Raw genomic sequence first — 57,671 nt, forward strand, 5'->3', positions numbered from 1 at the left:
AACGTTTTAGCTAGTCATTTTTATTAGGGACTGCGCTCAGAGATAGCAGAAAGTAGGTTTTTGGTGTTTGAATATTGTTAATCTCAATTAATTATAACCATTTAATAATAAAGATGGAAAAATGTAGTAAGAAGAGCAAGCAATTGTGTTTAAGCTTGTTCAAACCAAGTGTTATGATGCTTACCACGGGATTCCTATGTATGGCCTCCTTTCAAGGATTGGCGGCTGTGGAACCCTCGCACAACTACGGACCGAATGTTGAATCGGTCATGCAAAATGGTAAGACTGTTACGGTTAAGGTTTCAGATTCAATGGGTGAGTTGATCGGCGCGAACGTGTTGGTCAAGGGAACTACTATCGGTAACGTAACCGACATGAACGGCTCGGTTACGTTGCAAGATGTGCCCGCAAACGCTGTTTTGGAAATCTCTTATATCGGTTACACGACCAAGGAAGTCCCGGTTGGCAGTCAAAGTGTTATAAATGTTACGTTGTCGGAAGATTCCCAGGCTCTTGAAGAGGTCGTGGTCGTAGGTTACGGTACGATGGAGAAGAAGCAAGTGACCAGCTCCGTTACCTCATTGTCTGCCGGCGATATGATGAAGGGTGTGGGTGGTGCCGATATCACCAGCTCTTTGCAAGGTAAGATCAGCGGTTTGATCTTGCAAAATAATGGTAGTGCCAATGGTACGACCACGATCCAGTTGCGTGGTTTGACCTCTATCAACTCTGGTAAGGCTCCATTGATCGTTGTCGATGGTTTCCCGGGAGGTGATATTCGTGCCTTGAACCAAGACGATATCAAATCTATCGATGTGCTGAAAGATGCTTCCGCTGGTGCGATCTATGGTACACGTGCTGCTTCGGGTGTGATCTTGATCACAACGAAGAGTGGTTCTAACACGAATGGTAAAGTAAAATTGAATTATAGTACTGAGCTTTCGAAGAAACAAAACTATGGCCGTCCAGATATGATGACCGCCGATGAGTATCGTAATCGTACGGACGTGAATATCATTGATTACGGGCAGAACGCTGATTGGTGGGACGCTCTTTTGCAGAAGGATAACTTCTCGCAAAAACATCACCTCTCTTTGGAGCTAGGTACCGAGAACGCACAAGTGTACACCTCTTTCTTCTATGAGACCAACGAAGGCATCACGATTAAGGATAACCGTAAGGACTATGGTGGACGCTTGAATGCAAACTTTAAGCTGTTCGATGGTTGGTTAGAGATCCGTCCGATCGTGGATTATCGTCAGACTGCTCGTACTTCCGATGGATCGGATGAGGATAAGAAGGCAAACTTCAAGCAGGCGTTGTATAATAACCCGACTCGTTCCCCATTTGACCCGGAAAGCCCGAGCGGATATAACGTATGGACCGGAGAAACTTTGGACTACAATATCGTAGCGGATCGTATGCTTTCCGACTACGAGGGCTTGGATAAATGGTTTAAGCCTGAGGTGACGATGAAATTGAACATCAAGCCGATTGAAGGTTTGAGCTATTCTCAGACATTGGGTTACGAGAACCGTCAGTGGGAGTTGCACCAGTTCCGTTCTCGCTATCACCGAGAGGAGGTGACAAACAACCGCGGTGGTTGGGCGAAATTGGAATTCTCGAAGACCGAACATCTTACTTCTGAGGGTTACTTCACTTACCTGAAAGAATTTAAGGGAGGTCATAGCTTAAATGCCGTTGCCGGTTACTCTTATTTCGAGAAGAATGGAGAGAATTTCAATGCGGAGAACTATGATTTCGGTGTAGAAGGCCTGAAGTATTGGGACTTGGAATCCGGATCTTATTTGACCGACGGTAAGGCAAAGATGGGATCTAAAAAAGATATTACGGAACGTTTGTTCGCTCTTTATGCCCGTGCCAATTATTCATATAATGATAAATATATGGTAACGGCTACGATCCGCCATGAGGGTTCCTCGAAGTTTGCCGCAGAGAACCGTTGGGGTAATTTCTGGGCGTTGTCTGGAGGTTGGCGTGTATCTGGTGAGGAATTCATGAAAGAGTTTGATTGGGTAAATGACTTGAAGATCCGTTTCGGTTATGGTGTGACCGGTAATAACGACTTCGATGCTTCCTATATGGCTAATACGTTAAGTCGCGACCAATATTGGATGCTTCCGAGTGGTAGCTGGGCGTTTGTTTATGGACCGAGCTCTAACGTGAACCCTTATTTGGGATGGGAAGAGAAGAAAGAGTGGAATATCGGTGTGGATTACTCATTCTTTGGCAACCGTATGTATGGTAAGTTCGATTACTATCGTCGTAAGATCGATGGCATGATCTACGAGGTGAATGTTCCACAGCCACCGTATCCAAATGGCAAACAATGGCAGAACATTGGCGAGATGGAGAGTAAAGGATGGGAGTTCGAGGTTGGTGGTGACATCATCCAGAATAAGGACTTCACTTGGACTTCCAGCTTGAATATGAGCCATAACTCAGGTAAGATCCTTACGATGTATGGTAACAATTCACGTATGGATGGTAACGCTATGGATGAACCGGGATGGCCGGGCGATGCCTCTCGTATTGAAGAGGGGGCAGAGATCGGTGCGTTCCATATGTGGAAATTCGCTGGATTCGACGATAAAGGAGACTTCCTTTTGTACAATAAGGATGGTGAGGTTATACCTGCTTCCCAAAAGAGTGTAGACGACAAACAATATATCGGTAATTATCTACCTAAGGTGATGATGGGATGGAACAATACCTTTACCTATAAGAATTTTGACTTGGGTATTAATATGCGTAGTTGGATAGGTTTCGATGTCTTGAATACTTATCCGATGTACTTGGGTATCCAGGGACAGAGTGGTGCCGGCCAGTGGAATCTTTGGAAACCGGCGCTTGACGATCCGAAGTATAAGGACATTCGCGGCGTGAAGCAGCTTTGTGACTACTTCTTGGAGGATGGCTCGTTCTTGAAAATTGATGCGATTACGTTAGGTTATACATTGGCGTTGAGTAAGTATACAAAATGGGCAGAGCGCCTGCGTGTATATGGAACTGTCGGCAATGTAGCGACTATTACAGGATATAGCGGACATAATCCGGAAGTGAATATTACCGGTTGGGAAGGCGGTGTCGATAAGGTTTGGAACTGTGATCCGATAGTTCGCACCTATACGTTAGGTATTCAAGTAACATTCTAAAAAGGTAAGAAGAAAATGAAAATTAGCAAGATAACAAATTGGTTGGTAGCCGGAGCTGCTTGCTTGCTGCTGGGTACCTCTTGTGACGTGGATCCTACGTTCTATTCGCAGGTTGTTCCCGACACGTATTATACGAATGCAGACGCGGTTTGGTCGCGTTTTAATCGTCCTTTTACGCATTGGCGTTGGTGGGTAGCTCATAACGACGCTCGTGTGCGCTTGATGGAAGTGGGAACTGATGCTATGTGTGTGCCTACTCGTGGTAATGACTGGTTTGATGGCGCCGTTTATCAGAACATGCATCATCATCATTTTATGGATGATATGAGCCCGATGAAGGATGGATGGGACTTGACGACGATGGGTGTGGCTCAGTCGTGGAGTGCCTTGGAGGATTTGGAGAATATTGATTTCGTATCGGTGGGTTTGACTGAGGAGGATCGTGTATCAATGATTAATCAGTTGAACGTATTGGCTGCCTCTTTTTATTTGGATGGTTTGGACATGTTTGGTGGTATGCCTCTTTACACATCTACGAAGGAGGATGTGAAGGCTCGTGCTACAGATGTGGAGACTTTCCATTTTATCGACTCCTTGTTGGATGTATCTATGCCGAATCTTCCGTTGAAGGAGACCTTGGGAGCACCCGAGACGAACGTTATCCATCGTGCTGTGGCTGCGGCTTTGAAGGTTCGTTTGTATTTCAACGCTGAATCGTATATCAATAAACCGATGTATGAGGAGGCCGCTAAGATTTGTCAGGATATTATCGATGGAAAGTATGGTCAGTATAAATTGGCCAACCATTTCACCGAGATATTTGGTTGGGGTAATGAGACTTGCCCGGAGATTATCTGGACAGTACCTTCCGAGAATGCCAAAGGTGAGACGGATGGTGGTTTGACTGCCTTCACTCTTCCCTATAATTTCAAGGATTTCTTAGGGGGCTTGCAGGATGCTAGTGGTAATAATGGGCTTTGCCTATGCCCTAGTCGCGATCCGGAGGGTAACTTGTATAAGTTTAACGTAGGTAATCCATACGAGACATTCAACGACAAGGATATCCGTAAGCAGCAGTATGTATATGAGGGTGGTCGCAAATACCGTGGTATGTTTATCGTTGGTGAGTTGCAAAACCCGGATTTCCCCGAGTATAAATGTCTGGGTGCCCGCGAGTATGCCGGCAAGGTCTTGAATGTCGTAGACCAGATCGCTCATATCAGCCAGGTGGGCAATACGGTAGCCAGTCTTAAGGATCTGACTTCTACGATTGCCGATGCAGAGGAGAACTCAGGCGTGCGTGTTCTTAAATTTAGTCCTCTGCCTAATCAAGATGAGTTCAAGGAACGTTTCAACCCAGATTGTCCTGTAATTCGTCTGACAGAGATCTATTATACTTTGGCGGAATGTAAGATGCGTTTGGGCGATAAGAATGGTGCGGCCGATATCATCAACTCCATCCGTAAGCGTAACTTCGAGGGTGGAAACGACCCGGATCCTGTTACCGCTGCCAATTTGGATAAATACCGTATGCTGAAGGAATGGATGCAAGAGTTCTTGCGCGAGGCCCGTCGTCGTACGGACTTGATCCGTTGGGACGCATATGTGACAGAGGATTGGTGGGATCATAAGGCTACGAACGATGAGAAATACAATCGTTATCCATTGCATCAATTGTCATTGGGTGCGAACCCGTTGTTGGAACAGAACCCGGGATATTAATAAGTTAGACTTAATATAAAAAAGGAGGTATGTTGCAGAGGCATACCTCCTTTTTCTGATATGGCGTGGAAAACGCAGTAGTACTTACTTGACTGGAGAATATGTACTTCATCGGGCAAATAAGTATATATTCGTAGACGAAGTAAGTACTACTGCGTTTTCCGGCATATAATTTTGATTGATTTATAACGTGATGAAACAACAATTAATTAGCTTGTTTTTTTGCGGTGTATTATTATTGCAAGGTTGTACCGAAAAGAAAAATGAGGCACAACTAGAGAAGACTCTATCTGTCTATCAAGTAGATTTGAAGTCGGAATCACCCAAAGAAAGTATTGATCGATTTCTGGCCGGTATGGAGATCCGGTTGTTACCTTTGGAGTCGGGAGACAGTATCCTGTTTAAAGGCTCCGCCTCTACCATCCATTTGGCAGATGATGATATATTCCTTTTAGATGCTTCTCAGCGTGTGATTTTCCGTTTCGGCAGGGATGGTAAGTTCAAGAACAATATCTTTCGGAACGGGCAAGGCCCGGAGGAATATAACGTGCTATTCAATATGGCTTTGTTTGACAATAAGGTTTATGCTTTGGATAATACGAAGATCCAGCTGTATGACTATGAGGGTAATTATCTCAAAACTGTTCCCCTGAAAAATGATGGTCGTCAGGTAGCTGTCGCTAAAGATGGCACGATAGCTGTCGCTTCCAATTATATCCAGCCTTATCAGCTAACCCTATATCGTCCGGATGGTACGATCTCCGAATATTTACCTAGCGATAAGAACTTATTGAAACAGCAAATCTCTCAGTCCACCTATCATTCGTTGAAGAGATATGGCGATCGGATCTTGTTGACAAATTATTTTGATCCATCCATCTATCAGCTGGAAGATACCGTGTCTGCCTTCGCCACGCTTGACTTCAAAGGCATGAATATCCCCTCCGATATGTTTAGTGGTACGGATGAGGAGATCGCCAACCGGTTCCGTGAATACCGCGAGGGAGATAAGGCCATTCTCTCATTCGATCGCTTGACCGTTACGGACGACTGGGTTGTGTTTGCGCCTTCTTTGATCTGGGATCCATGTGTGGTTTATTATAACCGTAAGTCGGATACTTATCTTCTGAATAAGAACTGGGGGCAACCTTACGATTTGTTCTTCGGAGGCTACAGGGCACCGGACGGATATGATGAGAAGAGCCGGGAGTTTTACCAACTGGTCAATGCCGTAGAGCTGAAAGAGGTCGTAGGGGAAATCGCCAAAGCGGCCCCGAATTATCAAGATACCTATCCGTTTTTGAAGGGTGTGGATGTATCCCAAATAGATGATAATACGAATGATTGGATTGTATTCTTTAAGTTACGGTCTTAGAGGATATATAACTTGTATGGGAGAATATGACCGATCTCTGTATTATCTTCAACGATGTGATCTGCTATTAGTTCTTATTCAAAATGGGAGGAATTGCGTTTGATCAAGCGTTTTTTCCTGCCAGTCAAGCGTATTGTCAAGGAAAGTTTTTGAGATCATATGTTCTTATCTTGTTCCGATAAAAAGGAATGTCTATCTTTGTTCATGGTAAGTATATCTAAACGATCATCGCTATGAACCAGACAATTTATCCTATCGGCATACAGAACTTCGAGAAGATCCGTAAAGACGGTTATCTCTATATTGATAAGACAGCTTTGATTTATCAGTTGGTTAAGACCGGAAGTTACTATTTCTTGAGTCGTCCGCGGCGTTTCGGCAAGAGTCTCTTGCTATCTACGTTGGAGGCCTATTTCCAAGGAAAGAGGGAGCTGTTCGAGGGGTTGGCGATGGAACGGTTGGAGAAAGACTGGGAGGTATATCCGATCTTGCATTTGGACTTGAATGCTCGTCATTATAAAGATACTGCCGCTCTGACTAGTATCTTGAATGAGTTCTTGGAGAAATGGGAGGCTTTATATGGAACGGAGAAACAGGATCGTGCCTTGGAGGAACGTTTCAGTTATGTGATAGAACAGGCTTATCGCCAGACCGGGCATCGCGTGGTGATATTGATTGACGAGTATGACAAGCCCTTATTGCAGAACCTGCACGATGAGGATATGCAGGATCAGTTGCAGAACATGTTGAAGCCTTTTTACGGCGTGTTGAAGACGATGGATGGAGCCATCCGTTTCGCCTTGCTGACTGGGGTGACGAAGTTTGGAAAGGTAAGCGTGTTTAGCGATTTGAATAACCTCATGGACATATCGATGGACGATCGTTACGTGGAGATATGTGGCATCACGGAGAAAGAGATACATACTTGTCTGGAAGATGAGGTGAGGGAACTGGCCGGAGCGCAAGATATGACCTACGAGGAGACCTGCCTGAGACTCAAAGAATGCTATGATGGATACCATTTCGTGGAGAATTCCATCGGTATGTATAATCCTTTCAGCCTGCTGAATACGTTCGCTCGCCGGAAATTCGGCGATTATTGGTTCGAGACCGGTAGGCCCTCTTACCTTGTTGAATTACTCAAGCATACCCATTACGACCTTTATGAGATGGCGAACACGGAGACCGATGTGGATGTGTTGAACAGTATTGACTCTGCCTCGATAAATCCCGTCCCCGTGATCTACCAGAGTGGCTACTTGACGATCAAGGATTACGATCCTGAATTTGGTATCTACCGGCTAGGTTTCCCGAACCGGGAAGTGGAAGAGGGTTTCGTGAAATATCTCCTTCCATTTTACACGAGTGTTAGTGCGCCCAAGACCCCTTTCGAGATCGGGCAATTCGTACGAGAGATACGCTCCGGTGATTACGATGCGTTCTTCCGCCGCTTGCAAAGCTTCTTCGCTGATACACCCTATGAGGTGATCGCCGGTCAGAAGCCGGAGCGTGATACGGAGTTGCATTACCGGAACGTGCTTTTTATCGTATTTAAGTTGGTTGGACTTTATACGCAGGTGGAATATCATACCTCACAAGGGCGTATTGATCTCGTTTTAAAGACCGATCGCTATATCTACGTGATGGAATTCAAGCTGAACGGCACCGCCGAGGAGGCGTTGCGCCAGATTGAGGAGAGACAGTATGCGCTTCCCTTTGCGAGTGATCCGCGGCAAGTTTTTAAGATCGGCGTGAACTTCTCCTCTGTGACCCGTAACATCGAGCGATGGTTGGTGGAATAATAATCTATTAAGTATATGAACTGGAAACAAACGCTTTTCTGGTCTTTTTCGACAGTTGCTATTTTTTATTATTTCCTGCTTTTTGGCGTGTTTGTGTTTGTCGGTCAGGAGGAGATGCAATTGTTTATACCTGAGTGGTGGTATATCCGGGAGTTCCTTTTTCAGCCGGGAGGATTTTGCGCTGTCGCCGGGCAATGGATCATTCAATACTACCGGCAGCCTATGTCGGCGGTGGTTCTCCATACGGTTTTACTCGTTGGTTGCGGGTTTATGGTCTATAGGATCTTGCGTTGTTTTTCTGACAAGACCTACCTGCTGTTCCTTTCTTTATTGCCGGTCCTGTATCTGGTTAAGATGAGTATTCATGGGGAGTATTTGGTGGACGGGACGGTTGGCGTGGTTTTGATGCTTTTAGCTTTGTCGGTCTCGCTAAAGGTGCGGCGGGCGGGTTCTATTGCCGGATACGGAATTGCCTCTACACTTTTTTTATGTGGGCTGACTGGGCTTCTTTCGGTTTGTTACGCTTTCTTATATACGCTGTTAGCTTTACTCCGCTACAAAACGTCGCGGCAAAGATTGGCCGCCGCTGCCTGCTTGATCCCAGCACTTTTTATATATTTGTTTAGCGGATGGTTAGGGATTCCTGTACCTTTGTCTGATGGATGGATGCCGGAAGCCTATCTGGAGATACAGCGATTACCTCATTATTATATGTATCGTGTATGGACTTTCTTTACCCTTTCGATTGTCGGTGTTGCTTTATTCGCTCGCTTTGTTCCGGTGATTGGCGAGAAGAGTAAATGGATGGATCGGGTAGCCCTTGTTGTTTGTCTGATCACGGCGCTGGTATCCATACGGTTTTGCCTGCCGGAACCTTGGCATGCGCAACGCATGATGCTTGACGAGCTCTCTTTCTTAGCCCGGGAGAGGCAATGGGACGCTATTATTGATAAGTACCGGGGAAAGCAGATCTATAATTATGCTAGCTTAAACTATTTGAATATGTCGTTGGCCCATAAGGGAGAATTGGCCGACCGGATGTTTACTTTCGATCAGAAAGGAACGAAAAGCTTATGTGCCGATTGGAATCAGACCTTTTACATGGATCGTTTATTGAGCGATGTTCATTTTCTTATTGGCGATGTCTCTTTGTCTGAAAGTCTTGCGATGGACGGATTTACGCAAGCCAAACGTAAAGGGAGTGCCCGCATGATGCAACGTTTCGTGCAAGTTTGTCTGATTAGGGGTGAGGTGGCGCTGGCCAAGAAATATTTGGACTTGCTTGCCGCTATGCCATTCTATAAAGATTGGGCTTGCCGTTATGCTACCTATCTGGTACATCCGGAATTAATGGATAAAGATCCGGAGTTGAGTGACAAATATATGCCTGTTGAGAAAAGGGATCGACTGAGTTTGTCCGTACCTGTCGATTCCTTATGGAGTGGATACAATCTTCCGGATCATCGGATCGGTTGGGAATACCGGGGATGTTATTATTTGTTGGGTAAGAAGCTGGATGCATTTGGCCGATTCTTGGAAGAAACACCTTTCATGAAGGGGGAACCGATACCCCGGCATTTCCAAGAAGCCGGATTGTTGTTGGCGGACAAAGACAGTATATCGCTTTCCTCCTATTCCATACAGCCGGAGATCGTAGACCGATACCGGGAATTCAAGCAGGTTTTGGGACGATCTGCCAACCAAGTGGATGTGTCCTCGATATATCGACAATTTGGAGATACCTATTGGTATTATTTCTATTTCAAGATCTTTAAAGGAGAAGAACAATGAAGCGATTATCTATCTGTTGGATTATAGGTTGTCTTTTGGAACTTGTAGCTTGTAGGCCGGAAGTTCCTACGCAAGCGGAACAAGGAGAAACTGACGTGTTTCCGGATTACAGGGAAGTTACTGTACCGGTCAATATGGCCCCTCCCAATTTCAAGTTGGTTGATCAACAGCTACAGGGGATAATTCGGTTGAAAACTATGAATGGGGAGTTGATAATCGCAGCCGATCATGGTGTTTTCAACCTGCCGGAAACGGATTGGAAGGTCTTATCGCAGGACGCACAAGGAAAACAAATAGATGTGACGGTTTATTTTCGAGAACCTCAAAGTGATTGGAAACAAATGAGTTTCCCTATCTATGTGTCAAGAGATTCCGTTGACGCTTATTTGGTGTATCGCCGTATTTTTCCCGGATATCGGATGTGGAACGAGATGGGGATTTATCAACGATGTGTTGAAAACTATGTTGAAAAGTCTATTCTTGATAACCAATCGACAAATAATAGTTGTATGAACTGCCATGCCTTTTGTGAGCGACAAGGGGAACAAATGCTTTTTCATCAGCGGGGTTCTCATAATGGGACTTACTTGATTGATCATCGGCAGGTAAAGAAGATTGCGTTGGAACGGGACGGTAAGCCGGCTTCGTTCGTTTATCCGTATTGGCATCCATCCGGCCGGTATGTTGCTTTTTCTACCAATGAGACCCACCAGGACTTCCATCTTTCCGATGAGAATCGGATTGAGGTATATGACGTGGAATCGGACGTGCTGATCTATGACACGGAGAAGGAGAGGGTATTCAGTTCGCCATTATTGGCTTCTATGGCGTGTTATGAGACTTTTCCCACTTTTACTCCGGATGGCAACTATCTGCTGTTCTGTTCGGCGGATTCTGTCTGTATGCCAGAAAATTATCGGGATGTCCGGTATAACCTGTTACGAGTCGCTTTTGATCCGAAAGACGGTTCGATTGGAACCCAAGTGGATACCTTATATAATGCGAGAGAAGCGGGCCGGAGTGTTAAGTTCCCGAGAGTCTCCCCGGATGGGAAGCGGCTACTTTATACGGTGTCCGATTATGGCAATTTCTCTATTTGGCATAAGGATGCGGATTTGCATATGCTGGATCTGTCTACCGGGGCAATCGATTCTTTGCCGGAAGTGAATAGCCCGGATGTAGAGAGCTATCATTCTTGGAGCGGCAATAGTCGTTGGTTTGTCTTTTCCAGCCGGCGGGGCGATGGGCTTTTCACACGTCCGTATTTGGTGCATGTGGATGAGCGGGGGCAGTGCGGCAAGCCCTTCTTGTTACCGCAAGCGTCTCCGGATTATTATGAGCGTTCCCTGTTCTCTTTTAATGTCCCGGAATTTATACGGACTCCGGTTCTAATCTCGAAGGAAAGGCTGGTCGAGGCCTCGGGAAAAGAAGAGGTCACGACCATTAAACGTATCGAGGGCATCTAATTTTTCGCTTCTTTGTGCCGAAGGTATTTATAAAAGTCGTACTTTTGCGCTAAAATCAAAACGATGCGAAAAGTTCATTTGATCTCCGTAACCGAACCTTTGGTTTTAGATCTAGCCCTAGCACTTCGAGAAAAAGGATATGAGGTAAGCGCTTCCGGTTGTGGTCTGACTGAAGAGATGATAGGAAGACTTCATAACGCAGGCTGTACCTGTTATGGGGATGGGTGGTTTCCGGAGAAATTAATAAAAGATATTCACTCGGTGGTTTTGGGTGCTAAAGTAAAGCAAGATAACCCGGAATTATTGCGTGCGAAGGAATTGGGGATGTTAATCCAATCCATTCCGGAATTTATATTTCAACGGACTCGGTCGAAAACTCGGGTTGTTGTGGCGGGTAGTCGTGGAAAGAAGACAATTATTTCCATGATGGTCTGTGCGTTGCGCCGGCAAAAGTTGGCGTTCGACTATGCGTTGACTAGCAAGGTGGACTCGCTTCCGAACCGGATACATTTGAGTTATGAGGCACGTATCGCTTTGATCGAAGGAGATGAGCATATCACCTCTGCCTTGGACAAGCGTTTCCAATTGGAATTCTATCGTCCGCATATCGCCATCCTGACGAATTTATCTTGGTCTACCGAGACGGATCATGCGACTCCGGAGGCCTATTTATCCACTTATCAATCTTTCTCCGTTTCTATTGAGCGGGAAGGGAAATTGATTTATTTTGGAGGTGATGATACTGTCAGTCAGTTGGCAGGGGACGTCCGGAGCGATATCACCGCTATCCCTTTTGAGGAACATCCGGTCGTGGAGAAAGACGGGCAGACTTTTCTGCATACTCGCTACGGAGACTATCCGGTGCGGATTCCCAATCGCTATTTCTTGATCAATCTGAATGCGGCACGTTTGGCTTGCCGGCAGTTAGGCGTTAAAGACGCGGATTTTTATCAAGCGTTATCGGAATATAGTTTATCTTTGCCGATATGATAATAGCTAGACAAAAAAGAAAAGAGAATATCGCTGAATATCTGCTTTATATGTGGCAGGTTGAGGACTTGATCCGGGCGAATAAGTTCGATATGGATTCGATCAACCGCACGGTGATCGCCCATTACGACCAGCCCGAGGAGGTGAAGAAGGAAATCGCTCAATGGTACGAGGAATTGATCGAGATGATGCGTAGCGAAGGGGTGATGGAGAAAGGTCATATCCAATTGAACAAGAATGTGATTATTACTTTGACCGATTTGCATCTTCGTCTTTTGAAATCTCCGAAAGAGATGGTTTATAGCGCAGCTTATTATAAGACGCTTCCTTATATCGTACAGCTCCGGGCTAAATCGGGTGGAGAGGATCTGCCGGAGCTAGAAACTTGTTTCGCCGCCGTATATGGCTATCTGCTTTTGCGTATGCAAGGGAAAGAGGTGAGTGCGGAGACGTTAGAGGGTATTAAACAAATCAGTTCCTTCTTGGCGTTGCTCGCCGAGAAATATCGGGAAGATATGAAAGGGGAACTTAAACTAGAGGATTAATAATAGATATAGACATGAAGACAGTTTTGGTAACCGGAGCGAACGGTCAATTGGGAAATTCTATCCACGCTCGTATCAGCCAGTATCCCGGCTATAATTTTCTTTTTACGGATATAGATACGTTGGATATTTGCGACAAGGAGGCCGTCCGGAAATATGTCTTGGAAAATGATGTTCAATATGTCATGAATTGCGCCGCTTATACGGCGGTGGATAAAGCGGAGGAGCATGAGGATCTGTGTATGCGCATCAACCGGGATGCGGTACGGAACTTAGGTGAGGCCGCTCATGCCGTGGGTGCGAAGGTGATTCATGTATCTACCGATTATGTGTTCGATGGAACGAGTTGCCGTCCTTATCTGGAAAGCGATGCGACTTGTCCTGTTTCCGTATATGGACGTACGAAACTGGCGGGAGAGCAGGCCTTGATGGAGGTGTGTCCGGATTCCGTGATTATCCGTACGGCTTGGTTGTATTCCGAGTATGGAAACAATTTTATGAAGACGGTATTGCGTTTGGGAAAGGAGCGGGATGAGTTGCGTTTCATATTCGACCAAGTGGGTACGCCTACTTATGCCGGAGATTTAGCGGTCGCTATGCTTGCCGTGCTGGAACGTGCCGAGGCGGGTAAATTTATACCGGGTATCTATCATTTCTCGGACGAGGGGGTGTGTAGCTGGTATGATTTTACGGTAAAGATCTTGCAAATAGCAGGTATGAATAACCGGGTGATACCCATAGAGACCAAGGATTATCCGACACCGGCCAGCCGGCCGCATTATAGCGTATTGAATAAAGGTAAGATAAAAAGCACGTACGGACTGACGATTCCCCATTGGGAGACTAGCTTGGCCTACTGCATGAATAACAAAGTGTAACTGATAACAATATATACATATAAAATAGAATGAGCCAGTATTCAGAAGAGATTGAAAGAAGAAGAACGTTTGCCATAATCAGCCACCCGGATGCCGGTAAGACTACGCTTACCGAGAAATTATTGTTATTTGGTGGCGCTATCCATGTAGCGGGAGCGGTGAAGTCTAATAAAATCAAGAAGACTGCCACGTCCGACTGGATGGAGATTGAGAAGCAACGCGGTATCTCCGTAGCTACCTCCGTAATGGCTTTTGATTATTCCGATCATAAGATTAATATCTTGGATACACCGGGCCACCAAGATTTCGCCGAGGATACGTTCCGTACCTTGACGGCGGTGGATAGCGTTATTATCGTGATCGATATCGCTAAGGGAGTAGAGGCGCAGACTCGTAAGTTGATGGAGGTTTGCCGTATGCGTAAGACTCCGGTGATCGTTTTTGTCAACAAGATGGACCGTGATGGTAAAGATCCTTTTGATTTGCTGGATGAGATAGAAGAAGAATTACAGATAAAGGTACGCCCATTGAGTTGGCCGATCGATATGGGACAACGTTTCCGGGGCGTATACAATATTTTCGAGCAGAAACTGAACCTATATACCCCGAGTAAGCAATATGTGACGGAGAATGTGGAATTCAAGGATATCACGAGTCCGGATCTCGAGACTTATATTGATCCTACGCAAGCCGCAAAGCTTCGTGAGGATATAGAGTTGATAGAGGGGGTTTATCCCGAATTTGATGTGAATACGTATTTGGATGGGGATATCGCTCCGGTATTCTTTGGCTCCGCTCTGAATAACTTCGGTGTGAAAGAGCTATTGGATTGCTTTATCCGTATCGCTCCCTCGCCACGTCCGATCCATGCGGTAGAGCGTGTGGTAGACCCGAATGAGGATAATTTCACCGGCTTTATTTTCAAGATCCATGCGAATATGGACCCGAACCATCGCAGTTGTATCGCTTTTGTGAAGATTTGTTCCGGTCGTTTTGAGCGTAATGCGAACTATAAGCATGTACGTTTCGGTAAGATGATGCGTTTCAGTAGCCCGACGGCTTTCATGGCTCAGAAGAAAGAAGTGGTGGATGAGGCGTTCGCGGGTGATATTATCGGTTTGCCGGATACCGGGAACTTTAAGATAGGGGATACGTTGACTTCCGGAGAGGAATTGCATTTCAAGGGGTTGCCGAGCTTCTCGCCCGAGATGTTCAAATATATAGAGAACGCCGATCCGATGAAGGCAAAGCAATTGAACAAGGGCATCGAGCAATTGATGGACGAGGGTGTCGCCCAGTTGTTTACCAATCAATTCAATGGCCGGAAGATTATCGGTACGGTGGGACAATTGCAGTTTGAGGTTATTCAATACCGCCTGTTGCATGAGTATGCCGCTCAATGTAAATGGGAGCCGATCAGCCTATATAAGGCTTGCTGGATCGAGAGTGATAACCAACAGGCATTGGAGAATTTCAAGAAACGTAAGGCGCAATATATGGCGTTGGATAAGGAAGGCCGTGATGTTTATTTAGCGGATTCCGGCTATGTATTGATGATGGCCCAACAGGATTTTCCGGATATTAAGTTCCATTTTACATCAGAGTTCTAATATGAAAAGTCGATTCTCCATCCTTTGCTTACTTGTTAATATCTTGTTGATAAGTTGTGAACAGGCTCCCCAATACTATGAGGTATCCGGAAGGCTTCATACACCTTATCATATTAAGTTTGAGCATACTAAACCATTGGATAAGGAGATTGACGAGCAGTTGAAATATTTCTACCACCTGTTTAATGCTTTTGATTCTACTTCGGTAATCAGTCAGGTAAACCAGAACCGTGACATACGGGTAGATACGCTCTTCCAAAAAGTCTTTAAGAAGGCACTGGAAGTATCTGCCGAGACAAATGGGGCCTACGACGTGACGTGCGCCCCGTTGATCAACCTTTGGGGGTTTGGCTTCAGCCGGAAGGATAGCGTAACCCCTGCCCATATCGACAGTGTCCGTCAGTTTATCGGTTTTCAGAAAGTTCGTTTAGAAGGGGATCGCATCGTGAAGGACGATCCTCGCTTAATGATGAACTTTTCTTCTTTGGCGGATGGAACGGCTTGCGATATGATAGCTCAGATGCTGGAGAAGAAAGGGGTCCGTAATTATTTGGTGGAGTTTGGTGGCGAGATGCGTGTGAAAGGCGTGAATCCCTCGGGCATGGATTGGCGCTTAGGGATCACGAAGCCTACGGATGACGCTGCTGGCATGAATCAAGAACTCGAGCAGATCGTTAGCTTCCCGAAACCGTTAGGAATGGCTACATCAGGCAATTATCGTAATTTTTATATAAAGGATGGACGTAAATACGCCCATACGATCGATCCCCGTGAAGGTTGCCCTGTACAGCGGGATATCCTTAGCGCTACGATTGTCTCCCCGGATGCCATGACCGCTGATGCGTATGCTACCGCATTTATGGTCTTAGGTTCGGAGGAGGCTAAATCCTTATGCGCTAAAGTGCCCGGCCTTGACTATTTTATTATTTGTTCCGATTCGATAGGAGACGGGTATCATCCGGAATACTCTGAGGGATTTCGCCGATACATGGTGACTGCCGATAAGTAATCAGTTAATTTATAATGTATTAAGATGTAGTTCTTAGAATAGGCATTGTAAGGTCTTTATGATGCCCATTCTAAGGATCATATAATGCCCATCGTAAGCACTCTATAATGGGCATTGTAAGAAAGGATATCTTATAAGATGGACCGGATCTCATCCAAGGAGCGGACTGTATAGGTTGGGATGAAGCCTACGGCAGGTAATCCTTCAGGATTCAACCATATCTGGTCGATCTTGGATTGGTAAGCCCCAATGATATCAGCTTCCCAGCTATCCCCGATCATTAAGCTCTCGGACCGGCGTGAGTTCGTGTTCTTTAAGGCGAAGTCGAAAATACCTTTATGGGGTTTTTGTATATTAGCGTCCTCGGACAGGATCATCCGTTCGAAATAAGGAGCCAAGCCTGCGTTGCTAAGTTTCTTGAATTGTACCTCACGGAATCCATTGGATAAAATAAATAACCGATAGGAAGGGCGAAGATATTCCAGTAATTCAATGGCTCCGGGCACTAATCGGGTTTTGGTGGTCGTGCGTTGCAAGAAATCATTATTTACCGATAAGACGGTTTTCTTATCTTCTATTCCTAACGGACGAAGTACATAGAGAAATCGATCCAAGATTAAGGTTTGCCGGTCTATTTCCCCTGAACGATACTTGGCCCATAAGTCTAGATTATGAGGCATATAAATATCAAAGAAAGCCTCGAAGGAGGCATAATACCGATTAAAGTGGTAATCGGTATATAGCTCTTCAAGGCATTCTTTATTGTTATGGTACGTATCCCAAAGGGTATCGTCCAAATCGATAAATATACTTTTATAAATCATTATCCAACTTCGATCACTAAATACTTGCCTAGGCTCCAGAAAGCCTTCTCGTCATTTATTTTCAAGGTCAAGTTTCCGTCTTCATCCTCTACGAACTCATAAGATCCTTCCGGATGATTGGATTTTAGTTTAGCCTTGCTTGCGAACAAAGGAATTTCTTTTACCTCACGGATATCGATAGAGATGAAATAATCCTTGTTGAAACCACTCTGCAATACTTTAGATTTAGAGAACAGGCCACCACCGGATAAGATCTTCTGTTCCTTCAATTCCTTGGAAGTACCGAAACAGTAGTAAGCCGTGTGAAGGGCTTTATCTTGAGCGTTCAATTTCTCGGATTGAGCGGCTGCGGTAGTAGCCAGACTTTCCACATCCTCATTCAAGGAACTTACCATCTCGTCCAATTCTTGGATACGTACGTTCTTCTTTGCCAAATCCTCTTGCAAAGCGACAATCATCGTTGCCTTTTGATCCAGCTCGGAGGAAAGACGATCGATCGTCTTTCGTAATGCGGAAGATTGAATACCGCTTTTCTTCAATTTCTCCTCCAACTGGCTGATTTGCTCCTTGTTCTTCTTCAAGGTCTCGCTGATCAATTGCATGTTCTGCTTGATTTGATCTCTGCGTGACTGATTTAGCTCACCGCCGGTTTGTTGTTGGATTGTCAAATAATTCTCGGCATCACGTATAGATTGAAAATCAGATTCAATATCATTTAGGGTGGAGAGCATATCATTAAGCTCATCCGTGTTCTTCGTATTCTCGATACGTAGAGAATCGTTCTCAGCCTTTAGTTTCTTGTAATCCGCTGAATTTTGGCCGCAAGAGGCCAGCATGGCTGTGCAGACACATACTAATAATACTTTCTTCATGTTCTTTTTGCTTGTTAAGTTAAACATCTTTTTCTGTCTCTTTGTCCTTTTTATCTTTTAAGCCTGCTAATACAATAACAATCTCACCCCTTGGTTCGTTCACGGTAAAATGCTGAATTACTTCTTCTAAGGAGCCTCGTACGGTTTCCTCGTGTAATTTGGATATTTCCCGGGATACTGATACTTGGCGGTCCGTACCGAAAAACTCGGCGAATTGTGTCAAGGTCTTGAGCAGACGGAAAGGTGATTCATAAAAAATAATAGTCCGGTATTCCAAAGCCAATTCTTTTAGCCGGGTCTGCCTTCCTTTCTTTTGAGGGAGAAACCCCTCGAAACAGAACTTCTCATTGGGTAATCCGGACGCTACCAAGGCGGGCACGAAAGCTGTAGCTCCGGGCAGGCACTCTACGTCTACCCCTTGGCGAACACATTCCCTCACCAACATGAATCCCGGATCGGAGATGGCCGGCGTACCGGCATCGGAAACAAGGGCGATATTCTCGCCTCCCTTGATACGGGCCGCGATTTGCTCCACCGTCTTATGTTCATTGAACTTGTGGTGGGACTGCATCTTGTTTTGTATCTCGAAATGTTTCAGCAAGATGCCGGTCGTACGGGTATCCTCCGCTAAAATAAGATCAGCTTCTTTTAGCACACGGATCGCCCGGAATGTCATATCTTCCAAGTTACCAACAGGGGTTGGGACTACAGTCAATTTTGCCATATCGTATATTTATGAGAAGCGTTTTTCCAATAGCTTGATGAAATCGGCTACGGAAGCGTCTTCTATATTCCAGTTCAACACCTTGTTCAGATAAGTGACCGATTCCTCGTACGAGCTAAGATCGTTCAGGTCTGAGATCGCCTTATTCATTTTCTCCTCATTTCCTCCGAATAATTCCCTTCTGAAGCGGAAACGATCATTTAAACTGAATGCCTTACGGAAATCAGAAAGATTCTTTTTCTCCAATATATCATTCAGTGAAATACTGGATTTATCCGCTAATATAGTTTTATGTGGAATCTCTATCTCTTTCAAGGGGATTGTCTCTTGTACGATCTTTTCTTCTGGGATCACTTTTTCGACAATTGGTTCTACTACGATAGGTTCCTCAACGACCGGTTCTTGTACCTGTACGACCTCGATCGTAGGGGATACTTCCGGAGCCGGTTGCACCTCCGGCATCTGTAAAGGTTTACTTACGGGAATAGAATCGATAAGTCGTTGATGTTCCTCCATTTGTTTACGCAAAGCCTCTAACTGAAACTCCTCCAGCGTATGAAGCTCCTTCAATACCTTGTGGGTCAACTGGAAGGTCTGGTTGAAGAAAGAGGCGGGATAAATTTCCGCGTCCCTCATTCCGGCTACCAACTTCTCCAGCTCCCTGATATCGATCAATAGATAATCTATTTTTTCCTTGTTTGCCATTTCTATATGTTTTTCAGATGCTATAAATCATCCGGACATACGTATGTTTTGCAACAAAAATAAGTATTTCTTGTCAATGTTGCCAGTTTCGATCTTAAAATATTGTAAATCATTCGACGAACTCGTCCGGTAAATTCACCAGATATAGGTGATGGGTCGCCCGGGTAAAAGCCGTGTAGAGCCACCGATAGAAATCCTCACCAAGCATTTCCTCCGTGATGTAACCGATATCGAGAAAGACGTTCATCCATTGGCCGCCTTGGGCTTTATGGCAGGTTACCGCATAAGCGTATTTTACTTGGACGACGTTGTAATGAGGATCTACCTTCATCTTTTTCATTTTTCCCGCCTTGGTAGGAATGTCCTCGTAATCTTCCAATATGGTGTAAAAGAGCTTGTCGTTTAGCTCCTTAGGGAGGGCGGGGGAGTCGGTCTGTAAAGTATCTAATAGGATTTTCAAATCGATTTCCAGATCATAATCTTGAAAACGAGCCGTGATGTCGGCAAAGCGGAAGCCATACATCTCCGTGACACGGCGTACTCGCATGACTTGAATGATCTCTCCGTTCGCTATAAAGTCCATCTCCTTGCAATTCGCTGTCCAATAATAATTGTTCTTCGCTACCATTAAATGATCGCCGGACGATAGCTCTTCTTCCCTGTATAGGATACGGTTACGTATGCCGTTATTATAAATCGTTGCTCGTTTATTCGAGCGGGAGATAATCATTGTCTCTTCCATACCGTCGCGGCTATAGGCGGAAGATATTTCCTCAATTAGCTCATCTCCATTGACTTTCGTGAAATCGGAGAAGCCTTTTAATTGTAATTTCGGAAAGATCTCGACCGTGTGGTTTCGTAGTGCGTCTCGTAGCCGGGTTGCGTTGAACAGGATTCCCGAGTCCTCGCTTTGGCGTACGACTTGAGTTAACGCTATCTCCCAAACCTGTAGGTTGTAACCCCGTAATATCTCGGGATTCAAGGCGGGACTCTCCGTTTGCATCACCGGAGGAAGCTGTGCGACATCTCCCATTAGGATAAGACGGCAGTTTTCCCCGGAATAGACATACTGGATTAAATCGTCCAACAGGCGTCCGGAGCCAAAAACAAATGAATCCAATCCCTCGTTGGCGATCATAGAAGCCTCGTCGACGATAAAAAGTGTATCTTTATGTAAATTATCTGCCGGCATGAAGCCCGTCGGCTCATTGGAAAACGCCCGTTGACGATATATTTTTTTATGAATTGTATACGCTTTTTGGCCAGCGTAGCCCGAGAAAACTTTAGCTGCTCGTCCGGTTGGAGCCAACAAAAACGTTTTTTGCTTTAGTTCGTTAAGCGTTTTCACCAAAGCCCCGACCAGAGAGGTTTTTCCGGTTCCTGCGTAGCCTTTCATCAGTAGAAGGCTGTCCGGTTCCTCAGACAAGAGAAATTCGGTAAGCGTATGAAGCGCTAAAAACTGATCATCCGTCGGTTTATAGGGGAAATTTCGTTCGATTTGCTGGCTTATGTAACTATTTATCATTTTGATCGCAATAATTTTCGCGATAAAGGTAGTGTATTAAATATTCTTTTTTAAATTTGCCGAACGAAATAAATTCAAAAAACAATACAAACCATGAAAGTTACATTAAAGATTTTATTAGCTGCCGCAGTTGTACTGCTAGTTTACATGTGCTACAAGAGCGTCACTGGTCCGATTGAGTATGATGATCAGAAGACTATTCGTGACAATGCGATCATCGCCCGTTTGATTGAAATCCGTAAGGCTCAGATCGAATACAAGAACATGTATAAGACTCATGCCGGAAGTTTCGACGATTTGGAGAAATTCTTGAATACGGATAAGTTGCCGTTCTTGATCAAGGAAGGTGTATTGACGGATGAGCAGTTGGAGAAAGGTATGACAGAAGCAGAGGCTGTTAAGAAAGGTTTAATCAGACGTGATACCATGTGGGTATTGGCGAAAGATACTTTGCTGGGTAAGAACTATGATGTAGCGGCTATGCGTTATGTTCCGGCCGTTCCGGGTGAAAAGATTACTTTCAAGATGGATACGGCTACGTTGAAATCTGGTTCTGGTTATGAGATCAAAGTATTCGCTTGTGAGGTTCCTTACAAAGAATATTTGCGTGACATGGATGCTCAGTTGACTTATAACTTGATCGACAAGGCAGAGAAACAAGGTAAGTTCCCGGGATTGCGCGTAGGTTCTTTGGAAGAAATTAATAACAACGCAGGTAACTGGGAATAATCAGCGGCTCATATGACTATCAGCATTCCTGATACGTTAACTACTGATAATTCGGAAAAGTATATAGTGTCCATCCGGCTTCGGTCGGGTGGACTTTCTTTTTCCGGGTATGATCCCTCGGCTGGAGGAAGTTTCTTTTATCGGGAAACGGAATTCGATCGGGCGGTCTCTTTCATTTCTTCCCTTAAGGAGTTTTTCTTCGCTCATGAGTTTCTTACGTGGACTTATAAACGGATTAACGTGATCTGTGTATCTCCGGAATATAGCTTGGTCCCTGATAATTATTGGGGGGACGGTAAGGAAGGGCATTTATTGGATTTCTGCTTTTCTACACTGGAATTGCATTGCTTAACCGATATTTTAAAGGAACAACAGGCTAAGTTGGTGTTTGGTGTGGACGAGGAGGTTTACGAATTTTGCTCCCGTTCTCTTTTGCATCCTTTTTTCTCCCACTACATGACTTCTCCGCTAACGCTATGGACAAAAGAAAGTAGTGCTAGCTTACCCCGGCAAATGTATGTCGTGATAGAACGAAAGCGGATGGATGTGGCGTGCTATGCTCAAGGGAAACTCTTATTTGTGAACTCTTACCCGATCGACCAATCGGACGATATAGTATACTATATATTATATGTATGGAAACAGGCGGGATTGGACCAAGAAAAGGACCAGTTGCTTTTAGCGGGGGAATCTTCCTCGCAAATGCGGGTTCTGGAGCGATTGCGAGCCTATTTACGCCATGTTAAGCCGGTGGAGATCCCTTCGGAAGCCTATTTGCTGGGAACGGATGTAACGAAAGCCCCTATGGATTTAATATCTTTATTAATATGCGAATAATAAGCGGTATATACGGTCGTCGGCGTTTTGACGTGCCCTCTTCGTTTAGCGCACGTCCTACGACGGATTTTGCGAAAGAGAATATTTTTAACGTAGTAAATAATTTGGTGGATCTGGAAGGTATGGATGCGTTGGATCTTTTTGCCGGAACCGGAAGTATCTCTTTTGAGTTGATCTCACGAGGATGCCGGAATGTAACCGCCATAGAGAAAAATAACGCTCATGCCTCTTTTATAGCCAAGGTAGCGAAAGAGCTGAAGACGGATGCGTTGGCTCTGATTCGTGGGGATGTTTTCCGTTATTTGAATTCAGCCCCTAAGCAAAGTTTCGATTTCATCTTTGCCGATCCCCCATATGCCTTGCCGGAGTTGCCGGAAATACCCGCCTTGGTTTTCGAGCGTGATTTACTAAAGAATGGAGGGATATTCATCATGGAACATCCTAAGACCAATGACTTCTCATCTTTGCCTTATTTTTATCAGCACCGGGTGTATGGCTCCGTGAACTTTAGCATCTTCCTTAAAGAAGGGGAGAAAACAGACGCATAAATGATTCCGCCATGCGTTGCTTGAGGGGGCGCTTTAACCAGCGGGAAGGGATCAAACGCTCACAGTGATGCATGTCGTGTGTAAAGATGCGTTTCATTTGCAGGGCGAATTCCTTTTGATATACGAAAGCGTTAATCTCGAAGTTATGCTCAAAGCTACGGAAGTCCATATTGGCGGACCCGATGCTTGTCAATGCGTCGTCGGACACGACTAGCTTGGAATGCAAGAAGCCCGGTTTGTAGAGGTATACTTTTACGCCGGCCTTTACCATCTCGTCGATAAAGGAATGACTGGCCATATTCGCTGAACGTGTATCGGAACGCTTAGGCAGCATCAAACGAACATCCACTCCCCCTAAGGCGGCGGTTTGCAACGCTTGGTTTAATCCTTCGGTAGGCAGGAAATAAGGGGTTTGTATAAAGATATACTTCTTGGCGTTGGCGATCATGAAAATGGTCGCTTGCAACAAAGTTCTCCATTGACCTACCGGACCGCTAGTGGCGATTTGCATAATATTATCGCTATAGATTTCGGCAGCCGGATAGTAAATCCGATCGTTCAAGAGTTTTTTACTAACCACGTACCAATCGATGAGGAATACGGATTGAAGCCCGTGTACTCCTTTCCCTACGAATTTGAAATGCGTATCCCTCCATGTGCCCCAAGAGGTTCCCTTATCGTATCGGTCGGCTATATTCATGCCTCCCATAAACCCGACTTTACCGTCTATCACGATAATCTTGCGGTGGTTCCGGTAATTCACCTTACTGGTGAAAACGGGGAACGCTACCCTCAAGAACGCATATACCTCGATACCCGCTTCCTTCATTTCCTTAAAGAAGCCGTCTTTTACATTCCAGCAACCCACATCATCATAAAGTACACGTACCTTCACGCCTTCTTTTACTTTCTTGATAAGGAGTTGTTGCACCTGTTTTCCTATCTCGTCATCACAGAATATATAATATTGTATATGGATATGGTGAGTCGCTTTCTGGATCTCTTCCAGCAAGTCTTTGAACTTATCGGTACCATTCGTATAAATCGTGATTTGTGTTCCGTATAGGAGGGAGGATTGGTTGGTGTTAGTCAACAAGGTCGATAAAGGTTTATAGGGGTCCGGAACTACGCAGGCGTCTTGAGGTAATTTACCCTCTTGCGGCCTTTTCATGATGCGTTTATAGGTACGCCTCGATATGATCCGTTGTTTCCGGTTATCTTGTCCAAAGAAGAAATAGAAAAGCAGTCCGATACCGGGTGCTAATAATAAGACGATTACCCAAGGAATTGTCTTTAACGGATTCCTATTCTCTGTAATGATAACTAATACCAGTCCTAATATAGTGACGCTATACAATATGATAAATATCGTACCAACGATTAACTGTATATGAATGGCTGCTAACATGAAACTCTCTCTTTGCTATAATCTGCTATAATTTGCTAAGATAAGAATGCTTTCCGAGAATAGCAAATTTCCGTATTTTTTTTGGGCTGTATAGAAGGGCCAAAAAGTAAGCTAACTTAAATGGCAAAGTAAGCTAACTTAAATGCCCAAGTAAGTTAACTTACTTTGCCAACGAAGCTAGCTGACTTTGGAAGCGGGGTTATGTACATTTTAAAATAATGAGGTTGTTCTCTAAATATAAAGTGTCATTTGTTGATTTTGGCGCAGGCTATTATGAGAAGTATCTATGATAACAATAAAAATATTTAGATTGAAAACGACTGTAAAAAACGATCGTTTCAATTATTCGTTTGCAAAGGTAGGCATTTCTCCGAGACTGGCAACCTTTTCCGATTAAATTTTGTCCTGCTATATATCTTTTTCTCAACAGGATATATTAATCAAAGTGTCACGAATATGACAAAAGAGCATCATCTTTTTGCTTTCTAAAAAAATGCAAGATCTAAACGATCGTTTTCACTAGTCGTTTTTTATGTGGAAGGGTAAGAATAAGAAAAACAGTAAACCAATGATAACTTGGAATCAAACTCTAGAGATATGAATAGAAAGTCTTCTATACGAGCCATTTTACTCCGTAAGGAATGCCTTTTATTCTTTTTGCTACTATTGCCTATGTTTACAAAGGCGCAATATAATAAGGTATATGCGGATATCACCGCGAATATGCTGGTCGATATGGGTTTTGAGAATGTTATCTGGTCGGAAGACGAGAAGGAGAGAGTATATGTCTTGGAGAATACCCCTTGGCGTTTGCAGGGTGTGGGACTGGCCCATGCCATAGACCGCATCCAGAAAACAGGCTTGCCGGAGAAGGGCAAATCCTGCCGTATCGTCGTATTGGATAATAATATACCGCAGATCTCATTGATCTATACGGCAAATCCGGACAGCTTGAAGGCGGCTCCCGGCTCCTATGCGGCCCGTTCCGCCTGGGATGCTACTTACGATCTGGGCGATAGCTGGGATAAGGTGAAAAAAGAGTACCGTATGAATAGCTCCTTATTTAAAGTAGACGTGGTGGTTTATCCAGAGTTGTATCTGAAGAACCTCATTATCACGCAAATATACCAAGTATTATTCAACCTCTCGCCTGCGATCGAGGTCTCTTTCTGGAATGGGATGAAGCTGACGGCGCAGATGGTATTTCCTATATATAATGATGGATATGGTCCTTGGGCGGGTAAGATTCACCCGGGCATGGTTACCCTTTCCCAATCTTTTCGTTTACCTTATCGTACGTTCGCCAGAGCCAGTATCGGTTTGTTCAATGCGGATCGTTATGGCGTGGATTTAGCGGTAACCCATCATTTGAAGGATGAACGTTTTTCTTTGGAAGGACGTATTGGTTGTACGGGTACGGGATCTTGGCAGAAGTTTGAATATCATTATGGAACTCACCAACGGGTGACATGGTCGCTGGGAGGTAGTTTCTACTGGCCAAAATACAATACGCAAGTCTCCTTGAAAGCCGAGCAATACTTACTGGGTGAGATCGGAGGACGGATTGACTTGATCCGCCATTTTCGCTATTGTTCGATAGGATTTTATGCGATGAAGGCGCAAGGTGCTTTGAAAAACGGCGGTTTCCGGTTTCAAGTGGCTCTTCCTCCTTATAAATATAAACGTAAGAATGTGCGGGTGCTTCCTTCTGACAACTGGGGTATGTCTTACAACGCCGGTAATGAACGCTATTATTATAAGGGGTATAAAGCCTCGCCGAATGATAACATCATGCAACAGAATCAATTCAACCCGTACTTTATAAAGTCGGAATTACTCAATTTTTAAATAGTTTTATTATGAGAACAATTACAAAGTTACAGACCTTATTGGTCTTGTTCCTTACGACAGCCATGGTATGTTTCATGGGCTGTAAGGATGACGATGATGATGTGCCTACTCCGGATGGTGGTGGCACTGTTGCCACCTATGCGATTAGTGGTACGGTCATGGATGCCAGCAACAACCCGATGGCTGGCGTTAGCGTAGCTCTTTCTGGAGCTCAATCTCTTAGTGCTACGACGGGTTCTGATGGAACGTACTCTTTCGACTTGAAAAGCACACCAGGCTCTTACAAAATCGCCTTTAAGTCGGAAGGCTATGCAGACAGAAGCTATGATGTGGATGTGAAGAAGATCGAATCGGGTGTTGGACAGTATGTAGTAAACGCCGTCATGGTAAAGGGCACGACTCCCGATACTCCGAAAGAGTATAAGAAGGCGAAGTACAATCTTTCCGTATCGATCGAGGATGTTGTGGGAAAAGCTATCTCTACTTCCAGCCTTTCTGTTGTCGTAAAATACGGGGATAAAGAGATCGCTAAAGAGAATAAACCTAATTTTAAGGTCTCTGATGTGACTCCCGGTATCTACGACGTAGTAGCTACAGCTTCCGGATATACTAAAGCCGTGGCTAAGGTTGTCGTTTCAGCCGTTCCGGATCAAGAAAAGAAAGAGGGCGAAGGTGATACATTCGACGTTGAGTATCCAGCTATTATCGTGATGAATGTCGCTCCTTCTATTCCAGTAGACCCGGATGATCCTTCTAAGCCGACAGATCCTTCTGACCCGTCTGATCCTTCCAAGCCAACAGACCCGTCTGATCCTTCCGATCCTTCCAAACCGACAGATCCGTCAAAAGCGACTTATATCGTATCTGGTATAATAACAGACCTATCTACGGGCGCAGACATCAAAACAGCGGAAGTCACATTGATGTTAGGAAGTGAAGAGTTATTTATTTCTAAGAATGAGAGTGAGTTCTCTTTCAATATCGCATCATCAAAGGTTACGGAGGATGCTCAATTTATCTTGAGTGTTAAAGCCGCAGGTTATACGAGCTACTCTCGTACGATCATCTTTAAGGTTGGTCAGAGTATGAACTATGTATTTCCTATCACATTGAACCCTGTAGGTACAGGTGGAAATACGGAGATTGATTTTTCTAAATATGGTGTTCAGGTTCCGGAAAAAGAAGCGGAAAAAGTAGCGGATGAGATTAAGAATGCGATTAACGCAGGCGGAACCGAAGAGGTTAAGGTGTCTGGTGTCACTTATGTGGATGAGAATAATGTTGAGCAAAAAGTAGACGTTGTCATTCCTGCTAATGTCTTAGATAACTATAAAGGTGCGGATAATGAGGTTCAAGCTCCAGTTATTAAGGTCTTGAATCAAAGTGATGCTGAGAAATTGACAGAATCGATAGGAGTGATTGAAAGTACGACCGCTGATGGTATAAAAGAGAAAGATGAGGTAAGTTTGGTCGCGGAAAGTGGTAAGCCTGTCGTTATCGTTATGCCGGCAAGTAGTAATCAAACATTGGTGATCGAACGTGATATGTCTGCGGAAGCTCTGCAATCCAATAATGTGACTTCTGATGCTGGTGCGGTAGCCAGTGTAAGCCGTGTATATAAAGGCGAGCCTAGCGGTACGGTATTCTCTCCGGCTTTGAAGATCTCGTTCGACGCTCCGAAGGATTTGGTTTCTTCTACACAGCCTATGGCATTGTTATATGCGACCACAGGCATAGATAATAAGGAGATCATGAAGATTGATCCTACGGCGGACCCTGTTTATATCAATGGTACTGGTGCGGAAATGTCTGTCGCTCACTTCTCTAAGTTTGCCGCAGGTTTTGAGTTGGCATTAGCGGAAACTGAAGATATCAGTACTGATACTACAATCGTAGAAAAGGTTGTTGACTACTGTTCTGATGGTAAGGCAGGAAACATTCCTGTAGTTGTTACAACTACAAATGCTTATGTTGGAGAAAACTTGCAGGATCTAGTCGGAAAGTCTAACGTAGATGGTCAAGTCGCTAAGAATGCGGTTTATAACCGAATCTCTAATCGTTTGCAAGCTGATGGTTATCAGATTGGTACCCAAACATCATTGACTACATCCGTTCCTACGGAAGCTGATCGTACGGTCGCTTCTATGAGCTTGAAGAAGACATATACTACAAATACGTATGTATTTAAGTTTATGACAAAGGGTAAGAAGGTGGAAGAGATTCAGGTTGTAGCTAAAAAACTTATCAAGATAGAAGGTACTCCTGTCTACAAGCAATCCCACGGTCACGGACATGGTGATGGCAATAACGCCGGTGGCGGTATCATCATCCCGGATTAATGCTTGATATTTGAAGCTTGATTAAATAATGTTGAGCCGGAAGTTTATAAGTAAACAAAGAAAAATGAAGAAATTACTCTTATTAATCATATTCTTAAGTTGCTGGACCTTACTTCCGGCTCAATTATCTTATGGCACGACAGGGCTATTGCATGCCCCGTCCGCCGATATGCAAAAGGACAAGACCGTGATGCTTGGCGGAAACTTCTTGCATCAAGAGCTTACGCCTCCCAAGTTTAATTTTAATACGTGGAATTATTATTTGAACGTGACGATCTTCCCGTTTCTGGAAGTAGCGTATACTTGTACGCTGTTTACGGCCGAGAGCCTTGGATTGGATAAGCATGGCTATTCCGGATTCACGAACCAAGATCGTTATTTCTCCGCCCGCTTACGTGTGTTGAAAGAAAGCAAATACATCCCCGCTGTCGTGCTGGGGACTTCGGACCCTTTTACGTCATCCGGGCATAAATTCGCTTCAGCCATAGGGAACGGCTATTTCTGCCGTTATTATCTGGCCGCTACCAAACATTTTCAGCTGGGAAGGGAAACCTTAGGCGTTCATTTATCCTATCTGTATAACCGCCGTGAGGATTATCCCTTGAACGGTGTAGCGGGAGGTATCACCTACAATCCTTCATTCGCCCCGCATTTGAACGTCATAGCCGAATACGATTCGAAAGACTTCGCTATGGGAGCCACTTACCTGCTATTCAATCATATACATTTTCAATTTGAATTGCAGCGAATGAAATATTTCTCCGGTGGACTGTGCTATAAGATTTATTTAAAATAAAAAGAGGTTCAGCTTTTGTCCGTTTTTAATCCGCTTGGAGGCGAACGGTTAGGCTGAACCTTTTTATATCTTGTTACGCTGTCGCGCCAGCCATATCTACGGCTTTATTCCCCGATGAAATTCTTGCGTATCAACTCGGCGGACTTGTACTCCTCTTCCAGATACGTCTCAATATGCCGTTTCTTCTTATCCTCTAATATCTCGTTAATAGCGATTAAGATACCCGTTTCTTCCACCTCTCCAAACTCATGGTTGATCGCTGTGCCGAATACACGCATCTTAGGCGACAAGCTCATGTAAGCATTTACCAAAGGAGGCACGTTGATGCCGAATTTACGAACCTCTTGGTTCAATACCTTGTAGTTATCCTTGAAATTATCGTGAGGGAAAAGAGATCTCATCTTCTCTACATCCATATTAGTCTCCAAAGGATATACCGGAGTGATCAGTTGGTCTGCGTCCGGGAAATGCAATCCGAGGAAGTATAAGATCATATTACGGGCCTCTTGGTTGTACGTATTGTACATAGTCACCTTCCCGAAATAATACCTCAAGCTCGGATCAACCACGGATAAAGCCCCCAATCCATCCCACAGGTTATCCAACACGAATAAGCCTTTCGCCCCGGAACGGGTGGATTGATACTCCAGAGCCACGAACGAGCGTCCCAACTCTACCGTATAAGGAAGGATCTCCTTGATAAATTTCTCTGAGAAATTAAACAAGTGCGAGGTCGCCAAGATCGGTTTGCCATTCTCGTCGAACTTAACGTCCGAACCACAAAGGAAACGGTATCCCCCCAAGATCTGCTCATCTTCCGGGCTCCAGACAATCAGCTGGCGGTAAGCGTCTTCCATCGTGTCATACTCATCGATATCCACAGGGAATCCCGTGCCACCCCCGTAATAACGGAAAGCGACCTCCCGCAGACGCCCTATCTCTTGCATGACATTGGGTGAGTCGTGCGCCGTGACGATATAAATCTCATTCTTCGATTTATTGGTACTTCTCAACCTCTTCTCTTTGGTCAATTCAGCCTTCAGTAGTGCCCTGTCTATGGGATTGATAATGTCTTGCATATGTTTCGTCTGTTAATCCTTGAGTTTGTAAACCTTGTTTTTTATCCACTCAGCCCATTCGGCGGGTTTCTTGCTATTGTCGAATGTCTGCCAAGGGATAGGCTTCCCGAAATAAATCCGGAAGGTCTTATGTTTGCTCCGGAACATCTCGTCCGGTAAATAAATCATCTCATAATTCATCTTTATACCCAACGCCTTGCGTATCCGGGCGAGGTTATAGAAGAAATTGGAATTCTTCCCGTCGAAATAGACCGGTACGATATCCCGCTTGTATTGCACCGCCTTCTGGATGAACGATTTCTTCCACTCCAAGTCTTGTATCTTGCCACCAATCTTGCGAGAGCATAATCCAGCGGGGAAAGTGATGATCTGGTCGTCCGAGGCAAAAGCCTCCTCCAGCATCCGTGCGTTGTCCTTTCCTTGGGTGCCGTGTTTGTTGATCGGTACAAAGATGGATTTTAGATTGGAGAGATAAAGTAATAAATCATTGACCGGATACTTGATGCGGCCTTCGAACCGGGAACCGATAACGGCGGAGAGACAGATACCGTCCAATCCTCCGAGCGGATGGTTGGAGGCGAAGATATAGCGCCCTTCGGTCGGGATGTTTTCCTCATGTACCAGATCGAGGGTAAGGTCAAAATAGCCGATAAGCTCACGCATGAAATCTACCCCTTCCTTATCGTGGTAACGGGTTAATATATCATTCAGTTCCTCTTGATGAACCGTGCGAATCAAGTAGTCCACGATAAATCCCGGAATCTTGCGTGACGCCTTGGGCGCCTTTTGTGCCAATACTTGCTTAATATCTATCTTTGTCACACCTTGTTTTGCCATCTATATAAGCTTGTCAAGGGGCAAAGATAAAGTTAATAATTAAAACGAGAGAGGTTTGAGTGAAGTTTTTGCTTTTTCGCCAGCTATCTTGGCCTTTTCCCCTTGATCTTTTAGCCGCTACCATTAGGGAGGTTAGTCCCCGGGCGCTTGACTATCGGTTATCTAACGGCTGTTGGACGATCATGCACCATCTGTTAGAAGATCATCTACCAACTGTTGCATGATCGTCCAACGGCCGTTAGAAGATGAAGGTGAAAGGAAGAATTGGTTAACGGATACCGGTGAAAAGCGTAAGAGATAAGGACGAAAAGACGAAGGGTTAACGACCTGTTGATAACTTTTTCCTACTTTTCTTATATAAATGTTGGCGGGTAATTTTGGAAATGTGTACTTTTACCCACCGATAAGGCATGTGCGTGCGTATCAAAGGAGTACGGCGCTTTATTTTAAGAGGAAGTTTAACGTAAGAACGACGAATGGAAGAAAAAGATAGTTGCTATCATGTACCGGTAATGCTGCGGGAAAGTCTGGAGGGATTGGATATCCGTCCCGACGGGATTTACGTGGATGTTACGTTTGGCGGTGGAGGACATTCCCGCGAGATCTTGAAACGGTTGGGTAGCGAGGGCGAACTTTACGGCTTTGACCAAGATGCGGACGCGGAGCATAATATCCCGGCAGATCCACGATTCACTTTCGTGCGCAGTAATTTCCGTTATTTGTATAATTTTATGCGTTACTATGGAGAAAGCGGGGAGGTAGACGGTCTGTTGGCGGATTTAGGTGTCTCTTCCCATCATTTCGACGATAAGGATCGCGGTTTCTCTTTCCGTTTCGACGGGGCGTTGGATATGCGGATGAATACGCGTGCGGGGCAGACCGCCGCTGATATCGTCAATAATTATACGGCGGAGGCGTTGGCCGATGTGTTTTATCTATATGGCGAGCTGAAGGTGTCACGGAAATTAGCCTCTGTGCTGGTGAAAGCCCGTGAGACAAAGAAGATAGAGACGATCGGGGACTTCTTGGAGGTGATCAAGCCGTTTACGGGAAAGGACAAGGAGAAGAAATTCTTGGCGCAAGTCTTTCAAGCGCTTCGTATCGAGGTGAACGATGAGATGAGGGCGCTGAAAGAGATGCTGCGGAGTACCTTGCGGGTGTTGAGACCGGGAGGACGATTGGTGGTTATCACGTATCACTCCTTGGAAGACCGTCTGGTAAAGAACTTTTTGAAGACCGGAAACTTCGAGGGGAAATGCGAGCAGGATTTCTTCGGGAACGTACGATCGCCTTTCCGCTTGGTCAATAATAAGGTAATCGTCCCGACCGACGAGGAGGTGGAGCGGAATCCCCGTTCCCGGAGCGCCAAGTTGAGAATCGCTGAGAAGGTATAAGGAGAAATAGATATGGAAGAAAACGGACAACATAAGAAAACGAGGAAGAAGGAGAAGCGTCTTTCGTTCTGGTATATACTCGGTGGCGGCGTGCTGAAAGAGGATTTTATCTTGAGGCATACGCGCATGATCGTGTTACTTGTCGTGTTGGCGTTTTTCTTTATCGGTAACCGGTATACTTGTATGCAAAAGCTGCGTGAGATCGACCGGTTGCAACAGCAATTGAGGGATGTGCGTTTCGAGGCGTTGTCGATCTCATCCGAGTTGACCGGCAATAGCCGCCAATCGCAAATCGAGTTGCTGATCGAGGAGCAAGGTATTGATCTGGAGGGTGCGAAAACCCCTCCTTATGAGTTATATAAGTGAGATAAGGTGTAAATAGGTATGTCTGAAGAAAACGAACCGAAAGAAATAGAGCCTAAAGGTAGCCGGATTTTATTCTGTTACTTCGTGGTCGTGCTGTTGCTGGGGCTTGTGGCCGTAGGAATCCTGTTCCGTGCCTTTGATACGGCCTTCGTGGAGAGGGATAAATGGATGAAGGTGGCCGAGAGCCAGAAACGACCGAACCGTTTGGTGTTGCCCGGACGTGGCAATATCTATTCGTCGGACGGTAAGTTGATGGCTACCAGCGTGCCTCGTTATTATATGTATATCGACTTTAAGGCGGATGCGTATACTCCGGCTAAGGATGCCAAGTATAATTGGCTGGATACGTTCAAGACGTCCAAGAAGGATGGGGTGGACTCGTTGGCGTTTTATCTTTCCCGTAAATTGAAGGATCGTACGCCGGCGGGCTATAAGGCTTATCTGCTGAAAGGGCTGAGCGGTAAAAGCCGCCAGTTCCCGATTTACGCGGGGAAGGTCTCGTATTCGGACTTGAAGGAGATCCGTAAGTTCCCGTTCCTTCGTCTGGGACGTTATAAGAGCGGTTTTTATACGAAGGAGATGGTGCAGCGCCAGAAACCTTTCGGGACCTTGGCGTCTCGTACGATCGGTGATATCTACGGAGAGATCGAGGAGGGTGGAACTACGAAGGGGAAGAATGGATTGGAGTTGCAATACGATTCGCTCCTGCGGGGGCAGGCCGGGTTGAGTTCCGTTCGCCGTGTCGGTGGAGGCTGGACGAACGTGATTGAGGTGGACCCGGTGGATGGCATGGATATTCGCACCACGATCGATATCAATATACAGGATATAACCGAGAAATCGCTGGTCGATAAATTGAAGGCGATCGATGCCGAGTCTGGTACGGCTGTCGTGATGGAGGTCGAGACCGGAGAGATCAAGGCGATCACGAATATGGGGCGTATCCGTGAGGGCGTATATGGCGAGACGAAGAACCATGCCGTGGCGGACGAGATCGAGCCGGGCTCTACTTTCAAGGTGGCCTCTATCATGGTGGCCTTGGAGGATGGTTTATGCAATCCGGGAGATACGGTCGATGTAGGCAATGGTATATATATGTATAAGGGGGCCCGCATGACGGACCATAATATGAATAAAGGCGGATACGGTCGGATCTCGGTGGAGCAGGCGATTTGGTATTCCTCCAATATCGGTGTGGCCAAGACGATCCTGAAAGGTTATTCGGATAACCCGACAAAGTTCGTGGAGGGACTGTACCGTATCGGTATGAACGCGGATCTTCGTTTGGAGATACCGGGGGCGGGACGTGCCAAGATACGTCGTCCGGATGATACGACCCGTTATTGGTCCAAGACCACTTTGCCTTGGATGTCGTTCGGTTACGAGACGCAGGTACCGCCGATCAATACGTTGGCGTTCTTTAATGCGATCGCGAACGACGGGAAGATGGTTCGCCCGATGTTTACGAAAGAGATCTTACATAACGGCAAGACCGTGCAGAGTTTTTCCACGGAGGTGATCAACTCTTCGATCTGCTCGGATCATACGCTGGCGTTGATAAAAGATATGTTGCTGGGAGTCGTGGAGAAAGGGACCGGTAAGGCGGTTCATTCGGATATTGTCCGGATCGCCGGAAAGACCGGTACGGCGCAGATCGCTACGGGCGGTGTCTACCGTACGAGCGGGCACCAAGTCTCTTTCTGTGGCTATTTCCCGGCCGATCATCCGAAGTATTCTTGTATCGTGGTGATCCGCCGTCCCCGTATTGGTTATCCTTCGGGCGGTACGATGTCGGGAGGCGTGGTGCGTGCGATCGCCGAGAAGATATACGCCAGCCATATGTCGTTCGATGTCCGGGATATGGAACGGGATTCGATGGCCGTGATGGTACCTCGTGTGAAAGGCGGCGATCTGAGGGCGGTAGAGGACGTATTAGATGAATTGGATATTAAGGCGGATACGGACAGTTTGGAGACAAAGTGGGTCGTAGCCTCCGCCGAGCAAGAAGAGAATAAGGTGAAATTAAGCGATCTGACGATTCGTGAGGGCCTGGTACCCCGGGTAGTCGGCATGGGTGCTAAAGATGCGGTTTTCTTGTTGGAGCAAGCCGGTCTGCGTGTCTCTTTGTCGGGTGTCGGACGGGTCGTTTCGCAGAGTATTCAACCCGGACAGCGAGTGTCTAAGGGGCAGACCGTATTATTAACATTGAAATAGGTATGGAACTAAGGGATTTAATCGGTGCGTTGGAAGCTCCTATGTTGATGGGGGCGGATAATGTGGATATCACGAATATTCAATCAGACTCTCGTCGGGTGACGAAAGGGTCTTTGTTTGTCGCTGTGAGAGGTACGGCCGTGGATGGCCATGCCTATATGGACAGCGCCATAGAGAAGGGGGCTGTCGCTATCGTATGCGAGGAGGCTCCGTCCTATTTGGAGGGGAGATGCTCGTTTATCGTGGTGAAGGATTCGGCGGAGGCGCTGGGTCTTTTGGTTTCCCGCTGGTATGGTGATCCTTCCGGGAAATTGGTGTTGGTAGGCGTGACGGGTACGAACGGGAAGACTACGATCGCTACCTTATTATATGAGATGTTCCGGAAGATGGGGCATAAGGTGGGATTGCTTTCCACGGTATGTAATTATATAGATGGCGAGGCGGTACCGACGGATCATACGACACCGGACCCGCTTACGCTTCATTCCTTGATGGCCCGGATGGTAGAGGCCGGATGCGAGTATGCTTTTATGGAGGTTAGCTCTCATTCGATCGATCAGCGGCGCATCAGCGGCTTGTCTTTCGACGGGGGGATTTTCACGAACCTGACCCGCGATCATTTGGATTACCATAAGACCGTGGAGAATTACTTGAAAGCGAAGAAGAAATTCTTCGATGACCTGCCTGCCGGGACTTTCGCCTTGACGAATGCCGATGATAAATCCGGCTTGGTGATGTTGCAGAATACGAAGGCGAAAAAGCTGACCTATTCCTTGCGTACCTTGGCCGATTTCAAGGGAAAGATATTGGAATCTCATTTCGAGGGTACAGACTTGATCATTAACGGTCGGGAGGTTATGGTGCATTTCGTGGGACGTTTCAACGCTTATAACTTGCTGGCCGTGTACGGAGCCGCGGTTTCTTTGGGGAAAGATCCCGAGGAGGTGTTGATCGTGCTGAGCACGCTTCGCTCCGTATCCGGTCGCTTCGAGACGATCCAGTCTCCGCTCGGTTATACGGCGATCGTGGATTACGCTCACACGCCGGATGCCTTGACGAATGTACTGAATGGCATTCATGAGGTATTGGATGGGAAAGGACGTATCATTACCGTGGTAGGTGCCGGGGGAAACCGGGACAAGGGGAAACGCCCGCTGATGGCGAAAGAGGCTGTCAAGCTGAGCGATCAGGTAATTCTGACTTCCGATAACCCGCGCTTTGAGGAACCGGATGATATTATTAACGATATGGTAGCCGGATTGACGAAAATGGATATGGAACGTACCTTATGTATCACGGACCGTACGCAAGCGATCAAGACCGCTACGATGTTGGCGAAGAAAGGGGATGTGATCCTTGTTGCCGGAAAAGGCCACGAAGACTATCAGGAGATCAAGGGGGTGAAACATCACTTTGACGACCGTGAGAAGTTACGCGAGATTTTTTCGACACAACAATCATAATATTTAAGACGACATGCTTTATTATCTTTTTAATTATTTGGATCAGTTGGATTTCCCGGGAGCGGGTATGTTTAAGTACGTATCTTTCCGCTCGGGGTTGGCCTTGATCTTGTCCTTGTTTATCTCTACGGCGATCGGCCGGCGTATCATCGATAAGTTGCAAATGTTGCAGATCGGCGAGACGGTGAGAAATCTTGGGCTGGAGGGCCAGATGAGCAAGAAGGGAACGCCAACGATGGGAGGTATTATCATTATTATCGCTATATTGATCCCGACTTTACTGTGTGCCAAGCTGAATAATATCTATGTGATATTGATGTTGGTGACTACGGTTTGGCTGGGAGCCTTGGGATTCGCGGATGATTATATCAAGGTGTTCAAGAAGAATAAGGAGGGCATGCACGGACGTTTCAAGATCGTCGGGCAGGTAGGACTGGGCCTGATCGTTGGCTTGGTATTGTTCATGAGCCCGGATGTGGTGATCAAGGAGAATATGGAGGTGCGCCATGATAACGTGATCGAGGAGGTGCGTTATCATACGGTGGAGACCAAGTCGACAAAGACGACCATCCCGTTCTTGAAAAACAATAATTTCGATTACGCCAACTTGGTGAACTGGGCGGGCGATTATAAGGAGGAGGCCGCGTGGCTAGTGTTCGTGCTGATGGTGATCTTTGTGGTGACTGCCGTGTCGAACGGAGCCAATATGACGGATGGATTGGACGGCTTGGCTGCCGGGACATCGGCGATCATCGGGGTGGCGCTCGGTATTTTGGCCTATATGTCATCCCACTTTGAGTTCGCCTCGTTCTTGAATATCATGTTTATACCCGGCGCGGAGGAGTTGGTGGTTTATGCCGCTGCCTTTATCGGTGCCACGGTCGGTTTCTTATGGTACAACTCGTATCCGGCCCAAGTATTTATGGGAGATACGGGTAGCTTGACCTTGGGAGGTATTATCGCCGTTTTCGCGATCATCATCCGTAAGGAGTTGTTGATTCCGATCCTTTGCGGTATTTTCTTGGTGGAGAATATATCGGTCATGTTGCAAGTGGCCTACTTTAAATATACGAAGAAGAAGTATGGGGAAGGTCGCCGTATCTTCAAGATGGCTCCTTTACACCATCATTTCCAGAAACCGGGAAACGCGGGTATACAGGCATTGATCCAAAAGCCGTTCAATGTCGTGCCTGAATCGAAGATCGTGGTCCGTTTCTGGTTGATCGGTATTATTTTGGCTGTTATGACGATAGTTACGTTAAAGATGAGATAAAAGATGAGTAAGAGAATGGTTATATTAGGGGCCGGGGAGAGTGGCGCGGGAGCCGCTGTCTTGGCGAAGGCGAAAGGATTCGACGTGTTCGTGTCCGATAAATCGTCTATCAAACCTAAGTATAAGGAGATGCTGGACAACCACGGGATTCGTTGGGAAGAGGGACAGCATACCGAAGCCGACATCTTGAGTGCCGACGAAATTGTCAAGAGCCCGGGTATTCCCGACAAGGCTCCTATCATACAGTTATTGAAGAAGCAAGGTACGCCGATCATCTCCGAGATCGAGTTTGCCGGAAGGTATACGGACTCGAAGATGATTTGCATCACGGGTAGCAACGGCAAGACGACAACGACGATGCTTACGTATCATATACTGAAAGAAGCGGGCGTGGACGTGGGCTTGGCCGGAAATGTCGGAAACAGCTTGGCGCTTCAGGTTGCGGAAGATCCACATGCGGTCTACGTGATCGAGTTGAGCAGTTTCCAACTGGATAATATGTACGACTTTAGAGCGGATATCGCTATTATATTGAATATAACACCGGATCATCTGGACCGTTATAACTATGAGATGCAGAATTATGTAGACGCTAAGTTCCGCATCTTGCAAAATCAGACGAAGGACGACGCCTTCATTTTCTGGAACGATGACCCGATCATAGCCCGTGAGATCGCCAAACGGCATCCTGAGGCTACTCTTTACCCATTCGCCGAGACACATGAGAACGGCGTGAAGGGATATACGGAAAATAATCAAGTAGTTATTGAAACGGCAAACGGAACATTTACGATGGAACAAGACCTATTGGCATTGACTGGTACGCATAACCTGTATAACTCTTTGGCTTCGGGGATAGCGTCCAAGATCGTGGACATTCATGATGAGAAAATACGTGCCTCACTCAGTGATTTCACGGGTGTTGAGCACCGTTTGGAAAAGGTGCTTCGCGTGCGTGGTGTTGATTATATCAATGACTCGAAAGCTACGAACGTAAACTCTTGTTGGTATGCCTTGCAGAGCATGACGACTCCGGTCGTTTTGATCTTAGGGGGCACGGATAAAGGGAATGATTACTCGGAGATCGAGGAATTAGTGAATAAGAAGGTACATTCATTGATTTTCATGGGTGTGGATAATACGAAACTGCATGCGTTCTTCGACGGGAAAGTGGCGAATATTGAAGACGCCCGCTCGATGGAGGAGGCTGTGGCGAAAGCTTATAAGATGGCTCATAAGGGAGATACGGTATTGCTCTCTCCTTGTTGCGCCAGCTTCGACCTGTTCAAGAGCTATGAGGATCGGGGCGATCAGTTCAAGGCTTGCGTACGTAATTTGTAATAAAGGATAAAATGGATCTGGCGAGTAAACTGTTTAAGGGCGACCGGGTGATATGGATCATCTTCATGTTCCTGTGTCTTATATCGGTGGTGGAGGTGTTCAGTGCGACCAGTACGATCGCTTATAAGAACGCGAATCACTGGGCGCCTATCGTACGGCACGCCACCTTTTTATTGGGAGGTTTCGTCATGGTATTGCTGTTGCATAATATACCGTGTCGCTTCTTTTCTGCGTTTATTATATTATTGCCGGTCTCGATGTTGATGTTGATCGTGACGCCCTTTATCGGCGTGGACGCTAATGATGCGCATCGATGGCTGGAAATCATGGGAATACAGTTCCAGCCTTCGGAGTTCGGGAAGCTGGCTTGTGTCGTGTTTGTCGCTTTCTTGCTCAGCAAACGGGGGAAATTAACGGAGAACCAGATCTTTAAGTATATACTGATTGGAGTAGGACTGACCTGTGTCTTGATTCTGCCGGAGAACTTCTCTACGGCGTTTATGTTATTTGGAGTTTGTTTCCTGATGATGTTTATCGGTCAGTTGCCATTTGGTAAGTTGGCGAAGCTGGCGGGTATCTTGATGTTGGCGTTGGTATTGTTCTTGGCGTTGCTTAAGTTTACGCCGGCCGCTATTACCCAGTATTTGCCGGATCGATTCGTTACTTGGCAGGGGCGTTTGGAGCGTTTCTTCGACGGGCATAAGGATAATTTGGATGAGAGTGGTACGTATAAGATAACCGATGATAATTATCAGGTAACCCATGCGAAGATAGCTATTGCTAGGGGAGGCGTATTAGGACAGATGCCCGGACATGGCCAACAGCGTGACTTCCTGCCACAGGCGTATTCAGATTTTATCTATGCGATTATCATAGAGGAACTGGGTATCGTTGGGGGGATCTTTGTACTGTTGCTTTATATAATGCTGCTAGTGCGGGTCGGGATGATCGCCCGGAAATGTGATAAATCATTCCCGAAATTCCTAGTGTTGGGATGTGGGTTGCTGGTGGTAGTCCAAGCCTTGGCGAATATGGCGGTAGCCGTGAATTTAGTGCCCGTTACCGGGCAACCGATGCCGTTGGTGAGCCGGGGGGGTACGTCTACGCTTATATCTTGTATCTATTTCGGGATCATATTGAGCGTAAGTCGTTTTGGAGCCAATATCGGAAATGAGGATGAGGAAGAGGAGGATACGGAGAATCCAGAGAATCCTTCCGACGAGCCATCCGGAGAGACAATAAATCAGGCGGTCGAGGGAGAGAAAGAAGATAATCCGCTATCGGCTGTCGAAACGATAACTGTAGAGTCAAAAGTATGAGAAAGTACCGGATCATAATAAGTGGTGGTGGTACGGGAGGCCATATCTTCCCGGCCATATCTATCGCTAATACTTTCAAGAAACGTTTTCCGGATGCGGAAATCTTATTTGTGGGTGCGGAAGACCGCATGGAAATGGATAAGGTTCCGGCAGCTGGTTATAAAATCGTAGGTTTACCAGTGAGTGGGTTTGATCGTGCCCACTTGATGAACAACGTGAAGGTCATGGCTCGTTTAGCGAAAAGCTTGCGCTTGGCGAGGAAGACGATCCGTGAGTTCAAGCCAGATATAGCGGTCGGCGTGGGCGGTTATGCCAGTGGACCGACTTTATGGATGGCGGCTTCGCAAGGTGTTCCTGCGTTGATACAGGAGCAAAACTCGTATGCCGGTGTGACCAATAAGTTGTTGGCGAAGAAAGCGAGCAAGATTTGTGTCGCTTACGAGGGCATGGAGAAGTTCTTTCCGGCGGATAAGATCGTGATTACGGGAAATCCGGTGCGACAGGATTTGGAAGAGGCGCTGAGCAAGAAAGAGGAGGCGTTGGCGTTCTTCGGGCTTTCTCCGGAGAAAAAAACGATCCTTGTGGTAGGTGGTAGCCTTGGCGCACGGACGATTAACCGGAGTATTCAAGGGGATCTGGATAAGTTCTTCGCCTCGGATGTACAGGTTATTTGGCAAACCGGTAGGTATTATTACAGCGACGCTTCCAAGCATTTGAAGGCGTACCGGGGAATGCCGGTTTGGTGCTCAGACTTTATTACCCGTATGGATTATGCTTATTCAGCGGCCGATTTGGTGATATCCCGTGCGGGGGCTAGTTCTATCTCGGAGCTTTGCTTATTAGGAAAACCGGTGGTCTTGGTGCCTTCGCCGAATGTGGCGGAAGATCATCAGACCAAGAATGCCTTGGCCTTGGTCCATAAGGATGCCGCCGTTATGATCGCCGATAAAGACGCGGAAAAGGATTTGGTGCCTACTGCCTTGAAGATAGTTCATGACGATGAACGTTTGCGTACGTTGAGCCGTAATATCGAGACCTTGGCGCAACGCCATAGCGCAGACCGTATCGTGGATGAGATTGTTAAGATTATAGATAAGAAATAAGGAATATGGATATAAATAAAGTGACAGCGGTGTATTTCGTAGGTGCCGGGGGCATTGGGATGAGTGCCTTGATCCGTTATTTCCTCGCTAAGGGAAAACGAGTGGGCGGATACGATAAGACCCCTTCCGATTTAACCGAGGAGTTGAAAAAGGAGGGAGCCGATATTCACTATGAGGATAATGTAGCTTTGATCGGGGAGGCGTTCAAGTCGCCCGATGATACGCTGGTGGTTTATACGCCGGCGGTCCCGGAGTCGCATACGGAATTGACCTATTTCCGGGCGCACGGTTTTGAGGTGATGAAGCGGGCACGTGTCTTGGGAGAGATTACGAAAAGCAGCCGGGGTTTATGCGTGGCGGGAACGCACGGCAAGACAACGACCTCTTCTATGCTGGCTCATTTGCTGAAACAATCGCCGGTGGATTGCAATGCTTTCCTCGGAGGAATCCTAAAGAACTACGAGAGTAATTTGATGTTGTCTGATACGAGCGACTTTACCGTGATCGAGGCGGATGAGTTCGATCGTTCTTTTCATTGGCTTACTCCTTATATGGCAGTGATTACTTCCGCAGATCCAGATCATCTGGATATTTACGGTACGGCGGAGGCTTACCGGGAGAGTTTCGAGAAATTTACCTCCTTAATTCGTCCCGATGGTTGTCTACTGATCAAGAAAGGAATCAACGTAACGCCCCGTTTACAGGAGGGTGTCAAGGAATATACCTATTCCGTTACGGAAATAGCGGACTTTTACGCTGAAAATATTCGTATTTGCGACGGAAATATTACCTTTGACTTCGTTGGTCCAGAAATCCGTATTCCTGATGTGGAATTAGGTGTTCCCGTAAAGGTTAATATAGAGAACGGGGTAGCGGCTATGGCGATCGCTTGGTTGAACGGAGTGAAACCGGAGGATTTGAAAAAGGGTATAGCTACATTTGCCGGACCTCGCCGCCGTTTCGATTTCCATTTGAAGACTGATCAAGTGGTATTGATCGATGATTATGCCCATCATCCGGCCGAATTGCGACAGAGTATCTTGTCGGTGAAGGAATTATATGCGGGTCGTAAGGTGACAGGTATTTTCCAGCCGCATCTATATACCCGTACCCGGGATTTCGCTGGTGATTTCGCCGCGAGTCTCTCTTTATTGGATGAGTTGATCTTGCTGGATATCTATCCGGCTCGTGAGGAACCGATTCCGGGGGTGAGCTCTCGGATCATTTTTGATAAGGTGACGATCCCTTCCAAGACGCTGTGTAAGAAGGAAGAGCTTTTGGACGTGGTTGCCGCCGGGAAATATGAGGTAGTATTAATGGTAGGCGCCGGTAATATCGACCGTTTGGTGGAGCCTGTAAAAGAGATTTTATGTAAACAAATAAGGAAACCGTGATCCGAATAATTTCCATAGTAGTAGCCACGTTGTTGTTCTGTTACATCGTGTTTGTGTCGTTTTTCTTTCGGGAAATACGTCAGGACTCTATTTGCCAAGATCTGCAAGTCGTGGTGAAAGACAGTCTGGATAAACACTTCGTGAGCGAGAGTGACCTTGTGTCTATACTGAAGAAAGCCGGGCTAGATCCGATCAAGCGGTCAATGGCCGACGTGAATACGGATCGGATAGAGACGGAATTGCTTAAGAATGAGATGATCGCCCAAGTGGAGGCGTATAAGACTCCTTCGGGTATTATCAAGCTAGAGGTCATGCAAAAGATGCCTATCCTCCGGATTATGGGCGTAAGAGGTAGTTATTACGTGGATAATCTGGGAACCACCATGCCGATCAGTCGTCGGTATGCCGCACATGTGCCAATTGTGAGTGGATATGTGGAAAAAGAGCTTGCGGTGACCGACTTATACAAATTTGCATTATTTTTGCAAGAGAATGAGTTCTGGAATGACCAGATTGAACAAATCTATGTCTATCCGGATAATGATATAGAACTTATTCCAAGAGTGGGTAACCACCGGATCATGTTGGGTACTTTGGATGAATTCGAAGAAAAGCTTGCGAATTTAAAGCTTTTCTATGAACAAGCGATCCCTAAAGTGGGTTGGGAAAAGTACAGTATGATTAATTTAAAATATAAGAATCAGATTGTTTGTACTAAAAAATAGATGATATGGCATACACAGACTTTATAGCAGCTATTGACCTAGGTACCTCCCATATGGTAGGAATGGTGGGGACTAAGAATGCGACGGGCGCTCTTTCAATCATCGCCTACGAAGTTGAGAACTCCGGCACCTGCATACGAAGAGGATGTGTATATAACGTGAAGGAGACGGCGAGTAAGATAAAACGCTTGATCCTCAAGTTGGAGAATAAACTGGGGGGGACCAAGATCGGGCAGGTATATGTGGGACTGGGTGGCCAGTCACTCCGTTCTATCGAGCATACGGTTTGCAAGGTGTTGGGAACGGAAGGAGTGGTTACGGAGGAGATCATAGACTCTCTTTATCAAGAGTGTAAGGATTATCGTCCGGATATGTTGACCGTTCTTGACGTGGTTTCTCCTTCCTATTTTTTAGATGATAAACCAGAGTCCAACCCGGTGGGCGTGCCTTGTAGCCGTATCGAGGCTCGTTATAAGTTGATTGTTGGACGTCCTTCCTTGAAATTAAATATTGTCAATAGCATCTCGGAACAAGCGAAAATCGAGATCGCCGGTATTCTGGTGTCACCCCTTGCGTTGGGAGATGTTGTCTTGAGCGACAATGAGAAGGACTTGGGTTGCGCCTTGATCGGTTTCGGTGCCGGCGTGACGACGATATCTGTCTATAAGGGTGGTAAGTTGGCCAGCCTTTCCGTTGTTCCCTTTGGAGGTAATTTGATAACAAAAGATATAACCAATCTCAGGGTCGTAGAGTCTGAGGCGGAACGCTTGAAGATCACTTATGGTAGCGCGAAAGCGGACCGGGATAATGATATGACCATCCAAGTGAGTTTAGCGGATGGAATGGGCTTGCGTGAGATTAAGCTGGCCGAGTTGAACGGTGTGATCGAGGCCCGTATGGATGAGATCTTAGAGAATGTATATGCTCGTCTGGAGGCTACAGGCTTGATGAGCGTTCTCGGTGCTGGCATCGTGATTACGGGTGGAGGCGCCGCTTTGAAGAATTTACCGGCTGTTATGAGCGAACGCTTGAAGATGGAGGTTCGCTATTCTGCGGTTCGCAAGGGGGTTGTCGCTAGTGGTGATTTAGTGGTCGCCAGCAATCCCGAATATGCGGTAGCCGTCGGCCTCTTGGCGAAAGGAACTAAGAATTGCGCGTTATATATTCCTCCTAAACCGGAGCCTAAGATTGAGCCGGTGGTTGAGCCTGAACCGATAGTGGAACCGACTCCGGAACCGGAACCCGTCAAGGAGAAGCCGAAGAAAGAGAAGAAAAAAGGTCCCGGCTTGTTCGGGCGGTTGACAAAAGGAATCGATACCTTTGGTAAAACCCTCTTCGATGACGATGATAACGAGAGTAAATAACGTGATCTACGAATGTAATAAAACCGGAAGACAATGGACGATACAATATTAAATTTTAATTATCCTACGGATACTCCCAAAATCATTAAGGTGATTGGTGTTGGAGGCGGTGGCGGAAACGCTGTTACTCATATGTATAAGGAGGGCATACACGATGTTACATTCGTGTTATGTAATACGGATAATCAAGCCTTGAACCGTTCGGATGTTCCTATCAAGTTGTTGCTGGGACGTGAGATCACGCAGGGATTGGGCGCGGGAAATAAGCCGGAACGTGCGATGATGGCGGCCGAGGAGAGTCTGGACGATCTTCGAGGTATGTTGAACGACGGTACGAAGATGGTATTTATTACCGCCGGTATGGGTGGTGGTACCGGTACGGGTGCCGCTCCGGTTATCGCTCGTATCGCGAAGGATATGGGAATATTGACGGTAGGTATCGTAACCATTCCTTTCTTGTTCGAGGGTGAGCGTAAGATTATACAGGCCTTGAATGGTGTGGAGGAGATCGCGAAGAACGTGGATGCCTTATTGGTAATCAATAACGAGCGTTTGCGTGAGATTTATTCGGACCTTTCCGTGATGAACGCTTTCGGCAAGGCCGATGATACCTTGACGATCGCCGCCAAGAGTATCGCGGAGATCATTACGCTTCCGGGTATTATCAACCTCGACTTCGCCGATGTTAACACCACGATGAAAGATGGTGGTGTCGCTTTGATGAGTAATGGTTTTGGTGAAGGAGAAGGACGTGTTCGCCAAGCGGTGGAAGACGCTCTGAATTCTCCGCTATTAAGCAACAACGACGTAAAGAACGCCAAGAAAATCCTGTTCAACGTATATTTCAGCGAGGAAGCCGAGTTGCGCATGGAGGAGATGAACGACGTGCATAACTTTATGTCCGAGTTCAACCGTGATATAGAGGTTATCTGGGGTACTGCCGTGGATAATACATTAGGTAATAAAGTGAAAATGACGATCCTCGCTACTGGATTTACGATGGATGATATTCCATTGATCGCTGATAAACGCAGGAATGAAGCCGCTCAGATGACGGAAGAAGAATTGCGCTTAGAAGAAGAGCGAATCGAGAAAGAGCGTAAGGAGCGTGATTTGATTGGTAAATATTATGGTGCTTCCGCACAAAAGGTGGGTCGTTTTACCTCTCGTGCGAAAGCGGTAGTTTTGACTCAGGAAGAGTTGGACGATGATGCCTTGATCGCTTTGATAGAGGATAATCCGACTTATAACCGGGATCCGAAGATCGTAGCCCGTGCCCGTTCCAAAGTAGCGGGAGAGGATATTCAAGTATCGGCTCCGACAACGGCGAAGCAACCGGCTAACCAATCTCGCCAAGATTCTCAGCGGGGGGGTAAACAAGTGATCAGTTTCCGATAGTTAATAATATAATAAGGATATGGATTTATTTGAACAAGTCAGTGAAGACATTAAAAACGCTATGAAGGCGAAAGATAAAGTCGCCTTGGAGACATTGAGAAATGTAAAGAAATTTTTCTTGGAAGCGAAAACCGCTCCGGGAGCCAATGATACGCTGACGGATGCGGATGCCTTGAAGATCATGCAGAAGTTGGTGAAACAAGGGAAAGATTCCGCTACGATTTATGTGCAACAGGGCCGTCAAGACCTAGCGGATGTTGAGTTGGAGCAAGTAAAAGTGATTGAGAAATATTTACCTCAACAAATGTCTGCCGAGGAATTGGAGAAAGAATTGAAAGCTATTATCGCTCAAGTCGGTGCCGCTGGCCCGAAAGATATGGGTAAGGTAATGGGTGTAGCCTCAAAAGCATTGGCAGGAAGAGCCGAAGGACGGATGATTTCCGAGACGGTTAAGCGTTTACTTAATTAATTGATTCATACGAAGACTGCACTAAGGGCATTCTGACAATTACTCGTTAGAATGCCCTTGGTACGGTTTTCTCGTATATACCTTTTCCTTTGACAATTTAATTCTTTAGAAAACCATGATTACTTTTACATGTTGTCTGATAGCCCTTATCGTTGGATATTTTATGTATGGTAAATTTGTCGAGCGGGTGTTTGGCGTAGATCCCTCCCGGGTTACTCCCGCTTTCACAAAACAAGATGGTGTTGATTATATACCCTTGCCTACTTGGAAGATTTTCATGATCCAATTTTTGAATATAGCGGGTCTGGGACCTATTTTCGGCGCTATCATGGGGGCTAAATTTGGGGTAGCTTCTTTCCTTTGGATCGTATTGGGAAGTATATTTGCGGGCGCTACCCATGATTTCCTATCGGGAATGCTTTCGTTGCGGCATGATGGAGAAAGTCTTCCTGAATTGATCGGACGGTATCTGGGGAACAACTTTAAGCAATTTATGCGGGGCTTTACGGTTATCTTGATGATCTTGGTGGGTGCTGTTTTCGTAGCTGGGCCTGCAGGGTTGCTGGCTAAACTGACTCCGGAATATCTAGATGCTACGTTCTGGATTATCGTCGTATTCATTTATTATATACTGGCTACTCTATTACCTGTTGATAAGATTATCGGAAAGATCTATCCATTATTCGCCATCGCTTTGCTATTTATGGCCGTAGGTATCTTGGTTATGTTATTTATTAACCAGCCGCCGTTACCTGAGATTACGGATGGACTTAGTAATATGCATCCGGGAGGCTTGCCTATTTTTCCGATCATGTTTGTTAGTATCGCTTGTGGCGCTATCTCTGGCTTTCATGCTACCCAAAGTCCATTGATGGCCCGTTGCATGAAAAGTGAGAAATACGCCCGTCCCGTATTTTACGGAGCGATGATTACCGAAGGTATCGTAGCCTTGATCTGGGCCGCCGCCGCTACGTATTTCTTCCATAATAACGGAATGGAGGAGAACAATGCCGCTGTCGTAGTAGACAGTATCACAAAAGAGTGGCTGGGCGCTGTCGGAGGTGTATTAGCGATACTGGGTGTGATAGCAGCTCCGATTACTTCTGGCGATACGGCTTTCCGCTCGGCTCGTCTGATTGTCGCAGACTTCCTGCATATGGAGCAAAAAACGGTGGTCAAACGTCTGATGATCTGTATTCCCATGTTTATCGTTGCGATAGGAATCTTATTATATAGTCAAAAAGATAAGGATGGCTTCGATATGATCTGGCGTTATTTCGCATGGAGTAACCAGACGTTGGCAGTATTTACCCTATGGGCCTTAACCGTATATTTGGTACAAGCAAAGAAATTATATGTGATAACCTTGATTCCCGCCTTATTCATGACGGCGGTATGTTCTACCTATATTTTTGTAGCTCCGGAAGGGTTTGGTCTTTCCTCCGGTTTTTCTCAACTTTTGGGGCTACTAGTTACATTGATCGTTTTCGGGATCTTCTTAGTCTGGAAAAGAAAGAAAGTATAAAAAAGGCTGGCTTACATTTAGCCAGCCTTTTCTGTCGTTATTGTTCAAGTGAATTAAAGCACTTGTATGCCTTCCTCACGGGCTTGTTCCTCCCCGGAAGGAGTGATTAATTTATAACCCTTGCCGTGGATGTTGATGATCTCGATACCCGGATCGTCTTTCAACAATTTACGTAATTTCGTGATATAAACGTCCATGCTACGAGCGTTGAAATAGTTATCGTCTACCCAGATTGTCTTCAAGGCGTAGTTACGCTCAAGGATCTCATTTGCGTGGGCGCACAACAAACTTAATAATTCGCATTCCTTCGTAGTAAGTTTCGTAACCTTGTCGCCGATAGCCAACGTTTGTTTTTGGGTATCGAACAAGAAGTTTCCTAACTTGTAGAAAGGAATATCTTTCATCTTCTTACCTTTCACACGGCGAAGGATAGCCTCGATACGAAGCAATAGCTCTTCCATGCTAAACGGTTTTGTCAAGTAGTCATCCGCACCGATCTTGAATCCTTCCAAGATGTCTTCCTTCATAGTCTTGGCTGTAAGGAAGATAATAGGGATATCAGGATTGATAGAGCGAATTTCTTGTGCCAAGGTGAAACCATCTTTCTTTGGCATCATGACATCCAACACACAAAGATCGTATTTACCTTTGGTAAAACCTTTGTATCCGGCTTCTCCGTCAGAGAATAGGTCCGTTACATACCCTTTAGCTTGTAAGTATTCTCTTAAAAGCATTCCTAAATTCTCATCGTCTTCACAAAAGAAGATCTTTAGTTTTTCTTCCATAACTAACTTTTTATAAGAGGTAAAGTAATAATAAATTTTGTTCCAATGTTTCCGGCACCACTTTCAGCACGGATCGTACCTTTGTGGTCCTCAATAATTTTGCGTACGTAAGCGAGTCCGAGGCCGAACCCTTTCACGTCATGTACGTTGCCTGTCGGTACGCGGAAGAAACGGTCGAATACCTTTTTCAGATATTCTTTCTTGATACCGATACCATTATCTTCCACGGAGATCAACAGCTTTCCGTTCTCGTTCCAAGTGCGTGCCATCAATGTAAGCGGAACTTCCGGGCGGCGGTATTTAACCGCATTGTCCATCAAGTTGAACAATACATTGGTGATATGCATTTCATCCACATATATATCCGATTCTGTAGCTTGCAGGTCTATATCCATTGTACCGCCGTACTTCTCGACCTTTAAAACGAAGGTGTTAGCCACGTTCGCTACCAAATCATTCGCGTCAATTTCTTTCAATTTAAGCGCTGCTTTCTGTCGTTCGAACAAAGACATCTGTAGCACTTTCTCGACCAAGAAGCTCAATCGCTTCGTCTCGTCGTTGATTACGCCGGATATATGCTTGAATACGTCCGGACTCTTCGTTATATCCGAATCCTTCAACATCTGAGCGGCGAGCGAGATCGTGGATACCGGTGTCTTCAACTCGTGCGTCATGTTGTTGATAAAGTCGTTTTTCATCTCGGATAACTTCTTCTGACGGAATACGATGTAAATCGTGAAGACGAAGGTTATCAACAGGATCAATGAGAATATAACCGATGGAACGATGAAAGTAATAGAGCTTGAGATATAATCCCCTTTCGTCGGAAAATAAACTCTCAGGTAGTTTAGTTTCGATGGGGGATCGTTCGGGAAAAGCACTTGGGTGATCACGTCAGAGGCGATCGGTTGCTTTTGGAATTCTCCGCTCTGGTATACTACATTTCCATCTTTGTTAATAACAGAAAACACAAACGGCAAGTTCAAACCGTTGTTAATAAATTCTGTTTTTAAGTAATTGTTCAGCTTTTTAAAATCTATACGTTCCTCGATCGGCTTTAGATTCGCGGTGTATAAGATGTTGTAAATCACCTCCTCTATCAGTCCACCTTGGTACTGGTAACGTCTTTTTAGTGTCTTCTGTAAATCTTTAGATGTGTTTACGATGCTGTTGGCAGACTGCCGTTTTGACAAGGAAGAGAGCGGCTCGAACTTATGGGCGCTAAAACTTTGCATCTCTATTTGTTGAACGGTTCCATTAGAATCCTTGATCTGTAATTGGTATTTCTCATGGTTGATCACTTGTCCTAGGCTTTGGGCATCCGGGGCATTTTGATACATGAAATTTGTCTCATCCCGGTTGATATCATCCTCGAGGTATTTACGGGTCTCATCCAATTCCAGATTCTTAGATACTTGGCGCAGGCTTCTTTTGACAGTCTCATTGAACTGTTCGCTGCGTGTCTTAAGTATAATGCTCACATAGTTTACCTGTAGGTATAATAACCCGGCGAAGGCAAAAGCCATAACTACCGCAAGCAACCAAATTGTCGACTTCCTCATATCAATATCTTTCTCTTAATATTGCAACAAATAACGTATGTTTTAGTTTAATATTTACACAAAAAAGGTAAAAATAATCCGTTTAAAATGTTAATAATACTTTGTGGACATAGAGGATGTATGCTAGCTAAGCATTGAAACTCCGCTGTTAATGCGCTAGTTAGCGTTATTTTATCCTAAGTTTTTTATATATTATCCTACGTAAAAACAAGTCCGGTGCGTTCTTTGTTGCGCCCGGACTTTATAAAGTCTCCACTTAGGGGATTAAAATCGATGTCCCGGAGGAGGACCCATCGGACCTCTTCCCCGTCCGCTTCTACCCGGCGTTTTCACGTCGCTGGCACTGGCTCCGCCTTTGAAGATGCTAAACCGATAGATGAAGTGTACCATGAAATAACTGCCTAGCGTGTTATATTCTGAGTCTTGTATATAGCTAGCGGTAACGGAACGGGAGATATTGCTTCGTTGTTGCAGGATATCGTAGATCTTGAAACGGAGCGTCCCTTGGTTATTCTTTAAGAAAGACTTGGAGGCTGAGGCATTCCATAGGACTTCGTTCTGTTTGAATCCGTCCCCGTAGCCAGAGTTGGTAGACCAGTTCACGTCACTCTCTATCTTGAAATTGAGGGGCAGATAGATTGTCGTGTAACCGCCGGCTCCGTAATTGAAGGTGTTTTGGTTATTTTCCTTTTGCAGGGAGTTGCTGGTGGCATTGTAACGAATATTCCCGTTTACGCCCAGATCCAGATAAGAGGAGCGGAAGTCGATACCACCACGTTCGGACAATATGAGATTCCGGTTCGTATTCTTCTCCTCGTTGATATATCCGTTGCTATTAGCGAACGAGGCCATTGTCATGGAGTTGATGGAGAATTTCTTATTCTTCAAGGGGGTGTTCAACATCATACGGACGTTGCCACTATAGTTGCCATTTACGTTTTTGTAAGTGGTGGTCTTTACACCTGTCTCTTGGTTATAAGAGGTATAACTTACGATATCGTTGATGATATAACTACCGTTTGCCATGATCATGAAGGCCCGTTGTTTCTCCGGCGTGAACTGTTGGAAACGAATAAATACGTTGTTCGTATAGCGGGGATTCAAATCCGGGTTACCGATCGTGATATTCGTCGGGTCCGAGATATCCGCTACCGGTTGTAATTGAGTCATGCTCGGTTGGCTGGTACGGCCATTATACATGATACGAAGATTCGTACGCTTATCGAACATATAGTTGAATTGAGCCATCGGGGAGAGGTTGACCACCTTACGGGTTATCTTGGATAAGGTCGTGTCGCCAACGAAATTCTCGCTGCTGGAATAGGATGGGTCCAGATTCAAGCCGATCGTGTAGTTGAACTTTGCCCGTTGAGACTTGAAGCTCAAGCTGGCCCGCTGGCTGATAAAGTTATTGCGATAGCTTTGGCTGTAGGCGGAATCTAATACATTATATATACCATCAGCGTCTTGGTTGTAAACATTCTTCAAGGCTTCTTGTTTCCGTTGGCTGATGCTATAAGTGGCTTGGATGAAATTATTATGCCCGATCGGTTCTACCCACGATACGTAGGCCCGGTAATTGAAACCTTTGTTGTCGTAACGTGAGCGCTGGTCGATAATGCTATTCTTCAAGGCATCAGTCTGGTTGAAATAAACGATGTCGGAACGGTTCATGCCGTCACTGTACGAATCGCTATTGCCTCCGGAAAGGGTGGCGCTGAACACACGCCCTTTGTTATTCAGCTTACGGCTGAAATCGATGCTGGCATTTAGGTTGTACCCGTTACTTTCCGAGTAATTGTTGGATTTGTTGGTATTGACCGTATCCCGTTCGTTATCCAAGGTGGTAGCATCACTGAAATTGTCATTCATGCTATGGCTGAGGCTGAAACTCGGGCGGAAGATAAGTTGAGTCATCGTGTCCGGTTTCCATTCCAAGCGAAAGTCTACGCCAAAGTTATCGCTCTTCGTACGGCTCATCGCCTCGCTATTATCGTAGGAGGAACTATCTCCGGGAAGAATATTCTGCCGGTCGCTCTTGCTACGAGCGTCATTGTCGGAATGGGAATAACGAGTATTTCCCCCAAGAGTTAGTTTATCCGGCTTGAATTCCTTGCTGAAATTCAAACCTGCGTTTCCGGAAGAGGTGATACCGCTACCCGCTCCGAAACCTCCTCGTCGGCCTCCACCGCCTCCCATACCGGAGAACATTGTTGAGGCTAGATCGGAAAAGCCCATATTATTCGTGTTATTCGCTCCCCCCATGAACGTGATCTGGTCATTATTCACGAAACGATTGACCATGGCGTTGCCTTCATACCGATCTTTACTTCCGTATCCGCCATATGCGTTGCCAAACCAACCTTGCTTCATGCCGGGTTTCACGGTTAGGTTGATGACGGTCTCTTCCTCTCCATCGTCGAAGCCAGTCATTTGGGCCATATCGCTTTTTTTATCAAGTACCTGTAATTTATCGATCATCTTGGCTGGAAGATTCTTGGAGGCCACTTTCGGGTCATCGGAGAAGAACTCCTTTCCGTCCACCATTACCTTTTTCACCTCTTTTCCATTGACGGTGATCTTGCCTTCGCTATCTACCTCCACACCGGGCATCTTTTTCAATAAATCCTCCAAAACGGAGCCTTCGGTTACTTTATAAGAATCCGCGTTGTATTCCACAGTGTCGTTGCGAACGGTAACCTCGGGTGCCTTACCTATAACTACGGCTTCTCCCAACTCGATCGCTCCGTCGCTTAATTCAAGTTTACCTACGTTTACGGGGTTTTTCTTTCCGGTGATTTGCAAGGGTTGGTACAATGGATCGTATCCGATGAATGTGATGTGTAGTAAATAACTTCCTTTCTTTACGTTTTTCAAGGTAAAACTACCATTATGGGCGCTCACCACACCTCGTACCATGGCACTGTCTTTTACGTTCAGCAATCGTACCGTTGCTTGCTCGATGGGGGTATCACTACCTTGCTCAACGACAGATCCGGTAACATTAACACCGCTTTGCTGTGCGAAAGCCATCGGTGAAAAAAGGATCATCAACAACATCAAAAGGCACTTTCCCGATTTCATAACTATATGGATTACATTGTTTACAATTACGAAAAGATAGACAAGGTTCACTCAAAATAGTTTAATATAATTTTTATGGATTTGATATTATTAACAATCGTGCAGGCCTTTGGATTTATGGAGAGTATTCTTAGAACAAGAACATTATAAAAGGTAAATAGTCCTTCAATTTAACCCGCAATATTTTCAAGGATTGTGTAATCCGGTATTCCACGGTTTTGATAGAAACCCCCAAGGCCTCTGCGATTTGGGGATTAGATTGCTCTCCGAATCGGCTAAGTTTAAATGTCTCCCGGTAATTCTCAGGCAATTCTTCGATCGCTTTCGTGATATTCTCTGTAAGCTCGTTAACGAAATAGGTATCAGGATTCTCAAATTGATCTTTAATCTTATCATAAATCAGGCTATGTACTCGCTCATGATACAATTGCCTTTTGATCGCATTGAGGCAACGATGCTTAACAGCCATAAAAAGATAGGATTTCAAGGATATCTCTACAAATAAGGAATTTCGGTTTTCCCATATAAATAACATTAGCTCCTGAATAAGTTCTTCGGCATCCTCATCAGAAACATATTGGGAAGCATATTCGCATAGCGGCGAATAAAATTTGATAAACATCTGTTTAAAAGCGTCTTTACTTCCTAATTGTATTTGTTCAATTAAAGTAGAATCATCCATAGCACCTTCTTCATCCTTTCTTTTCTGTAAGCAAAGATATATTTTATCTTGGATATTCAAGATTAAAATTAGGGTAACCGCATCGAAATATCACTTTTAGGACATCCTTATCGCAAGATATACTTACTTTACCGATGAAGTACTACTTACTTTACTGATAAAGTATATATCCTATGGGAAAGTAAGTAGTAAAAGTGACTATGCCTAAATTTACTTCACAGATTTTACTGTTATTTTCTAAGGTACTTCACATCTTAGAGAAGCTTCTCCTGAAAAACTTCACAGGGTTGAAAGTTGTTTCCTGAACCGGTTCACAGCGGCAAAAATACCGTTTTTCTTTTTCCATGCAAAACAACCATGAAAAAACCACTGCGGAGGAAGCCTCGCGGCTGGAGGCGCAAAGCCTCCATTGAGCGATCACATACAAGTCAGAGCTTCTCGGAACCTGACAGGTGGGAGCATGTCCCTGTTGCTCCTATGCGGTCTCCTATTGTTGTAGAAGTCTATGATCCTCGCCAACAAATCCCTTGCGACCACCACGTCCGGGGGGCGTTTCATCCTGTAGAGCCATTCCTGCTTGATGATGCCGTTGACCCGCTCGGCGATCGCGTTGTCGGTAGGCTTGTAGTCCTCCGTCATGCTGATCGTGGCTTTAATGGCCTGTAGACGATCAATATATTGATTACAACAATATTGAACGCCGCGGTCGGAGTGGTGGATCAGTCCATCGAACCCTAGGGGTGACACGTGCGAGATACCCATGTCCAGAGCCGTCACGGTATTGGAGGCGACTAGGCTGTCGGAAAGGACCCAGCCTATGATCTCATGCGTGAACGCGTCCGTCAGGAGATGCAGGTAGGCCACGCCCTCATCGGTGTCGATATAGGTGATGTCGGCCACCCACAATTGGTTGATCCTGTTGACGGTCAATCCCTTGATCATGTTCTTGTACTTCCTGTAAGGATGGTTGGAGCTTGTCGTGTGACGGCGCTTCCCGGGCTTCAGCATCAGGTGTGACTCGTGCATCAGCCCGTAGAACCAGTCCCGGCCACGCATCTCGTCCGGATAGAGTTCCTTGAGCATCAGGTACAGCTTGTACGCCCCGATGCCCGGAGCCTCATGCCGGATATCCCTCACGGTGTCAAGTATCTCTTTCTCTGACAATTCCCTGCGCATGCGTTTCTCCTTGCTCACGGAGTAATAACCTTCTCTTGTCTTGCCAAACAGCCCGCTCAGGCTACCGATCGATTCCTTGGGATGCCTGAGCCGAAGGTTGTCTACCGCTTGGCGCCAGCTTTTTTTAGCAGGTCGATGCCATATTGTTCCCGACCGATCTTAAGAAGCTCATGCAGAGCCTCATTGCGCAACTCTGAGCAGGCCAACGCCTTGCGTAGGCGCAAGTTCTCCTCCCGGAGCCTCTCGCTCTCCGTTTGGGGACCGGTCGCCTTGGATGATTCGGATTTCTTTCGTGCCATATATACCTGATGCTCTAACTCTGTCAGATCGGACGGTAAAGATAGCGTTTTTGACTCAAAATAACCTTCCCAGCGACTGAAGGTCACGTAATCAACCGAATATTTCTTACATAGCCTGTACTTGGTTGAGCCACTCTCATAATACTCCTTCAGCATACGGAGCTTGAACTCCATGCTGTAATTTTTACGTTCTCTTAACTTGTTTGACATGTTACACACGTTCTTTTAATTGTTAATTACGTGTGAAGTAAATCTGTATCATGTCAAAGTCTAACGGTCTTCCATAAAAAAAATTGATGCGGTTACCCTGGGCTAAAAATGAGAAAGTTGAAAAAAATTGCTTTTTAGTTAAGGGTGTGTTCTTTCTGGATTGTCTTAGTTATAGAAACAGATAAGAATGAAAACTGAAAATAGACATATTAATTTTCAAGAGCCGGAAGGTATGATGCTTTTACGGTATATAAAGGACACAGCTTCCAATGAGGAAAAATCTTATATTGAAGCTTGGCTGGAAGCGGATGAAAATAATAAGAGGATCTTATTACAGACCGCCCGTATATATTATACGAACAATGCGATGGAACGGATCGCTAGCCGAAATCCATTGATTGCCTATGAAAAGTTGGAACAACGATTAGCAAAACGGACCCGTTTATATTGGCTGAAGAGGTTCTCTGTCGCTGCGGCTTGTATAATTGCTATCATTGGGCTATCAACCTTATTTTCCCATAGAAAGGCTGATTCTGAATTTGGAGATCCTCAAATTATAACACTTCAGGCAAATGCGGGAGTCCGTACACGCTTTAATTTACCGGATGGTACTGTTGTTTATCTAAATTCGGGTAGTGTTTTATCCTATCCGATGTCTTATGACCAAAAAGAAAGAAAAGTATATTTATCAGGAGAAGCCTATTTTAAAGTCACTCACAACGAAAAACAACCTTTTATTGTCAGTACTTCAGGAGATCAGCATAGGGTTAGAGTTTTAGGCACGGAATTTAATATACAAGCTTATGGGGATGAGAATATAATTTCGACTACTTTAGTGACGGGCTCCGTAAATCTCGAGGTGAAGAATAAATCAGGGAATGTGAGTCATAGGACGTTACTACCATCCGAAAAAGCGATTTGCAACTTGGATAAAGAAGAAATTTCTGTGATGAAAATAAACACGATGTATGAAACCGCATGGATGGATGGCAAACTGATGTTCAAGGATACGCCTTTACCTGAGGCTTTGAAAAAATTGTCATATTACTATAATGTTGAATTTGTGATTCAGGATGCGGAGATTAAA

General features: G+C 45.6%; 46 protein-coding genes (1 of these 46 cut by a window edge). 32 read left to right on the plus strand and 14 right to left on the minus strand.

Annotated features, from left to right (window positions below; all coding sequences use genetic code 11):
* The first annotated feature begins 113 nt into the window (after positions 1–113).
* From HMPREF0999_RS17170 to HMPREF0999_RS17220, 11 genes are all read left to right on the plus strand, one after another.
* The gene (locus tag HMPREF0999_RS17170) at positions 114–3,176 is read left to right on the plus strand and encodes a SusC/RagA family TonB-linked outer membrane protein (protein WP_005861306.1); all 3,063 of its coding nucleotides are present in this window, start codon (positions 114–116) and stop codon (positions 3,174–3,176) included.
* A 15-nt stretch (positions 3,177–3,191) separates the two neighbouring features.
* Entirely contained in the window at positions 3,192–4,898 is a 1,707-nt protein-coding gene (locus tag HMPREF0999_RS17175; protein ID WP_005861308.1) for a RagB/SusD family nutrient uptake outer membrane protein, read from the plus strand.
* Between the two features lie 193 nt (positions 4,899–5,091).
* Positions 5,092–6,273 carry a 6-bladed beta-propeller gene (locus HMPREF0999_RS17180; RefSeq protein WP_009276469.1) on the plus strand — a complete coding sequence of 394 codons (1,182 nt, stop codon included), beginning with the start codon at positions 5,092–5,094 and terminating at the stop codon, positions 6,271–6,273.
* A 233-nt stretch (positions 6,274–6,506) separates the two neighbouring features.
* The gene (locus tag HMPREF0999_RS17185) at positions 6,507–8,075 is read left to right on the plus strand and encodes an ATP-binding protein (RefSeq protein ID WP_009276470.1); all 1,569 of its coding nucleotides are present in this window, start codon (positions 6,507–6,509) and stop codon (positions 8,073–8,075) included.
* 15 nt (positions 8,076–8,090) lie between these two features.
* On the plus strand, positions 8,091–9,866 hold the full coding sequence (locus tag HMPREF0999_RS17190; RefSeq protein WP_009276471.1) for a DUF6057 family protein: 1,776 nt from the start codon (positions 8,091–8,093) through the stop codon (positions 9,864–9,866).
* Positions 9,863–11,332, plus strand: a complete 1,470-nt coding sequence (locus tag HMPREF0999_RS17195) for a TolB family protein (protein WP_009276472.1) — start codon at positions 9,863–9,865, stop codon at positions 11,330–11,332. The genes HMPREF0999_RS17190 and HMPREF0999_RS17195 overlap by 4 nt, the downstream gene beginning before the upstream one ends.
* Before the next feature lie 63 nt (positions 11,333–11,395).
* Entirely contained in the window at positions 11,396–12,322 is a 927-nt protein-coding gene (locus tag HMPREF0999_RS17200) for a Mur ligase family protein (protein ID WP_008773847.1), read from the plus strand.
* On the plus strand, positions 12,319–12,867 hold the full coding sequence (locus HMPREF0999_RS17205; protein ID WP_005861320.1) for a DUF4924 family protein: 549 nt from the start codon (positions 12,319–12,321) through the stop codon (positions 12,865–12,867). Before HMPREF0999_RS17200 ends, HMPREF0999_RS17205 begins: the two co-directional genes overlap by 4 nt.
* Before the next feature lie 14 nt (positions 12,868–12,881).
* Positions 12,882–13,745 carry a dTDP-4-dehydrorhamnose reductase gene (rfbD, locus tag HMPREF0999_RS17210; RefSeq protein WP_008773846.1) on the plus strand — a complete coding sequence of 288 codons (864 nt, stop codon included), beginning with the start codon at positions 12,882–12,884 and terminating at the stop codon, positions 13,743–13,745.
* 29 nt (positions 13,746–13,774) lie between these two features.
* Positions 13,775–15,355 carry a peptide chain release factor 3 gene (locus HMPREF0999_RS17215; protein ID WP_005861324.1) on the plus strand — a complete coding sequence of 527 codons (1,581 nt, stop codon included), beginning with the start codon at positions 13,775–13,777 and terminating at the stop codon, positions 15,353–15,355.
* A gap of 1 nt (position 15,356) precedes the next feature.
* Positions 15,357–16,364 (plus strand): FAD:protein FMN transferase, encoded by a 1,008-nt coding sequence (locus HMPREF0999_RS17220; RefSeq protein WP_009276473.1) that lies wholly within the window; start codon positions 15,357–15,359, stop codon positions 16,362–16,364.
* Positions 16,365–16,495: 131 nt separating this feature from the next.
* Here the strand turns inward: HMPREF0999_RS17220 and HMPREF0999_RS17225 are convergent, their stop codons facing one another.
* The 5 genes from HMPREF0999_RS17225 to HMPREF0999_RS17245 form a co-directional block, all read right to left on the minus strand.
* Positions 16,496–17,188 (minus strand): YjjG family noncanonical pyrimidine nucleotidase, encoded by a 693-nt coding sequence (locus tag HMPREF0999_RS17225; protein WP_009276474.1) that lies wholly within the window; start codon positions 17,186–17,188, stop codon positions 16,496–16,498.
* On the minus strand, positions 17,188–18,060 hold the full coding sequence (locus tag HMPREF0999_RS17230; RefSeq protein ID WP_005861330.1) for a hypothetical protein: 873 nt from the start codon (positions 18,058–18,060) through the stop codon (positions 17,188–17,190). The genes HMPREF0999_RS17225 and HMPREF0999_RS17230 overlap by 1 nt, the downstream gene beginning before the upstream one ends.
* Before the next feature lie 19 nt (positions 18,061–18,079).
* Positions 18,080–18,784, minus strand: coding sequence for a 16S rRNA (cytidine(1402)-2'-O)-methyltransferase (gene rsmI / locus HMPREF0999_RS17235; RefSeq protein WP_005861332.1), 705 nt, complete (start codon positions 18,782–18,784; stop codon positions 18,080–18,082).
* 9 nt (positions 18,785–18,793) lie between these two features.
* Positions 18,794–19,489 carry a hypothetical protein gene (locus HMPREF0999_RS17240; protein ID WP_005861334.1) on the minus strand — a complete coding sequence of 232 codons (696 nt, stop codon included), beginning with the start codon at positions 19,487–19,489 and terminating at the stop codon, positions 18,794–18,796.
* A 109-nt stretch (positions 19,490–19,598) separates the two neighbouring features.
* Complete coding sequence (locus HMPREF0999_RS17245; protein WP_009276475.1) at positions 19,599–21,014, minus strand: ATP-dependent RecD-like DNA helicase; 1,416 nt, start codon at positions 21,012–21,014, stop codon at positions 19,599–19,601.
* Positions 21,015–21,107: 93 nt separating this feature from the next.
* On the opposite strand from HMPREF0999_RS17245, the gene HMPREF0999_RS17250 reads away from it, so the two are divergent.
* Genes HMPREF0999_RS17250 through HMPREF0999_RS17260 form a run of 3 tightly spaced genes read left to right on the plus strand, consistent with a single transcriptional unit; the run spans position 21,108 to position 23,128 of the window.
* Positions 21,108–21,743 carry a hypothetical protein gene (locus HMPREF0999_RS17250; protein ID WP_005861338.1) on the plus strand — a complete coding sequence of 212 codons (636 nt, stop codon included), beginning with the start codon at positions 21,108–21,110 and terminating at the stop codon, positions 21,741–21,743.
* 12 nt (positions 21,744–21,755) lie between these two features.
* Positions 21,756–22,580, plus strand: coding sequence for a DUF3822 family protein (locus tag HMPREF0999_RS17255; RefSeq protein WP_009276476.1), 825 nt, complete (start codon positions 21,756–21,758; stop codon positions 22,578–22,580).
* On the plus strand, positions 22,571–23,128 hold the full coding sequence (locus HMPREF0999_RS17260; RefSeq protein WP_009276477.1) for an RsmD family RNA methyltransferase: 558 nt from the start codon (positions 22,571–22,573) through the stop codon (positions 23,126–23,128). The genes HMPREF0999_RS17255 and HMPREF0999_RS17260 overlap by 10 nt, the downstream gene beginning before the upstream one ends.
* Here the strand turns inward: HMPREF0999_RS17260 and cls are convergent.
* Positions 23,100–24,536: a cardiolipin synthase gene (cls, locus tag HMPREF0999_RS17265; RefSeq protein ID WP_009276478.1), complete on the minus strand. Its 1,437-nt coding sequence runs from the start codon at positions 24,534–24,536 to the stop codon at positions 23,100–23,102. The two genes, HMPREF0999_RS17260 and cls, sit on opposite strands and share 29 nt — an antisense overlap.
* 597 nt (positions 24,537–25,133) lie before the next feature.
* On the opposite strand from cls, the gene HMPREF0999_RS17270 reads away from it, so the two are divergent.
* The 3 genes from HMPREF0999_RS17270 to HMPREF0999_RS17280 all read left to right on the plus strand — a co-directional run bounded on the left by HMPREF0999_RS17270 (position 25,134) and on the right by HMPREF0999_RS17280 (position 29,522).
* The gene (locus tag HMPREF0999_RS17270) at positions 25,134–26,384 is read left to right on the plus strand and encodes a hypothetical protein (RefSeq protein ID WP_010185194.1); all 1,251 of its coding nucleotides are present in this window, start codon (positions 25,134–25,136) and stop codon (positions 26,382–26,384) included.
* An 11-nt stretch (positions 26,385–26,395) separates the two neighbouring features.
* Positions 26,396–28,726, plus strand: a complete 2,331-nt coding sequence (locus HMPREF0999_RS17275; protein ID WP_009276479.1) for a carboxypeptidase-like regulatory domain-containing protein — start codon at positions 26,396–26,398, stop codon at positions 28,724–28,726.
* Between the two features lie 64 nt (positions 28,727–28,790).
* Positions 28,791–29,522, plus strand: a complete 732-nt coding sequence (locus tag HMPREF0999_RS17280) for a YjbH domain-containing protein (RefSeq protein ID WP_005861351.1) — start codon at positions 28,791–28,793, stop codon at positions 29,520–29,522.
* A 104-nt stretch (positions 29,523–29,626) separates the two neighbouring features.
* On the opposite strand, the gene HMPREF0999_RS17285 is transcribed toward HMPREF0999_RS17280, so the two are convergent.
* A complete protein-coding gene (locus HMPREF0999_RS17285; protein ID WP_005866962.1) occupies positions 29,627–30,601 on the minus strand; it encodes a GNAT family N-acetyltransferase in 975 nt (324 codons plus the stop codon).
* A gap of 12 nt (positions 30,602–30,613) precedes the next feature.
* Positions 30,614–31,438: a 1-acyl-sn-glycerol-3-phosphate acyltransferase gene (locus HMPREF0999_RS17290; RefSeq protein WP_009276480.1), complete on the minus strand. Its 825-nt coding sequence runs from the start codon at positions 31,436–31,438 to the stop codon at positions 30,614–30,616.
* Between the two features lie 476 nt (positions 31,439–31,914).
* Between HMPREF0999_RS17290 and rsmH the strand changes: the two genes are divergently transcribed.
* From rsmH to HMPREF0999_RS17360, 14 genes are all read left to right on the plus strand, one after another.
* Positions 31,915–32,832 carry a 16S rRNA (cytosine(1402)-N(4))-methyltransferase RsmH gene (gene rsmH / locus HMPREF0999_RS17295; protein WP_009276481.1) on the plus strand — a complete coding sequence of 306 codons (918 nt, stop codon included), beginning with the start codon at positions 31,915–31,917 and terminating at the stop codon, positions 32,830–32,832.
* Between the two features lie 12 nt (positions 32,833–32,844).
* Positions 32,845–33,198 carry an FtsL-like putative cell division protein gene (locus HMPREF0999_RS17300; RefSeq protein ID WP_005861360.1) on the plus strand — a complete coding sequence of 118 codons (354 nt, stop codon included), beginning with the start codon at positions 32,845–32,847 and terminating at the stop codon, positions 33,196–33,198.
* Between the two features lie 18 nt (positions 33,199–33,216).
* Positions 33,217–35,412, plus strand: a complete 2,196-nt coding sequence (locus tag HMPREF0999_RS17305) for a penicillin-binding protein (RefSeq protein ID WP_009276482.1) — start codon at positions 33,217–33,219, stop codon at positions 35,410–35,412.
* A gap of 2 nt (positions 35,413–35,414) precedes the next feature.
* The gene (locus HMPREF0999_RS17310) at positions 35,415–36,875 is read left to right on the plus strand and encodes a UDP-N-acetylmuramoyl-L-alanyl-D-glutamate--2,6-diaminopimelate ligase (RefSeq protein WP_009276483.1); all 1,461 of its coding nucleotides are present in this window, start codon (positions 35,415–35,417) and stop codon (positions 36,873–36,875) included.
* Between the two features lie 13 nt (positions 36,876–36,888).
* Positions 36,889–38,148, plus strand: a complete 1,260-nt coding sequence (gene mraY, locus HMPREF0999_RS17315) for a phospho-N-acetylmuramoyl-pentapeptide-transferase (RefSeq protein ID WP_005861367.1) — start codon at positions 36,889–36,891, stop codon at positions 38,146–38,148.
* A gap of 3 nt (positions 38,149–38,151) precedes the next feature.
* The gene (murD, locus tag HMPREF0999_RS17320; protein WP_009018312.1) at positions 38,152–39,489 is read left to right on the plus strand and encodes a UDP-N-acetylmuramoyl-L-alanine--D-glutamate ligase; all 1,338 of its coding nucleotides are present in this window, start codon (positions 38,152–38,154) and stop codon (positions 39,487–39,489) included.
* Positions 39,490–39,500: 11 nt separating this feature from the next.
* Positions 39,501–40,808, plus strand: a complete 1,308-nt coding sequence (locus tag HMPREF0999_RS17325) for an FtsW/RodA/SpoVE family cell cycle protein (RefSeq protein WP_009276485.1) — start codon at positions 39,501–39,503, stop codon at positions 40,806–40,808.
* Complete coding sequence (gene murG, locus HMPREF0999_RS17330) at positions 40,805–41,911, plus strand: undecaprenyldiphospho-muramoylpentapeptide beta-N-acetylglucosaminyltransferase (protein WP_008773833.1); 1,107 nt, start codon at positions 40,805–40,807, stop codon at positions 41,909–41,911. Before HMPREF0999_RS17325 ends, murG begins: the two co-directional genes overlap by 4 nt.
* A gap of 5 nt (positions 41,912–41,916) precedes the next feature.
* The gene (murC, locus tag HMPREF0999_RS17335; RefSeq protein ID WP_009276486.1) at positions 41,917–43,305 is read left to right on the plus strand and encodes a UDP-N-acetylmuramate--L-alanine ligase; all 1,389 of its coding nucleotides are present in this window, start codon (positions 41,917–41,919) and stop codon (positions 43,303–43,305) included.
* A complete protein-coding gene (locus HMPREF0999_RS17340) occupies positions 43,302–44,030 on the plus strand; it encodes a cell division protein FtsQ/DivIB (protein ID WP_005866972.1) in 729 nt (242 codons plus the stop codon). Before murC ends, HMPREF0999_RS17340 begins: the two co-directional genes overlap by 4 nt.
* Positions 44,031–44,035: 5 nt before the next feature.
* Positions 44,036–45,394 (plus strand): cell division protein FtsA, encoded by a 1,359-nt coding sequence (gene ftsA / locus HMPREF0999_RS17345; protein WP_009276487.1) that lies wholly within the window; start codon positions 44,036–44,038, stop codon positions 45,392–45,394.
* Positions 45,395–45,427: 33 nt separating this feature from the next.
* Positions 45,428–46,792: a cell division protein FtsZ gene (gene ftsZ, locus HMPREF0999_RS17350; RefSeq protein WP_009276488.1), complete on the plus strand. Its 1,365-nt coding sequence runs from the start codon at positions 45,428–45,430 to the stop codon at positions 46,790–46,792.
* Between the two features lie 19 nt (positions 46,793–46,811).
* Positions 46,812–47,261 (plus strand): GatB/YqeY domain-containing protein, encoded by a 450-nt coding sequence (locus HMPREF0999_RS17355; protein WP_005861384.1) that lies wholly within the window; start codon positions 46,812–46,814, stop codon positions 47,259–47,261.
* A 115-nt stretch (positions 47,262–47,376) separates the two neighbouring features.
* Positions 47,377–48,786, plus strand: coding sequence for a carbon starvation protein A (locus HMPREF0999_RS17360; RefSeq protein WP_009276489.1), 1,410 nt, complete (start codon positions 47,377–47,379; stop codon positions 48,784–48,786).
* A 53-nt stretch (positions 48,787–48,839) separates the two neighbouring features.
* On the opposite strand, the gene HMPREF0999_RS17365 is transcribed toward HMPREF0999_RS17360, so the two are convergent.
* The 6 genes from HMPREF0999_RS17365 to HMPREF0999_RS17390 all read right to left on the minus strand — a co-directional run bounded on the left by HMPREF0999_RS17365 (position 48,840) and on the right by HMPREF0999_RS17390 (position 56,584).
* Complete coding sequence (locus tag HMPREF0999_RS17365) at positions 48,840–49,571, minus strand: response regulator transcription factor (protein WP_005861388.1); 732 nt, start codon at positions 49,569–49,571, stop codon at positions 48,840–48,842.
* 2 nt (positions 49,572–49,573) lie between these two features.
* A complete protein-coding gene (locus HMPREF0999_RS17370) occupies positions 49,574–51,133 on the minus strand; it encodes a sensor histidine kinase (RefSeq protein ID WP_005861390.1) in 1,560 nt (519 codons plus the stop codon).
* 264 nt (positions 51,134–51,397) lie between these two features.
* Positions 51,398–54,217 (minus strand): TonB-dependent receptor, encoded by a 2,820-nt coding sequence (locus HMPREF0999_RS17375; protein WP_009276490.1) that lies wholly within the window; start codon positions 54,215–54,217, stop codon positions 51,398–51,400.
* Between the two features lie 130 nt (positions 54,218–54,347).
* Positions 54,348–54,899, minus strand: coding sequence for an RNA polymerase sigma-70 factor (locus HMPREF0999_RS17380; protein WP_008773829.1), 552 nt, complete (start codon positions 54,897–54,899; stop codon positions 54,348–54,350).
* Between the two features lie 417 nt (positions 54,900–55,316).
* Positions 55,317–56,219 carry an IS3 family transposase gene (locus HMPREF0999_RS17385; protein WP_121961876.1) on the minus strand — a complete coding sequence of 301 codons (903 nt, stop codon included), beginning with the start codon at positions 56,217–56,219 and terminating at the stop codon, positions 55,317–55,319.
* Positions 56,177–56,584 carry a transposase gene (locus HMPREF0999_RS17390; protein ID WP_009276492.1) on the minus strand — a complete coding sequence of 136 codons (408 nt, stop codon included), beginning with the start codon at positions 56,582–56,584 and terminating at the stop codon, positions 56,177–56,179. Before HMPREF0999_RS17390 ends, HMPREF0999_RS17385 begins: the two co-directional genes overlap by 43 nt.
* A 187-nt stretch (positions 56,585–56,771) precedes the next feature.
* On the opposite strand from HMPREF0999_RS17390, the gene HMPREF0999_RS17395 reads away from it, so the two are divergent.
* A protein-coding gene (locus HMPREF0999_RS17395; protein ID WP_009276493.1) for a FecR family protein crosses the window boundary here: on the plus strand, positions 56,772–57,671 show its 5' portion. The gene runs 159 nt beyond the window's last position; 900 of the gene's 1,059 nt are visible here — the first part of the coding sequence; it begins with the start codon at positions 56,772–56,774; the stop codon falls past the right edge of the window.

It is taken from the genome of Parabacteroides sp. D25 (assembly GCF_000307475.1).
GTDB lineage: Bacteria > Bacteroidota > Bacteroidia > Bacteroidales > Tannerellaceae > Parabacteroides > Parabacteroides distasonis.

Coding starts and splice junctions, on each gene's coding strand:
- HMPREF0999_RS17170 (WP_005861306.1), top strand. CDS start 114: ATGGAAAAATGTAGTAAGAAGAGCAAGCAATTGTGTTTAAGCTTGTTC.
- HMPREF0999_RS17175 (WP_005861308.1), top strand. CDS start 3,192: ATGAAAATTAGCAAGATAACAAATTGGTTGGTAGCCGGAGCTGCTTGC.
- HMPREF0999_RS17180 (WP_009276469.1), top strand. CDS start 5,092: ATGAAACAACAATTAATTAGCTTGTTTTTTTGCGGTGTATTATTATTG.
- HMPREF0999_RS17185 (WP_009276470.1), top strand. CDS start 6,507: ATGAACCAGACAATTTATCCTATCGGCATACAGAACTTCGAGAAGATC.
- HMPREF0999_RS17190 (WP_009276471.1), top strand. CDS start 8,091: ATGAACTGGAAACAAACGCTTTTCTGGTCTTTTTCGACAGTTGCTATT.
- HMPREF0999_RS17195 (WP_009276472.1), top strand. CDS start 9,863: ATGAAGCGATTATCTATCTGTTGGATTATAGGTTGTCTTTTGGAACTT.
- HMPREF0999_RS17200 (WP_008773847.1), top strand. CDS start 11,396: ATGCGAAAAGTTCATTTGATCTCCGTAACCGAACCTTTGGTTTTAGAT.
- HMPREF0999_RS17205 (WP_005861320.1), top strand. CDS start 12,319: ATGATAATAGCTAGACAAAAAAGAAAAGAGAATATCGCTGAATATCTG.
- rfbD (WP_008773846.1), top strand. CDS start 12,882: ATGAAGACAGTTTTGGTAACCGGAGCGAACGGTCAATTGGGAAATTCT.
- HMPREF0999_RS17215 (WP_005861324.1), top strand. CDS start 13,775: ATGAGCCAGTATTCAGAAGAGATTGAAAGAAGAAGAACGTTTGCCATA.
- HMPREF0999_RS17220 (WP_009276473.1), top strand. CDS start 15,357: ATGAAAAGTCGATTCTCCATCCTTTGCTTACTTGTTAATATCTTGTTG.
- HMPREF0999_RS17225 (WP_009276474.1), bottom strand. CDS start 17,188: ATGATTTATAAAAGTATATTTATCGATTTGGACGATACCCTTTGGGAT.
- HMPREF0999_RS17230 (WP_005861330.1), bottom strand. CDS start 18,060: ATGAAGAAAGTATTATTAGTATGTGTCTGCACAGCCATGCTGGCCTCT.
- rsmI (WP_005861332.1), bottom strand. CDS start 18,784: ATGGCAAAATTGACTGTAGTCCCAACCCCTGTTGGTAACTTGGAAGAT.
- HMPREF0999_RS17240 (WP_005861334.1), bottom strand. CDS start 19,489: ATGGCAAACAAGGAAAAAATAGATTATCTATTGATCGATATCAGGGAG.
- HMPREF0999_RS17245 (WP_009276475.1), bottom strand. CDS start 21,014: ATGATAAATAGTTACATAAGCCAGCAAATCGAACGAAATTTCCCCTAT.
- HMPREF0999_RS17250 (WP_005861338.1), top strand. CDS start 21,108: ATGAAAGTTACATTAAAGATTTTATTAGCTGCCGCAGTTGTACTGCTA.
- HMPREF0999_RS17255 (WP_009276476.1), top strand. CDS start 21,756: ATGACTATCAGCATTCCTGATACGTTAACTACTGATAATTCGGAAAAG.
- HMPREF0999_RS17260 (WP_009276477.1), top strand. CDS start 22,571: ATGCGAATAATAAGCGGTATATACGGTCGTCGGCGTTTTGACGTGCCC.
- cls (WP_009276478.1), bottom strand. CDS start 24,536: ATGTTAGCAGCCATTCATATACAGTTAATCGTTGGTACGATATTTATC.
- HMPREF0999_RS17270 (WP_010185194.1), top strand. CDS start 25,134: ATGAATAGAAAGTCTTCTATACGAGCCATTTTACTCCGTAAGGAATGC.
- HMPREF0999_RS17275 (WP_009276479.1), top strand. CDS start 26,396: ATGAGAACAATTACAAAGTTACAGACCTTATTGGTCTTGTTCCTTACG.
- HMPREF0999_RS17280 (WP_005861351.1), top strand. CDS start 28,791: ATGAAGAAATTACTCTTATTAATCATATTCTTAAGTTGCTGGACCTTA.
- HMPREF0999_RS17285 (WP_005866962.1), bottom strand. CDS start 30,601: ATGCAAGACATTATCAATCCCATAGACAGGGCACTACTGAAGGCTGAA.
- HMPREF0999_RS17290 (WP_009276480.1), bottom strand. CDS start 31,438: ATGGCAAAACAAGGTGTGACAAAGATAGATATTAAGCAAGTATTGGCA.
- rsmH (WP_009276481.1), top strand. CDS start 31,915: ATGGAAGAAAAAGATAGTTGCTATCATGTACCGGTAATGCTGCGGGAA.
- HMPREF0999_RS17300 (WP_005861360.1), top strand. CDS start 32,845: ATGGAAGAAAACGGACAACATAAGAAAACGAGGAAGAAGGAGAAGCGT.
- HMPREF0999_RS17305 (WP_009276482.1), top strand. CDS start 33,217: ATGTCTGAAGAAAACGAACCGAAAGAAATAGAGCCTAAAGGTAGCCGG.
- HMPREF0999_RS17310 (WP_009276483.1), top strand. CDS start 35,415: ATGGAACTAAGGGATTTAATCGGTGCGTTGGAAGCTCCTATGTTGATG.
- mraY (WP_005861367.1), top strand. CDS start 36,889: ATGCTTTATTATCTTTTTAATTATTTGGATCAGTTGGATTTCCCGGGA.
- murD (WP_009018312.1), top strand. CDS start 38,152: ATGAGTAAGAGAATGGTTATATTAGGGGCCGGGGAGAGTGGCGCGGGA.
- HMPREF0999_RS17325 (WP_009276485.1), top strand. CDS start 39,501: ATGGATCTGGCGAGTAAACTGTTTAAGGGCGACCGGGTGATATGGATC.
- murG (WP_008773833.1), top strand. CDS start 40,805: ATGAGAAAGTACCGGATCATAATAAGTGGTGGTGGTACGGGAGGCCAT.
- murC (WP_009276486.1), top strand. CDS start 41,917: ATGGATATAAATAAAGTGACAGCGGTGTATTTCGTAGGTGCCGGGGGC.
- ftsA (WP_009276487.1), top strand. CDS start 44,036: ATGGCATACACAGACTTTATAGCAGCTATTGACCTAGGTACCTCCCAT.
- ftsZ (WP_009276488.1), top strand. CDS start 45,428: ATGGACGATACAATATTAAATTTTAATTATCCTACGGATACTCCCAAA.
- HMPREF0999_RS17355 (WP_005861384.1), top strand. CDS start 46,812: ATGGATTTATTTGAACAAGTCAGTGAAGACATTAAAAACGCTATGAAG.
- HMPREF0999_RS17360 (WP_009276489.1), top strand. CDS start 47,377: ATGATTACTTTTACATGTTGTCTGATAGCCCTTATCGTTGGATATTTT.
- HMPREF0999_RS17365 (WP_005861388.1), bottom strand. CDS start 49,571: ATGGAAGAAAAACTAAAGATCTTCTTTTGTGAAGACGATGAGAATTTA.
- HMPREF0999_RS17370 (WP_005861390.1), bottom strand. CDS start 51,133: ATGAGGAAGTCGACAATTTGGTTGCTTGCGGTAGTTATGGCTTTTGCC.
- HMPREF0999_RS17375 (WP_009276490.1), bottom strand. CDS start 54,217: ATGAAATCGGGAAAGTGCCTTTTGATGTTGTTGATGATCCTTTTTTCA.
- HMPREF0999_RS17380 (WP_008773829.1), bottom strand. CDS start 54,899: ATGGATGATTCTACTTTAATTGAACAAATACAATTAGGAAGTAAAGAC.
- HMPREF0999_RS17390 (WP_009276492.1), bottom strand. CDS start 56,584: ATGTCAAACAAGTTAAGAGAACGTAAAAATTACAGCATGGAGTTCAAG.